The sequence below is a fragment of the Staphylococcus caeli genome (genome assembly GCF_900097965.1).
Lineage (GTDB): Bacteria > Bacillota > Bacilli > Staphylococcales > Staphylococcaceae > Staphylococcus > Staphylococcus caeli.
In genome coordinates, this window is record NZ_FMPG01000010.1 from 1 (window position 1) to 57,671 (window position 57,671).

Sequence of the window (57,671 nt, forward strand, 5' to 3'; positions counted from 1 at the left end):
ATGAATTATGATGTTTGATTAGCTCATAAAATACTAATTTGTGTTATCTCTAACACTTGTTTTGAACCAACAATTTAATGTTGCGTTCGGAATTAACGTTGACATATTGCAATTCAGTTTTCAATGTTCATTTCTTCAATCACAAGAATTAATTTTACTCGCTTTAGCTTTCAAAGTCAAGCGTTTTTTAAAATTCTTTTTTAGTGTGTTTTGTATTTCTATTTGTTGTTTGTCGATTTGTTTCGTCCGACAAGTAAATACTATACACGCTTACTGGCCTTTTAACAACGGTAAAATTTACACTTCTATATCTAGTTACTGCGACTTCTTCACTATAAATCATACTTTATAAGTATATCAGTTTACAAAATACGTGTTTAAGGCGATTTTTAACCCTAATTATTCTGGACAATAGATTTTTTAACTCCAAAACCATACTTTAAAATTTTTTCATTCTTTTAACTTTATTTACAAAAAAAGCTCCCTATAATTAGGAAGCTTAATCACAACATATATACCTTGTTACTTTACGCTACATTTCGGTTCTACCCATAATCGCTTTGGATAACGTCACTTCATCTGCATACTCTAAATCTCCACCAACAGAAAGCCCTTGTGCTAATCTGGTTACTGTAATTCCAATAGGCTTCACTAATCTAGAAATATACATCGCCGTTGACTCTCCTTCTAAGTTGGGATTCATCGCAAGTATCAATTCTTTTATGCCTTCATCTTTTAATCTACTAATTAGACTTGGGATATTGATATCTTCTGGTCCAATACCATCCATGGGAGATATAGAACCATGTAGAACATGATACAGTCCTTTGTATTCACGCATTTTTTCCATTGCGATTACATCTTTATCATCTTCAACGACACAAATAATAGATCTATCTCTTTGTTTATCTTGGCATATATAGCACGGATCTTGCTCCGTGATATGACCACATTCGCTACAATAGGTAAGTTCACGTTTAACATCTACTAAGGCCTTAGCAAATTGTACAACATCGTCTTCTTTCATATCTAATACATGAAACGCCAGACGTTGGGCTGTCTTCGGCCCAATGCCTGGCAGTTTCATGAAACTGTCGATAAGTTTTGAGATTGGTTCTGGATAATGCATAAAATCACATTCCAGGAATGTTTAAGCCTTGCGTATGCTTACCTAAACGTTCTTGTGTAAGTTCGTCAGCTTTATTCATCGCTTCATTAGTAGCTGCAATCACTAAGTCTTGTAACATTTCGATGTCGTCAGGGTCTACCGCTTCTTCTTTAATTTCTACATCTAACACTTCTTTATGTCCTGAAACAGTTACAGTGACCATACCGCCACCAGCCGTACCTTGTACTTTTTCTTCTTTAAGTTTTTCTTGCTCTTCGCCCATTTTCTTTTGCATTTTTTGCATTTGTTTCATCATTTGTTGCATATTTCCGCCACCGCGCATAATATATATCCTCCTTAAAACTTCTCATTCAATTAATTATTGATGCTTCTTTGGTTTCATTATACATGCCTTTTTATTCATTGTCATGTATCACTCATCATCTATTACATTAACAGTACTCTCGCCAAATAAGTCTTTAGCCTTTTGAACCATGTCCACTTCTGCAGGGGACTCATCATTAACTGTTGCATCATTGCTCGCTTCATCTGATGATGTGTTTTTTCTGTTTTGAAGGTATTCTGACCTTACACGCATCCACTGATCTGCAGGCACACCGACAACCTTTACAGTTTTATTTATAATATTACAGACTACATTTTCAATGTTTTCTCTTTTTTCATCGTCTTTATTAACAATCTCGCAATGTATTTCCTCTTCTAATTTAATCAATACATGTGTTTCACTGGCAGCTACAGGCTCAGAATTCTGCAATAAGCTTACTAATGATTTCATATCATTACTTTTAGCATGGTCTACAACTTCTTGCCAATGGTCCTTCAATTGTTTGATATCATCTTTATTGGCTTTATCTAAAACTTTGGCAATTTGTTGCATAGAAAAGGCATTCTTCGATTGTCCACCTTTATTCGATGGCCGTTTGGTTTGTTGCGTCACCGGTGTTGCTGTAGTTACACCGTTGGCCTTAAGGGATTTGAGTTCACTCTCCAATTGTTCCATTCTTTGTAACAAGACGTCATTATTCGGTTCCGCTGCAACTCCAGTTGTAGCTACCGTTTGAACACTTTCCGGCTTCTCTTTGATCATTTCAGCCAATTTCACTAATAACACTTCAAAATGCACACTTTGATTCACACTAAATCTAATTGAAACGAGTGTATCATTAATAATATCTATCATTTTATATAGAACATCTAGTTCAAAATGCATCAATGCATCGAATTCCGATTCTATATTTGAAGTTTTGTTCATAATCGTATCTCTAACAAAATAAATCATGTCATTAATCAGTCGATTCACTTCTTTACCTTGTGAAATAAACTGATGATATGTTGAAAATGCACTTTTCACGTTGCCTTCAACAACTTCTTCAAACAATTTATTCAATGCTTTTGCATCTACACTCCCAGTGACATTCAAAGCATCTTCTAATGTTAAATGATCATCACCAAAAGCAATTGCTTGGTCCATGATACTTAACGCGTCACGCATACCACCTTCAGATGCTTTCGCAATAAATGTTAGCGCAGCAGTATCATATTCAATTTCTTGAGAATCAGCCACAAATTTCAATCTTTCAACGATTTCATCTTGGCTAATCGCCTTAAAATCAAACCTTTGCGCTCTTGAAATAATTGTAGGAGGTATTTTATGCGGTTCTGTTGTTGCTAAGATAAATATTGCGTGTGCCGGAGGTTCTTCTAATGTTTTTAATAAAGCATTAAAAGCCCCTGTCGTTAGCATATGTACCTCATCTATAATATAGACCTTAAATTTTGATTCGCTAGGTGCGTATTTTACTTTATCTCTAATATTTCTAATTTCATCAACACCATTATTACTAGCGGCATCAATTTCAATGACATCAGAATTCGTCCCTCGTGTAATACCTTTACATATCGCACATTCATTACATGGCTCCCCATCTGAACGTTCGAGGCAATTAATCGCCTTCGCAAATACTTTTGCAATACTTGTCTTACCTGTACCTCTAGGACCACTAAATATATATGCGTGAGATTGTTTTTCTTTAGAAATTGCATTACGTAACGTTTTTGTTACATGTTCTTGACCCACAACATCTTCAAAGCTCTGAGGTCGGAACATTCTATATAAAGCTTGATAATTCACCTTCGCACCTCCCATTGCATTCAGTGACCATTATATCACTGTACTTTCCTTTTTGAATATCAATTAAAAGCATCCGAATAAATCACTTTGCCGTGTGGTTGCTCAAGGAGTTGATCCCATAAGAATTTAACCATAAAATATTTAGATGGCACATCAAACGGGCAGTCAATATTATAATCCTCGGCTTCTTCATAGCCGAATTTCCCATAATATTTCGGATCACCTAAAACAATAATCGTTGTATAGTCTTGAGCTTTTGCCCGTTCTTCTACAGCTTGTATTAAGGCTTTACCTAATCCCTTATTTCTATAGTTCGGCAATACTGATAATGGCGCCAATGCTAGAGCCGTATATTCATCTGTATCATTCACAATTTTAATTTCTGTTAGCATAATATGCCCAACAACATCTCCATCATCATTTTTAGCGACAACTTCTAACTCATAATTATATTCTGGAGCTTTTCTTAACTTTACAACTAACTCTTGCTCGTCATGATTGGATTCTTTCACTTCAGCAAACGCTGTTTCTATAGCTTCCAAACTTTTGTCGTAATCATTTTCAGTCAAAGTACTTAGATATATTTGCATAGCTACGCCCCCCTTAATGTTATAGGTAAAGAATTTTTAAGTTCAGTTATCTATTCGTAAAAATAATACATCAACTATCAATATTCCATCTAAGTGTTGACTATAGTTTAATACAAAAAAAGAGTGACTGCTATCAAAAGATAAGTCACTCTTCATATATGGTCGTTCATTAATTATAAAATAAAAACCGTGCACCTTCGCATCGAATGCGTATCACAAACGTTACCAAAGTCGACAGCTAAATCTCGGCGACCCTACGGCACATATGATAATCCACTTAATGCTGCTTCCGTCAGGACCTGACATGGTTCATGGGTTCATATTGCATAGGACCGAAATCTTCAAACACTACGTGCTTTGGGCAGACTTCACAAAAACGCACCCTCAGCAAAGGAGTTAAGTCTCGCATAAAGCGGATTTCGAGTACAGGGAACCGCTACCTCCCCACCTAGCACGGCAAGATATATCATACTATAATCTCACTTTAGAATGCAAGCATAACATTCTACTTCACCAATTACGTGTTTATGTCCATTCACATGATAGTCAATATTCATAGCAGCGTATTATAATTTATGTCGTCTAGAAAAATCATTGAATTTAAATTCTGTAGCTAAATGTTTCGAAATATTGTATTGAAACTTTGTTGTATCTTTTAAATGTACGATACCACGCACAGTTGCAGTATAAGGTGGTACGATATCTCCAAAAATTTCATATTCTCGATCACTGAACGCTTCAAACGTGATAGATTTATTAGAATAACTAATCTCCATGTCCAACTCGTCTTCAATGTACTGATACAAGGACTGAGTGGCAATTTCCATCGTAACATTTGGAATGATATCTTCTATTAAGTAATCTTCATCTATAATTTTCACTCTATCATTAATTTTTCTTGTGCGAACAATATGGCATAGTTGCGTTTGTGCTTTTAGATCCAAGGCTACTTTTACATGTGGTACATCACTCGCATTCAAGCGTTCCAACACTTTCACTTCCGTCTCATGTTGTAATCCTAATCCTTGTTGCACTTCTCTAAAGCTTGTTAAATCTGCAAAAGGAAATTCTGTTAGACCTTGATAAATCACAATTGAACCTTTTCCTCTAATTTTCTGAATCATGCCATCTCTAACTAACAAATTCAACGCTTTACGTACTGTTTCCCGCGAAGCATTATATGATTCCACCAACTCATATTCCGAGGGCAATTGCGCACCATACGATATTCGCGATTCAATGATGTCTGTTCGTAATGCTTCATATATCGTAATAAACTTTTTTTGTGTCATGTGCGCTCACTGCCTTTTATAAATTATTGTGCCACTACGATACTTCCAAAACCATCTATAACACCATTCACAACTTCACCATTTTGAATGATGACTTCACCGTCTACATCTAAACTTTCTGGTATTACTACACCTTCTTTCGAAAAGTTTGCGATGACCAACCAAGTTTCTCCATTATGATGACGTTTATAAATAAATAATTCTTTGTGATCCATAAACAGAGGCTCGATGCTACCATACGTAACAATGTCATGTTCATGACGTAATTGAATTAAATGTCTATATGTTTGTAGTATAGATTGTTCATCTTCCATGGCTGCTTCAACATTTATTTTATCAAAATTATTAGGGATATCAATCCACGGTTCACCCGAAGTAAAGCCAGCATTCTCACCAGATGTCCACTGAACAGGCGTTCTGGAATTATCACGAGATTTTTGTCCAAGAATAGTCAAAATTTCTTGCTCATCATATCCTGATGATTTCAATTTGTCATATGCATTTAACGACTCAACATCACGATATTGACTAATATCATCAAACCCTGGATCTGTCATACCAATTTCTTCACCTTGATAAATATATGGTGTACCTTGCAACATGTGCAACACTGTTGCTAGCATCTTAGCACTTTGTTTACGTAGTGGTTCCGTCGTATCATCACCAAAACGTGTAACGACTCGTGGTTGATCATGGTTGCACCAAAATATTGCATTCCATCCACCACCTTCATAAATACCAAGTTGCCATTCCATTAAAATATCTTTTAATTTATGAAAATCTAATTTAGCATTTGACCACTTTTCACCGTCTACATAGTCGACTTTGAGATGATGGAAATTAAAGACACTACTCAATTCTTGACGTTCAGGTGCCGTATATTTGATACAGTGCTCTATTGTAGTTGATGACATTTCGCCAACGGTCATTAAGTCCTTATCACCGAATGTATGCTGATTCATTTCATGCAAATAATCATGCACGCGTGGCCCATCCGTGTAAAATTCCTTTCCAATCTTCTCAGAATTTTTAAATTCACCTTTTGAAATAAGGTTGATAACATCAAAACGGAAACCGTCTATACCAAAATCAATCCAATGATTAATCACATCATATAATACGCGTCTGACTTCTGGATTATCCCAGTTTAAATCCGCTTGTGTCACATCGAATAAATGCAAATAATATTCATCCGTCTTTTCATCATACTTCCAAGCATTACCTCCAAATTTCGATTCCCAATTCGTAGGCGGTTCTGAATCTGCAGATCGTCTAAAGAAATAATAATCTCGATACAGACTATTTTTATCTGCATATGCTTGTTTAAACCATTCGTGTTCTGTTGATGTATGGTTGATGACGATATCCATCATAATTTTCAAATTTCTTTTATGTGCTTCAGCCACTAATGTTTTTAAATCTTCAATCGTTCCAAATTGCGGATTCACTTTAAAATAATTACTAATATCATAACCATTATCATTCATCGGCGACTCATACACTGGCGTTAACCAAATATAGTCCACACCGAGATATTGCAAGTAGGCTAATTTTTCTATAATACCTTGCAAGTCACCTTCACCATTCCCTGTCGTATCATTAAATGATTTAGGATAAATTTGATAAACAACAGACTTTCTCCAATCATTTTGTTGCATATTGAATGACCACCTTTATTTTTACTATTATTAAAAACCCGCTAAGTAATATTAGCGAGTTCAATTGTATTACTATTCTTTAACCATTTCTTTAGCTTTTTCTTTACTAAATCTTGAAAGGAATACAGTTAAAATTGCAGGTACTATAGCTGCTATAGCTGTTACAACTAAATATATGCCCCAATACTCACTTTTTATCGAAATAAATGCTGGAAGACCACCGACACCTACGCTACCTAATACACCAGTAGCACCAAGTACGGCACCTAAGACACACGAAGTTGATATCGCCGCTATAAATGGGTATTTTAATGGTAAATTCACCCCGAATAATGCTGGTTCTGTAACACCTAAGAAACCAGATATACTTGAAGTTACTGCTAAACCTTGTTCTTTACCCATTTTACGTTGTCTGTATACGAACCAAGCACCTAATGCCGCGGAGCCTTGGCAAATATTAGAGATTGCAAGAATCGGCCATAAATATGTATAACCTAAACTACTACCCATTAGTTGGAAGTCGACGGCTAAGAACATGTGATGTAAACCTGTAATAACTAATGGTGCGTAGAACAAACCATAAATAGCGCCACCTAACCAGCCAGCATGTTCAAAGACAAATGTGATGCCATTGGTAATACCAGTTCCAAGCCATAACGCGACTGGACCAATAACGATAAATGCTAAGAAACCAGTGACTAATAATGCGACTGGACCAACAACCAACATTTTAATCGAATCGTGCACATATTTATTTAAGAATTTCTCAATCTGAGCTAATACATAGGAAGCAAGTAAAATCGGCAATACTTGTCCTTGGTAATTCAATTGTTTGATTTCTAGACCAAAGATATCCCACGTTGGTATATTACCTTTGGCTATATCATATTGCGATACAAGTTGCGGGTTCATTAAAATCAACCCTAAGACCAAACCGAGTATTTGACTCCCACCAAACACACGCATACTACTCCAACCTATCAATGCTGGCAAGAAGATAAACGCCGTACTCGCAATAACATTAATGATATTCGAAATATCTCCTAATTGTGGAAACTGTTCAACAAGTGGCTTCGCACCAAACAAATCCTTCATTGTAAGTACATTATTAATACCCATTAGTAAACCTGCAGTTACAATTGCAGGTAAAATCGGTATAAAAATATCTCCCAATAATTTAATTAATCTTTGTATCGGATTACCTTTTTTCGCTGCCGCTGCTTTCGCATCATCTTTAGACACTTCACTTACGCCCGTCTCTTGAATGAATTGTTTGTATACTTCATCTACCGTGCCAGGCCCAATAACAATTTGATACTGATTATCTGCCTTAAACTGCCCCTTAACTAAATCGTTATTGCTCAATCTGTCTTTGTCTACTTTATCATCATCTTTCAAGACAAGTCTTAGACGTGTCACACAGTGCGTTGCTGCGTCCAAGTTGTCTTTGCCCCCAATTGCGTCGACGATATCTTGCACATCTTTCTTTTTAACAGCCATGATGAACCACTCCTTTATTATTAAACTTTAAATATTAAAGAAAGTATAACTTGTCTATACAAGTTTTGTAAAGGTTTTCATAAACATCTTTATTTCCTTAATTCTTTCATAAAAAATAAATTTATTAGTTTTTCAAAATGGTTACTTCTCTGTTCCTAGTAATGTATTGAAGGCGCTCATGTTTCAAAAACACATAAAAAAAGCAAGCACTCAACTTGTCGTTGAATACTTGCTATATCTATATCATTAGTCTTGGTATTTTAAATATAATGGCGGAGGAAGAGGGATTCGAACCCCCGCGAGCCGTTAAGCCCCTGTCGGTTTTCAAGACCGATCCCTTCAGCCGGACTTGGGTATTCCTCCAAACACAATAATTATCATATTATAGCCCATTATAAAAGTCAATCAAAACTACAATTTTACACAAATGTTTTTTCAGAAATATATTCATCTACTGCATTCGCCACTGCACGTCCTTCTTGAATAGCCCAAACAACAAGACTTTGACCTCTTCTTGCATCCCCCGCAGCAAAAATATGTGGTTGATTTGTTCTGAAGTCTTTATTATCCGCTACAATTTTATTGCGCTCAGTTTGAATATTAAATGCATGCGGTACCGTTGTTTCCGTACCAATAAACCCAATGGACAGTAGTACTAAATCTGCTGGCCAGTGACGTTCAGTACCGTCAACGACAACCATACCTTCATCTGTCTCTTCTAATATTTGAGTGTATACGCCTTTCACATTACCTACACGATCAACGTCATAACGCATCGTTTGCACACCATATGCACGTGGCTCGAAACCAAATTTAGATTCATACTCTTTATGTGCATAATCCATCTTGAATACAGGCATAGCTAGTGGCCAATACGTATTTTCATCAAACTCAATCGCTTCAGGTTGTTTGGTATATTTATTAAATTGAACGATAGATTTACAGTTTTCACGTAAAGCAGTTGCCACACAATCTGCACCTGTGTCTCCTGCACCAATAACGACAACATTTTTTCCTTCTGCAGAAATCGAAGGCACTTTAATCTCACCATTTAAATATTGTGTCTGTTCAGTTAAATAATCCATTGCAAAATGTATCCCGAATCCCATGCGACCTTCCAAAGGTAAATCACGCGCATTTTGAGAACCAGTACATAAAATGATGGCATCATATGCTTCATTCAGTGCTTCTCTACTAATATCTACGCCAACTTCAGTATCAGTTTCAAAACGAATACCAGATTGTTGCATAATATCAATTCTGCGACGAATGACATCCTTGTCTAATTTCATGTTAGGTATGCCATACATTAGCAAGCCGCCCGCTTCATGTGCACGTTCATATACAGTCACATTATAACCCAACTTATTCAATTCATCCGCTGCCGTTAACCCTGCAGGACCACTACCAACAATCGCCACAGATTCATCCCGTCTATGTTTCGGAATCGTCGGTTGAACCCAGCCATTTTCATACGCTTCATCGATAATTGTTCGTTCGATACCTTTGATAGCCACGGATTCACGATTAATCTTCATCACACATGATTGCTCACATGGCGCTGGGCATACACGACCTGTAAATTCTGGAAAATTATTCGTTTTACTTAAACGTTCATACGCCGTTTTAAAATCTTGTCTATATACTAAGTCATTCCACTCAGGTATATAGTTGCCTATTGGACAACCAATTGTTTCTTTACCAAAGGGTTCTCCAGTTTGGCAGAAAGGCGTACCACAATCCATACAACGTGCACCTTGTTGCGCCGCCTCATCTTTTGTAAACCTTTGTTGAAACGCATCATGATGCTTCAAACGCTCAACCAAAGACAATTCATGTAATTGTTGTTTGTCATAATTCATAAATCCTTTAAATTCACCCATGACAATCCCCCCTTTATGATTAATATACGGCAGTTCGTTGTTGCTCGGGCGCCAATACTTCACGTTTGTCATTAAATGCATTCAATAATGCTTCGTCTAAGACATCCGTTTGATGTTTTTGTAAATCTATTTTCTGCATCATTAATTTATAGTCTTTTGGAATTACTTTTACAACTTTTTTAGCTACATTTTCAAAATCTTCAAGAATTTTTTTCGCTTTGAAACTATCAGTATATCGAACATGCGCTTCTAGCATATCTTTCAACACATCACGTTCTGCGTCTACTGTTATTTCGTCAAAATCAAGACTCGCTAATTTATTTTCCTGTTTAAATTGCGCTACATCTGATGGGAAAATGTAACTCACACCGCCACTCATACCTTGTCCGAAGTTTTTACCAACATCTCCAAGGACGACGACTCTACCACCAGTCATATATTCAAGCCCATGATCACCAATACCTTCAACAACAGCATGAACACCACTATTTCGAATACAGAAACGTTCACCTGCTTTACCATTGATATAAGCCTTACCATGAGAGGCACCATAGAAACACACATTACCCACAATAATCTCGTCTTCGCGTTGGGTATTCGGTGCATTGACGATGACTTTACCACCTGACAATCCTTTTCCTACATAATCATTAGCATCTCCAGTATGATGAATCGTTAACCCACTTGGTGTGTACGCTGATAAACTTTGACCGGCATGGCCAGTTGTTTCTGCAAAAATTGTATCCTCAGGCAGTCCTGCTGAACCGTGTGCACGTGTAATCATACTTCCGGTAATAACGCCGACATCACGCTGTTCATTTTTCAATTGGTATTTACCTTTAAATGATAGGCCTTGAGCAATTGCTGTTTGTGCTTCTGGATATAATTCTGTTAAATCAAACCCTTGTTCTAGATGATGATTTTGTTCAATTTTCTTAAATCTATCACCTTCATGTTGGTACAATAATGCTTCAACATTCATTGCCGCTGCTTTAGGGCGACGACTCGCTAAATTACTTTTACGACTTAACAAGTCCGTGCGACCTACCAACTCATCTACGGATTTCAAACCGAGTTCAGCTAATATTTCTCTTAATTCCTCAGCAACAAAATGCATAAAATTCACAACATGCGCTGCTCTACCTTTAAATAAAGCACGTAAATCTTGATTCTGTGTCGCAATACCTACTGGACACGTATCTTTATGACATACACGCATCATAATACATCCCATAACAACTAAAGGCGCTGTTGCAAAACCAAATTCTTCTGCACCTAGGGCACACGCATACGCGACATCTTTACCAGTGAGCAATTTACCATCTGTTTCTACTTTCACACGTGATCTCAAATCATTCATCATTAATGTCTGATGCGTTTCAGCTAGACCAATTTCCCATGGTACACCAGCATGTTGAATACTTGTCTTTGGTGACGCACCCGTTCCACCGTCATAGCCACTGATGACAATTTTATCTGCATATGCTTTAGCAACACCTGCTGCTATAGTACCCACACCTGTTTTCGACACGAGTTTAACCGTAATATTGGCATCTTTATTGGCATTTTTTAAATCATGGATTAATTGCGCTAAATCTTAAATAGAATAAATATCATGGTGCGGCGGTGGTGATATTAAGCCAATTCCTGGTGTTGAACCCCTTACTTCAGCAATCCATGGATACACCTTTGTACCCGGTAATTGTCCTCCTTCCCCCGGTTTAGCGCCTTGCGCAACTTTAATTTGTATTTCTTTAGCATGCTGTAAATAATCACTCGTTACACCAAAACGACCAGATGCTACTTGTTTGATTGCACTCGAGCGATTATGGCCCGCTTCATCTACTATAAAGCGTTGTGGATTTTCTCCACCTTCACCACTATTACTTTTACCACCTATTTGATTCATTGCTTCCGCTAATGTTTGATGCGCTTCTTCCGAAATAGAACCATAACTCATTGCTCCAGTATTAAAACGTTGGACAATTTCACTTGCTGGTTCAACCTCATTAATATCAATCGGTGTTTGTTTCTTAAATTCCATCAAATGACGAATATGATCTGTACGTTTATGATTAACTTCATGCGAAAATGCTTTGAATTTCTCATAATCATTTAAACGACATGCATGTTGCAATAAATGTATGGAAGTCGGATTGAAAGCATGATATTGCCCTTGTTGACGCCATTGAAATGTACTGCCAGACTCAATATATTCACTCTTAGGTGTTTGTCTAGCTTTATTCTCTTGATCAATCATTTCTATAGAAATACCAGATAACTTTGTCTGTGTGCCAGTGAAATATTTATCAATGACCGCATCTGATAATCCTACCGCTTCAAAAATTTGTGCCCCTTGATAACTTTGAACGGTAGAAATACCCATCTTAGCCATAACTTTAATGACCCCTTCAGACAATGTGTCAGTATAGGTTTGAACATTTTCAGAAATATCCCCAACTAGACGCTGTTGATTGACCAATTGTTCAATCGTGCGTTGTGCTAAATAAGGCACAACGGCATTGGCGCCATATCCTAATAGACAAGCTACATGATGCACTTCTCTCGTTTCGCCCGATAATGCCACGATACTTGTCTTCATGCGCAACCCTTCTCGAATCAATAACTGATGAATATGACTGACTGCCAGTAACATTGGCATAGCATAACCTGAACGTTCAACCAAACCACGATCATCTAACACAAGCACTTCTTTGTTATTTTTTACAGCTTGAATTGCTTTATCCCCAATTTGTTCTAGCGCCGTTTCTAAATCCCCATTGTAAATAGTAGCTATATGTGCTACATCCAAATGACTTTGTTCAATTGCTGTTAATTGTGCTTCCGTTAAGACAGGACGCTGCAATTGGATTCTCTTCAATACCGTTTCATTAGGCTGCAATAAATTTCCTTCGCCACCTAAATAGGATAATTCGCTTGTCACAATTTTTTCACGGTATGCATCAATAGGTGGATTCGTAACTTGCGCAAATAACTGTTTGAAATAATTGAATAATGTTTCATCTTTTTCATTAAGTACGGCAATTGGTACATCATACCCCATCGCACCAATAGGATCTTTCTTGTTCTCGACTAACTCAGTTAAGTACTTATCCATTTCTTCTTTTGTATAGACAAACTGTTTCTGTAACCGTGTTAATGTAGCATTATCCCAATTAGATGGCTGATACTTGATGTGTTCTAAATCTAAATTCACTTTAAACTGACTTAACCAACTTTCATATGGCAGTTCATTTGCAATACGCGCTTTCAATTCATTATTTTCGATTACTTTATGTTCATTAAAATCTACGAGTAATAGTTTTCCTGGATTTAATTGACCTTTAAAAGCAACCTGTGATTCCGGGACATCAACCACACCGACTTCAGATGAAAATACAATATAATTATCTTTCGTAATCGTGTAACGTCCAGGCCTCAAACCATTTCTATCTGTCAAGGCACCAATCTTATCTCCATTACAAAACGAAATCATCGTCGGACCATCCCACGGCTCCATCAGATAACTATAATATTCATAGAATGCACGGATATTGGTATCATTCGCTTTATTGTAAAGCCATGGTTCTGGAATCATTAACATAGCTGCACGTTCAGGCTCCATTGCCAATGACAAGAATTCCAAAGCGTTGTCTACAATAGCCGAGTCACTTCCATCTTCATCCACAATCTCTTTGACTTTATCTTTATCGTCTCCAAAAATCGTTTCGATGAGTTGATTTTGACGGGCACGCATCCAATTGACATTACCTTTAATTGTATTAATCTCACCATTGTGCATTAATAATCTGTTCGGGTGCGCACGTTTCCAACTTGGGAACGTATTAGTACTAAAACGAGAATGTACAAGACCTAATTTTGAAACATAGTCCGCATGATTTAAATCTTGATATAAAGCTTTAATTTGATCAGAGCGCAGCCACCCTTTGTAGACAACCGTTCTATGAGATAAACTCGTAAAATATAAATCTAATTGCTGTTTTTGAGCATAATATTCAATTTGTTTACGTGCTAAAAACAACGTACGTTCAATGAGTGAAACATCATTTAATGCAACGAATACTTGTTGGATATAAGGCATTGTTTCAGCTACATGTGCTGCAATCGCATGTGTATCTACCGGCACATCTCTGTAACCAAGCACTGTTAACCCTTCTACTTCAAAATAATTATTGAATTGCGCCTCGTGTTTAGATCCTGCAATTTTTTCATTTGTAAAAAACATCCCTACCGCATACTGGCCTTCTTCCGGCAATTCAAAATCCACATGTTGCGCAAAATAACTGTAAGGTACTTCTGTCATGATCCCAGCACCATCACCTGTAACACCATCTGCGCCAATACCGCCACGATGATCTAATCTGCGTAACATTTCTAAGGATTTTTCTACGATGTCATGCGTTCTTTTATTGTCCATATTGGCATAAAACCCTATACCACAAGCATCATGTTCTTCACGGCTATCATATAAGCCTATTTTTTTACCATATTCGAGCATGTGTTTCACCTCTTTTACGAAAATTCTGAATATTAAATGAGTAAGTAAACTATATAGTAGTAAATTAATCTGTTCAATATATAAATTAGATGATATCATTCTAATTATTAGAACAATTGTAAAATGAGGGGATTTTTAATGGAAATCAAACAACTAAAATATTTTGTTGAGGTCGCGAAACGAGAGCATTTATCCGAAGCAGCGCTCGAATTAGATATTGCACAATCCGCAATAAGCAGACAAATTACGCAATTAGAAAAAGAATTGCACACCATATTGTTTAGGCGCGAAGGTCGTAATATATACTTAACTGATGATGGCAAACAACTATTTTCAGAAGCCACTAAAATCATTGATCAACTCGACAAGACCGTCCGTTTATTTCACAACCAATCTGAATCGAACCATTTCACCTTGCGTATTGGGTACGTTGAAAGTTATGTTTCTCAAGTGCTCACTTCACTCATTCAAGCCTTTGAAAATGAGAGTCGCTCTATCATCGAACCGATGCTTATGGAAGAAGATGAAATTCTAAACGCACTGATGACTGACCAGATAGATATCGGTCTTACCGAACTTACTCAAAATATCAAACAAAGTAAGGACATTTATGTTAAAGCGTTATTTGAAGAAAACTTCCATATATATGTTCCTAAAGATGATCCTATTACCATGGCAACCAATCCACCTCTAAAACAATTTTCCAATAAATACCTTTATGAACTTTATTCATTGCCGGTAAATATAAAACAATTATTAACTCAATTCATCAAGACGCCTATACACACAATTACCCATCCACATCTTGCACAATATTTATTGAACAAAGAACGTGGTTATATCATTACACCTTCTTATCATCTTTTAGAAAGAAGACCACAAACATGGACAGCTATCTCATTAGAACACACAGAGTTGAAACGTACAATTTGCAGTATCGTTAGGCAGGATAATCAGAAAAATGACATACAACTTTTGCAATCTATGATTGAACAATTATTGAGTAGGAATGCCACATATCATTAAAGAGATGTATTTGAATTTTTATAAATCTTTGAATTCATTTTCTAAGGGGCGTATAATCGCATTGTCTATAAAGAGAGAGGATTGAATGCGTTTGAAATCAACTAAATCATCATTAAACAAGCCCTTCAATTGGATTATTTTTATTTTTTGCATCGTATTCGTAGGTTTGTTTATGTTTACCTTTATGAATGCAAAATTTTATAACACACCAATTGGGCAAATCACACAAATCGACAATAAATCCACGTCTCAAATCACGGATGAACATCACAATAAGGATGTTAAACATAAAGAACGTCTACACATTAAAATATTAAATGGAAAGTTTGAAGGCAAAACTGCCAAAATCGATCACGAATATACAGCATCCCAGGCAGATAGTGAGTCATTTTCAAAAAACAATAAAGTGTTACTGCATATCGACAACAATTTAAACGGTGCCTACATTACCGAAAAGAAGCGTGATAGCCTCGTCGTTGCAATCACAGGTCTTTTTTTATTAACCGTCCTACTTGTCGGCAAAAAGATTGGGCTACAATCCATACTGTCGCTAGTAATAAATACCGCAGTCGTACTTTTAGCTATTTTTATTCATAATCAATCACCTAGTATCAGTCTATTTGGTTTAATGAGTATTGGTATTGTTATTTCGACAGCACTGACTTTGGTCCTTGTCACTGGTTGGCGCTGGCGCACACTCATTACTATTGTAAGTACATTACTTGGCACTTTTATTTGTGTGGGCATAACACAACTCGTCATACAATTTACAGGTGGTGCAGGCCTAAAATTTGAAACAATGAGCTTTTTAACATTACCACCTAAAGAAGTATTTCTCGCATCCGTAATGATCGGGTCGCTAGGTGCAGTTATGGACGTTGCCATTACAATTGCCAGTGGCATGGCAGAAATCTTACGTAGAACGCCTGATATTAGCATGACGCGCTGGGCATTGGCCGGTCGTAATATAGGACAAGATATTATGGGTACTATGACCAACATTCTGTTATTCTCCTATTTGTCAGGCAGTTTACCAATGTTATTGATTTATCTTAAAAATGCTAATACGATTACTTACACTGTTTCGATGAATTGGTCCTTAGAAATTTCCCGGGCAATTACTGGTGGTATCGGCATTGTACTAACAATACCAATTACGATCATGCTCATGCAATTATGGTTTAAATTGAGAGGTGCAACACAATGAGTGCAATTACAATCTTAGGCATCATTTTATTTATACTAATGTTGGTTTTTGGTGGTAAAAAAGGCTTAATTTCATATTTAACTTTATTTTTAAACTTCATTATTTTATTTATTGCAATTATACTCATAATATTTGGTGTCCCTATCTATCTAGTGACTTTGGTCTTCTGTATCGTTATAGCAGCATGTAATTTATTTGTGTTAAACAGCTATAATACCAAAACCAAAGCCGCATTTTATGCAACTATTTTAACAACAATTATATTAATTGCAGCTATATACTTTTCAGTTTCAATTGGCCATTTACAAGGATTTACAACCGAGCAACAAGATGAAACGTACATTTTCTCCATGAATATCGGTGTAGACATGATCAAATTCATGGTATTTACAATTGTATTAGCTGTCATTGCTGCTGTTATTGATTTAGCAATAACAATCAGTTCACCTATGTATGAGTTAAGCGAAGCCAATCCCAAGTTAAGCCAGCGCGAACTATTCCACTCTGGTATGCGCGTAGGTCGTGAAATATTAGCAACTTCTGCCAACACCATCTATCTCGCATATTTTGGAGGACAATTAACGTTATTCTTTTGGTTCTTCAAACTCAATTATTCCTTCGGGCACATCATCAATTCGAAAATTTTCGCTCAGGAATTTATCTCTATTTTATTAGGCGGTATTGCAGTGGCCATTAGTATTCCCATTACAGCATGGTTAACTGCGCTTTTAATCAAAAAACAGAAACCTACACAAAGCATGTCAAATGTTCATAATTAATTAAAAAGAACGCTTATGAGGTCAATTGACACACTTCGTTATACAAGCAAGGCATTCCTAACCCCTGTTTATATAACGAAGCAAACATCAGCTGCCACATAAGCGTTTTATACTTTTTTCATACTTAGCGCTTATTTAATTTATTCAATTCTCCACTAAAATAAGCACGTTCTCCATGCACAACAAAATCTAATCCCTGTGCATCTTCTACTTCATCAATTTCTAATTTACTAAATATACCAATTACTTTAGCAATAACAAACGTCATTAGAGCACTAAAAACAATTGTGATTACTACCGCTATCAATTGATTTATAACAGGTTGAAGGCCGCCACCAAATAACAAGCCATCAGCAATGTCTTTATTCACATAATGAGACTGAAAAACCCCCGTTAACAGAGCTCCAACAATACCTCCAACACCATGGATTCCAAATGCATCTAAAGCGTCATTGTACTGTAATTTTACTTTAATATAATTAATTGCAACATAACAACAAACACCGCCAATAAATGCAATTACTATTGCACTTGTATATCCAACAAATCCTGCTGCCGGTGTGATCGCAACTAATCCTGCAAGTACACCAGATAACATACCAATAATGCTTGTCGTTTTTTTCATAAAATATTCAATAATCAACCAACCGAATGCACCTGCACAAGATGCTAACACGGTATTCACAAATGATACCATCGCTATCTCATTAAATGTGAGTGCACTTCCTACATTAAAACCGTACCATCCTACCCAAACTAATATGCCACCAATCAACGTAATAATGAGATTGTGTGGTGGTCGTTTATCCAAATTTTTACCGGCACCAATCATAACGGCTAAGACTAATCCAGAAATACCCGAAGTGATATGTACAACTGTACCACCAGCATAATCAATGGCACCAAGCATATCAATCCAGCCACCACCCCAGACCCAATGCGCTACTGGGCTGTAGACACAAACAACCCACAGAAAAACAAAAACTAAATACGGAATAAACTTCATTTTTTCTGCTATCGAACCAGAGAGGATAGAAACAGCAATCGTACAAAACATGAGTTGAAATAACATAAACAATGCAAAAGGGATATGTTCTGCTATACCTGATTGCGTTTCAAATCCCACATGCGACAAACCAACATAGCTAAAATCTCCAAAAATCACATTACCAGTCCCAAAACTGAAACTAAACCCTAATAAAACCCAAGCAAAAGTTACAATAACAATCGCAGACATACTCTGCATCACAGTATTCAAAACATTTTTAGACTGTACTAAACCACCATAAAACAAACTTAGCCCCGGCGTCATCAACCAAACTAATAGCGTACAAAGAAATAAAAATAACGTATCATTCATATCCATACAATCACTCCTTGTATGGGAGCATAGCGTCGATTGTTATGGATTGCAAAAATGCGTCATGTAAAATAACACTTTGCGTTAGATTTCCTGACGCATTGATTGTTTAAATTCAAATTTTATGACTTAGTATATACACTGGCCGATCTTCTAATGTCGTATGCCCAATGTTTTCATAATCACATTGTTGGTAGAGTTGATGCGCTCTCTTGTTATCCGTATTAACCGTTAGTACAATTTCATTAATATTCGTGAAATGTTGTTTAACATAGTCAGGTAACGCTTGAATGACTTGTTTGCCCAAACCCTTACCTCTACTATCAGCATCAATACTAAATGACCTAAAAAATATAGCATTCTTATTATTGGAAAAAGGCGATACACCGCCCCCTTCATGCAACGTAAAAAAGCCCACACAACGCTTATTACCATCAAATACAAGTGTTGGATGACGTTCAGGATCCTGTTCAGCCAACAAAATATTTTCGACGGGTGTCTTTGTAAATTTCCGATCCGCTTCAGTTATTTTTATACGCTCAATTGCTTCTTTTAATTGAGCATAATAAGGCATCAATTGAATTGTTGTATTATTTTTCAAATATGATCGACTGGCTATCCATGTTAGAACTGCTGGTGCAATCTTGTGTTCCTCTTTTTTATCAATCCACTGGATATCTGTAATCTCCTGATTCGCTTCTATACGACTCCAATCAACCTCTGCCGTTGTATAATAACAATTCAATTCTGTTTGCATGTTTTTTTGCGGATATGCATCACCTATGACTGTATCTATATATACCAAACTACTTTCTGGTATATCCAACTGCAACTCTTCTCTAACCTCCCTACACAACGCTGCGGTATAACTTTCACCGTCATCTATCTTGCCACCTGGAAAATAATATTTCTCTCTATTTCTCGCTTGAACAAGCAATAACGCATCCTGTCGTTCCACTACGAGACATACGCATTTAATCATAAGTTCCCCCCAATTCTTTGTACGTACTTCAATTCTTTCTGCAAACTATTTTTGTATGTATAACGCTTATGTTATCATAACTTATTGTTCACACATACTAGTAATAACACTCATCCATAAAGACCACTCAGAGGTAACATGACAAATGTTATACTTATAACACGACAATACTTTTTATAAAAATGGAGGATAGACATATGGCTAAAAAAACAAAAATAAACCGCTTATCGAATACGATTAACTTTGTAGGAATCGCAGTTGAAGGCTTTAATTGGTATGCATATCAATCTAAAAATAAAAAACTTATATATGCTAGTATTGCAATTACAAGTGTCGGCGCAGTACTCGACTTTTACACTGCGTTAAAATCACCGCGTAAATTTGCAAAAGTGTTTTCAACTTTCACGTTAGCAAGTACGCTTTTCTCAACTGTTAAACGTTTAAAGTCCATTCGTAATGAAGCTGAAAATAGAAGGTAGCACATGCTTTGAGCATATTAATGCTATCTAAATGAATATGAATTCATACAAAAAAGACTTGCATGACGGTAATTTACTTCAAACCATATTGCAAGTCTCTTTATATTTTACTTATTAATGAATATATTTATATGAACGTGCTTCTGATGCAGAAATCGTTCTGTATGTTACGATGCCTGGCGAAGCGCTATAGTTCATTTCAGAAACTGTTATCGTTCCATTTGAATTTACAGATTCAACATATGCAACGTGGCCATAGTATCCTAGGTCAGATTGTAAAATAGAACCAACTGTAGGATTGTGATCAATTGTATAACCATCAGCAGCTGCACCTGTATCCCAACTGTTGGCATTCCACCAATAAGTGCTGATACCTTTACCAATTTGAGCGCGTTTATTAAATACATGCCATGTACATTGACCCCAATCATATAAATTAGAATGATTGAAAATCGGTGTTCTGTAACCAGTATTCGTAGATGTTCCTGCTGAACCTGAACCACCTGTTGTTGCTTTACCAGATACTTTTAACTTTTGACCTGGATAAATATTAAAATTCGTTAAACCATTTAAACTCATGATTTTTTGATAAGTCGTACCATATTTTGCAGCAATGGCAGATAAGGAATCTCCACTTTTAACTGTATATGTTGTTGTACTACCACTTGTGCTTGAAGAAGTATTTGTACTTGTTGAAGAAGCAGTACCAGAAACTTTTAATTTTTGACCTGGATAAATGTTAAAGTTCGACAGACCATTTAAACTCATGATCTTTTGATATGTTGTCCCATATTTTGCAGCGATACCTGATAATGTATCACCAGATTTAACTGTATATGTTGAACCTGTAGATGTACTCGTCGATGTATTCGAACTTGATGTAGTTGTTGAACCCGAAACCTTTAATGATTGATTCGGGAAAATGACGTTTGACGTTAGGTTATTAAGTGACTTTAACTTAGCCACTGAGATATTAAATTTATTAGCTATTGACCATAGTGAATCTCCACTTTTAACTTTATAAGTAGTTGCAGCATCTGCATTCACTGTAGAAATTGCCGCTAAAGCGCTTGTCCCAATTACAGTTGCAATAATTTTTTTACGCAATTTATGTAAACCTCCCATATTTATATCTATTTTACGTACTTCCTCTATATTCACCATTTCATTATACAACTAATAATTCCACTTGAGTATATTATTTATATGACATTATTATTACAAACGAGAATAATTCGCTCAACTTTGTATTTAATTACATGAAAGTTAAATTTTCCCAAATTAATATACGCTATTAATAAGCTTTACCATCGTATGCCTAGTGTATTGTTAACAACAACGGATTCAATTTTCAAATAACTTTTTGTATAATTCATCCACTAAAATTCTGTAATATAACTTTGAATACATGCATTACAAAACATATTTACATTTAATTCATACTCACTTAATTACATATCTTTGAAAAGGGTAAGCATATACATATAGATTTTTATAAAATGACATATATTGTTGCTAAAAAATGTGTCATCTTTTAGAGTATGCAAGACATTTAATTTTCAGATTTTTCAAACTATATATATAACTACGGGGGTATTTTTTTGACAAAACAAGACCATACGAATGAAAAAGACTTGCGCATCCACAGTAAAGTTATCAGTGAAGGCGTCAGTCGTACACCTAATCGTGCTTATTTACGTGCATTAGGCTTTGAAGATGAAGATTTCCAAAAACCAATGATTGGCGTTGCAAGTACATGGAGTGAAGTCACTCCATGTAATATGCATATAGATGGCCTAGCACGCGCTTCAAAACAAGGTATTAGTGAAGCTGGTGGCTCGCCGCTTATTTTCAATACAATTACCGTTTCGGACGGTATATCTATGGGGACTGATGGTATGCGGTTCTCATTACCTAGTCGTGAAATCATTGCCGATTCTATCGAGTCCGTTGTCAGCGCTGAAAATTTAGATGCTCTTGTAGCTATTGGTGGTTGCGATAAAAATATGCCCGGGTGCATGATTGGCATCGCACGTCTAAATTTACCAGCAGTCTTTGTTTATGGTGGTACAATATTACCCGGAAAATTAGATGGTAAAGATCTTGACGCAGTATCTGCATTTGAAGGCGTCGGCCAATATAATAATGGAGAAATAGATAAAGAAGCATTGCATAAAGTTGAATGTGCCGCTTGTCCTGGTGCTGGCGCTTGTGGTGGTATGTTCACAGCTAATACAATGTCTTCAGCAATTGAAGCAATGGGAATGAGTCTTCCAGGAAGCGCTTCTCATCCAGCTGTTTCTACAAATAAATCCAAAGACAGTCGCGCTGCCGGCAAAGCTGTTTATAAGCTTTTAGAAAAAGGCATTTATCCAAAAGATATAATGACCAAAGAAGCATTTGAGAATGCGATAACTGTCGTGATGGCTTTAGGCGGTTCAACAAATGCAATTCTACATTTACTGGCTATTGCACATACTATTGATGTAGATTTGACGTTAGATGATTTTGAAAAAATTCGCAAACGCGTACCACACATTGCAGATTTAAGACCAAGTGGTAAATATGTGATGGCGAACCTTGATGAAGTCGGTGGTATTCCAGCTGTAATGAAATTATTACATGACAAAGGATTGATTCATGGACATTGCTTAACGGTTACTGGTCACACTGTAGCTGAAAATCTCGCTGACCAGCCAGATTTGACTGATAACAAGACTATCATTGATTTTGAAAATCCAAAGCACGAAACGGGTCCACTGGTTATTTTAAAAGGAAACCTTGCTCCTGAAGGCGCTGTAGCCAAAATTTCAGGTCTTAGCGTTACTTATATTCATGGTCCAGCACGAGTCTTTGATTCTGAATCGCAAGCCACTGCCGCTATTTTAAATGATTCAATCAAACCTGGAGATGTAGTGGTCATTCGCTATGCTGGCCCTAAAGGTGCACCAGGTATGCCAGAAATGTTATCTGCTTCCTCTATATTAGTTGGTAAAGGCTTGGGCGAATCTGTTGCCCTTCTTACTGATGGACGTTTCTCTGGAGGATCTCATGGACTCGTAATTGGTCACGCAGCTCCAGAAGCACAAGTAGGTGGTCCAATGGCATTATTAAAAGAGAATGACATGATTAAGATTGACGCTCATGCACTCGAGATTAGTGTTGATGTTGATGAGACTGAACTTGAACGTCGTCGTCAACTATGGGAGGCCCCACCACTAAAAGCGACTCGTGGCACATTAGCAAAATATGCAAAACTTGTGTCGTCGGCTTCTAAAGGTGCCATTACCGATTAGCAACTAAAAAATAACAAATTTAAGCAGCATGATGTGCGATACGCGATATGCGTATTTTGTCATCATGCTTTTTAAAATACAAAAATACTAGCATTCAAGACACTTTTGAATTCTAAAATGTATTGTTTTGTATATTTCATCCAGTTACGAACAGTTTTTAACGACTTAAGGATTATCAAACACAATTGAGCGCAATTATATTAAAGTAAGGGTAACAAAACAAATCGAGGTGAATGACATGAGCGTAATCATCGATATCATCAAAAAAATCATCGGCTTATTCAAAAAATAATTTCTAATAATTATTTAAGGACTTGATATCTTGTATATCAGGTCCTATTTTTCGATTCAATTATTCATCCACTCACTTTTTAAAATACCCATCTTGATTGCATCGTAATATTGGTCATTGACTTGACGCGCCTGTCTTATTCTAGCCTCTTCTTGCATACCAACTTTTAACGCTAATTTAATCATCCTAACATTGCCAGACCACGTAGAAATACCCAACCTATGTATGAAGTCATTGCCAAACAAATAGTCTACCCAACATTGAAATACTTCACTACCAATACCACTTTCCCAATAATCACTATCATAAATAACAATACCAATTTCTAACCAATTTGTTTGCTTATCTACCCAATATGAACCAACTGTACCGATGAACCTCCCATCTATGATAATAGCTAAAGTACCTTCAACATTTGGATAAATAAAACGATTTTGTTTCGTTTCCTGCAAAAACGTGGTCTTTTGCATATGAGGTTCTTTAATATATGGCCCATTCCATTTTTTTGCGGCTTGCATCGGTTCTTCATACTTCCAATAGTAAATTTCATTAATCAGTGTATCTGTCAGTGGCACTAATTCACCTTTTGAAAATTGAATCATATTCTCACCCCTATTTTGTTAGATTTGACTATGATTATGCAATAACTTATTAAAAAACAGGAACTAAATCAAAATTTTGATTTCAAGTTCCTGTTCATGGACTTATCATTAATTGGTAGCCGAATTATCTTAAAGTTTTAGAAAAATAGTGATTTAATCACTCTGAAAAATGACCCTAATAAATCAAAGAAATCTCCAGTCATAATAGTAACCTCCTTCACACATATAGTTCACAAAAATTATGCATCAAATTGTTCGTTGCGTACTAAATCTTCAGCAATACCATGCCAGAATTGTTGCAATTCTTCAGTTGGATGATTTGAATCTGTAGCATCCTGTCCGACAAAATCCACGTGGTCCCAACCATGTCTGATTGGCGTCACTTGCCAAATACCTTTTTGAACTTGATCTGTGGCTGCTGTATGCGCCTGATTAAATGGATGTTGTGATGAAATTGTAGAGATTAAACCATCATTTTCACGCCATTCTTTTTCTGTCGCTTTACCAATCACATTACCTGTAACAGTGAATGGTAAAAACATATTAATGTCTGACTTTTGCTTGCCAAACAATGTTGGTCTTGTAGATTCACCTGTATACGTTTTATAAACAATATTAGGGTTTAATGAAGTGTTTTTATTTAATTTAGCTGCACCTTCACGTGTTAAGTCATAGAAACCATTATCCTGAGTCTTCCATAGTTTACTATTTTGAACTCGCTTCACATAATTTGTGTATGATTCGCCTTCTTTTTGCTTAAGGCCCCATTGTCCTAAGCCAAAATCTACTCTAGAGTTTTTATTGCCTTTGAACTTAGCATAATCAAACGCTAACTGTCTTACAAAAGCTTCATTGCCCAATAGGTCTGCAGCGTGTGTTCCATTATGTGCGCCACCTAATGTAGTGATCGAATTCACCATGTTATCGTGATTTCCTTGGTATAATGGTGAGATTTCACCGCCATGTGCTTTTTGATATTCTATTTCTTCTTTATTACCATTACGCAATAGTTCTTCTAGCTGTCTAACTGTTTGTCCACCCATACTATGTGCCACTAAATGTACTTTTTGACCTGGTTGCCAATCTTTATAAACACCTTCATATGTCTTACCATATCTATCATGTCCAGTTTTAGCAGCATGGGCTGCACCGTAATCTACTCTTCCACCTTTGATATAGTAATATAGTTCTACCGCACGGTCATAGTTACTACTTAATGCACCAATACTCGCTTCATAAGCTTCGTAACCATTACTTTCTAAATCTTGGCGGATATCTAACTTATCTCCACCCCAATAGTGAGAAAGTACTGCAGGATTGTTATCATCTGTAAATCCATTAAATCCATGTACTAAGATAATTGGATCTTGATTTTTATATTGACCTTGTTTTGCTTTTTTATTCGGTTGTTCAGCTGATTTTTCAGCCGTTTGTTGTGTTTTTTGATTTGGTGTTGCAACAGCATTATCCTTCAAAGTTTTAAGTGATTTTTCAGGATTTTGTTTACGCTCTTTATCCGTTTCTAAATTTTTATCTACAGTTTCATTTTTTAGTTTATCCAATGAAACTGTTGTTTTATCTTGTTTTTCTGCAATAACTTTATTTTTAGCTGCTTGATTGTAATCCGAATCTAATTCTGCTTCTTTTCGCGCTTTATCTTTTGCATTATATTCCGGGTCTACTTCCGTTTCTTTTTGCGCTTTATCTTTCGCGTTATATTCCGGGTCTACTTCCGTTTCTTTTTGCGCTTTATCTTTCGCGTTATATTCCGGGTCTACTTCCGTTTCTTTTCGCGCTTTATCTTTCGCGTTATAGTCTGGGGCTATCTCTGCTTCTTTTCGCGCTTTATCTTTTGCATTATATTCCGGGTCTACTTTCACTTCTTTTTGCGCTTTATCTTTTGCATTATATTCCGGATCTACTTCTGCTTCTTTTCGCGCTTTATCTTTCGCGTTATATTCCGGGTCTATTTCCGCTTCTTTTTGTGCTTTATCTTTCGCGTTATATTCCGGGTCTACCTCTGCTTCTTTTTGTGCTTTATCTTTTGTGTTATAGCCTGGGTCTACTTCTGCTTCTTTTTGCGCTTTATCTTTCGCGTTATATTTCGGGTCTACTTCCGTTTCTTTTTGCGCTTTATCTTTCGCGTTATATTCCGGGTCTACCTCTGCTTCTTTTTGTGCTTTATCTTTCGCGTTATATTCCGGGTCTACTTCTGCTTCTTTTTGCGCTTTATCTTTTGCGTTATAACCCGGGTCTACCTCATTATTATTAACATTTGGTTGAGATTTCACTGATTGTTCGTTATGTAAGCTTGCATTTGTCGTATTTTCTCCATCATTTGCTTGTGTTTTATCATTTTTAACCGGAGTTGCTTGATCATTCACTAAATTTTCTTTTTCGTTATCCCCCAATTGATTCCCAGTCAATTGTTGTGTTGTTGTCTCTTGAACGTTGCTTTCTTCTGCCGCTTGTGCTGTTCCTACACCTAAAAACAATAATGAACCGATTAGAATAGAAGAAGCGCCGAAAGTAAATTTACGTATACTGTATTTGTTTTGTTTCTTTTCCATATTTCAACACCTCTGATTTCATGATTTTTACACATCAAATTTTTAAAAATTAATTAGATGAAAAGATTTACGAAAAAACGTGGTAGCAATTCAAAAAATTTACCAATTAGAGCTTTCATACGAGCCAACCTCCTACTTTGAGAAAACGCTTACATTTACTCAGAAAATTTTTATCTACCAAAAGATTAAAATTAACGGCCAAAAATACTTTTTAGCTTCTAAAATTTAAAATCTTTTAATAAATAATTTAATTAGATTTTACTAAATAATCGGCTTCACGTCAACAATCAAACGCAATTTGATTTTGTGCAATAAAAAATACTCACCGATTTGAACGGCGAGTATTTTTAAATAAATTGCACTATAAAAATTAATATAATAACAACAGGTAAAACGAATTTTACGAGATAATACCAAGGCATAAATAACTTGAATTTATCATTACCGAAATGCGTTTTTAAATCATCTTTATTTAATAACTGCCCCACAACTAATGTTGTACCAAGTGCACCTAGAGGCATTAATATATTAGATACGAGAAAATCCATATTATCAAAAATAGTACCAGCAGCAAATTGAACACCTTTCAAAATACTAAATGATAGTGTTGCCGGGATACTAATAACAAAAACTAATAAACTCGCGTATAACGCAACTGGTTTACGTTTAGAATTATCGTTTTTAGTAAAGTTTGAAACATTTAATTCTAATAACGAAATCGATGATGTGAGCGCAGCAAATAAAAAGAGTATTAAGAAGATAAGATAAAATTCTTGTCCCATCGCCATTTGATCAAAAACTTTAGGTAATACTTTGAACAGCAAACCAGGTCCTTCAGTTGGTTTATAACCAAACGCAGCAATTGCAGGGAATATAGCTAAACCAGCTAATACCGATACCAGAATATTCATTGCCACAATAGACACTGCTGAAGTTTTAATTGTCATTTCTTTAGACGCATAACTCGCATACGTTATCATACCTGTCGTTCCTAAAGACAACGTGAAGAAAGACTGTCCGAGTGCGAATAATACGCCTTCCATAGTTATATCTTCTAATCTTGGTTGTAAGATATATTTTAAGCCTTCATAAGCGCCATCCAATGACAGTGACTTAATAACAATGATAATTAGAAAAATGAACAGAAGTGGCATCATAAATTTGGATGCTTTTTCCAAGCCTTTTTCTACACCCATCATCACTATTACCATTGTAAGTAGTATAAACACACCTTGTCCTGCAATAGTAAGCCACGGATTACCAATAACCGCTTCAAATTGTACTGCGCTTAATGTATCATTGCTAAACGTTATAATTTGTAAAGCCACATTAAAAATATAAATAATAATCCAGCCACCAATAACACTATAAAACCCAAATAAAATAAAGACAGCTAAATTACCGTTCCAACCGATAATATTTAACCACTTTTTCTGTGTTAACTTTTCATAAATTTTTGTCGTATATGTCTTACCCATTTTTCCGACAGTAAATTCCATAATTAATAGTGGTAATCCCACAAATATTGTAAACACGAGGAACATTAATAGGAATGCGCCACCACCATTCACACCCGCCATATATGGGAATTTCCACATGGCTCCAAGCCCTATTGCTGAGCCCGCACTTGCTAAAATAAAACCTGTTGATGATTTCCATTGTGATTGTTTATGCATTATTCTACATCCTTTATATATCAAACAGCTTTATCACGTTAAAGCGTTTTAGTGACATAGCACTTACTATAACATTTTTCCTCAAAACTCTCAATCAATTTTTTATTATTAGACTTATATCTCTTTATGCTCAACATCTATAATAGATGATAGATTTTTTGAACTTTTAATGACTTTTCACTCAATCAATACTTCAAATATTAAAAATTGTCTGACATTTTATTGAATATCCATTTATTTTGTGTTAAAGTAGCATGTGTTTTGTACAAGACAAACTCCTTAAAATTGAGGTAAATAAAATGAATAAACTCATACTAATTTCTGGTCTAATGCTATTTTCATTTTTCTTTGGGGCCGGAAATTTAATATTTCCACCTATGTTAGGTTATACAGCTAAAGAAAACATGTGGGTTTCAATGACCGGCTTTGCAATAACTGGTATTTTACTACCATATCTAACTGTAATTGTCGTCGCTTATATGAATGGCGGTGTTGAAAGTATAGGTAAAAAAGTACATCCTATCTTCGGTACTATTTTCGCTATTTGTATCTATCTATCAATTGGTGCTTTATATGGTATTCCACGTGCAGCTAATGTTGCCTATGAAATAGGTACAAACCATATTTTACCGGTACATAATCATTTCACTTTAATTATTTTTTCACTGATTTTTTTCTTAATTGTGTATCTTATCGCATTATATCCAAATCGAATTGTAGATAATTTAGGAAAATATTTAACGCCGATTCTCATCATTATTATCGCCGTTTTATGTATATTAGTGATTGTAGATCCAGAAGGCTCCATTGGCCAAGCAACTGGTGAATATGCTAAGACTCCACTCGTATCAGGTATCTTAGAAGGCTATTTTACAATGGATTTAGTAGCCGCTTTAGCATTCTCTGTCGTTATCGTTCAAATGTTTAAAATGAATGGGGTCAACGACCAACAAACACTCGTTAAAAACGTAATTAAATCCGGATTAATTTCTGCAGTGTTATTATTAATTATCTACTTTGCGCTTGCTTATGTCGGTGCAACGACAAGCCATACAGGATTTAAAGATGGTACAGGTATCTTGACATTCAATTCTTTACGCGTATTTGGTTCTATCGGAAACTTACTATTTGGTATTATCGTTATCCTTGCTTGCTTAACGACTTGTATTGGCTTGGTTAACGCTTGTGCTGCCTTTGCAATGAAAAAATTGCCTCGAGTTTCTTACAAAAAATTCGTTCTACTTTTTTCACTATTAGGGTTCATAGTTTCAACGTTAGGTTTAGAACTTATTTTACAAATAGCAGTACCTTTACTAACGTTTATTTATCCTACATCTATCGTGCTTGTACTCATTTCGTTAGTAAGCATCTTCATACCGTTTGAAATGAAATTCGCATTCATATTGCCAACGATAGTGACACTGTTAATTTCGATATTACAAATATTTAATGACTTTAAGTTATTCCAACCATTGATGTCTTTATATCAAATGTTGCCATTAGCAGATATTCAATTAAGTTGGATTGTACCTTTCATTATTTTACTGATCATTGGCTTAGTCATTGATTATTTCCTGGAAAATAAAGCTGTAGACGTGAAGTAATGTCTTTCCTTGTAATGTCTAAGTAGTGTTTAATTTGCTATGATAGTTATAAAATAGAAAATCATTTTACAAAGAATGGGGTTATTACATGGAAGCTTTCAAATCATTTTTGGATTCAATCGATAATGAAGCACATAAAGAAAAAATGGAGTCTCTGCTAAAATGGGTGGCAAAAACTTTTCCAAACCTTGAAACAACAGTAAAGTGGAATCAACCGATGTTTACTGACCATGGTACGTTCATTATTGCTTTTAGCAAAGCAAAAGCACATTTTTCAGTGGCACCTGAAGCAAAAGCATTAAATCAATTCACTACCAAAATTGAAACTGCTGGTTATTCACAAACAAATAATCTGTTTCGAGTTAAGTGGAGTCAAGATATAGATTTTTCATTATTAAAAGCAATTATTCAATATAATATTGATGATAAAGCTGAATGTGCGACATTCTGGCGTTCTTAAATCAACACCACCAGTCTAAATTGCACAAATAAAAAACTTTCGTTCACCTTAAATATGGCTGAGCGAAAGTTTTTTATTATATCTATTTTTAGATAAATGTAATTAAACTTACTATTAAAAGGAAAATTGCGACTACAAAATACATGTATCCAATTTTATTAGACTGCTTTTTAAAAGTAACAAAACCTAGTACTAACATTGTTGCGGATAATACAAGCGTCGAAACACCATTATGAACTTGTACAAGGTTAAAAATGAACAATAAATTTAAAATGAGTAATATTAACGAAATGACTAATAAAATTTTATCTATTAAATCCAACTTCCGTCTTTGTGATTTCATTTGAAACACCCGTCTCATTTATTATTTTCTCCTACAAATAGCATTAATAATCTTCAAAAAATGCAATCATATCTTGTTCAACATCTTCGCGACCGTCACCATGCGTCATCAAATGTTTAGATTGATCATACCCTTTAATATCTTTGTCTTCATGTTGTATATGATCGTAGATGTAATGCGCGCTTGTTTCGTAAGATGCATCGTCTAGCTTTCCATATTTTATAGCAATGGGTGCTGTAATTTGTTCTAGTCGCGACATAACGTTTTCTACTAATAATTGGAATTTATCAAGCTCTGTACTGTAATGCTCTATTTTCTCTAGTTGTGTCACCACTTCTGATTGCGCTAAACCGACCAAACTTCCCATACGTTCCCCATAATCTTTTAACCTGCCTGCTAAACCTGCATCACTTTTTCGATAAGGTGTAGACATAACAGCAACTGAATGTACATCCATGGTTTCAGCTAGCTTCAACGACAAAATGCCACCGAGCGAAACACCACAAACACTTATATTGGTATATCCTTTTTCTTTTAAAAATTCATACCCTGCAGTCGCATCGGCTAACCAGTCATCAACATCGTAAGACATTAATTCATCAAGCATGAGTCCATGTCCTTTATATGCAGGTACATAACATGTAAATCCAACTTTATTTAGCTTTGTTGCTAACAATTTCATATCTCTTACTGTTCCTGTAAAAGAATGCAATAACAAAATGGCTTTATCTGCCTGTTCATGTTCTAAAAATATCGGATTTGGTGCTTTCACATTAATCATCATCTGTCACTCCATTATTTATTTTCCGCTATTAATTGTAATAGAAAATCACACATGCTACAAAATTTTGATTCTAGATTCATTTCATCATTACAAAAATACTTTCTTAGTAACGATACATGATTGTTTTCATTACTAAGAAAGTATATTGAAATAAAATTATCAAATTTATTATTTTTGGTTAAAGAACTGCAATTCATAAATGGATTCATCATTATAAACGTTGAAGCTATCAATAATGCCATTTAAGTATAGCACTTGCGTCTTTCTACTTACATTATGCTTGTATGATACTTTCACATTTAAATCTGATTGATAACCATTCTTCTTGATTGTTTTTTCAATTTCACCAAAAACATCTCTGTTAATTGGCAGCAAGTAACCTTCATTACTCGGTAAAATATTGATATATTTTTCTTGCAACACATTCTGATTACCAATGTAGATTTCTATTTTTATATTTTTCGCAGATCCACCACCTAAATTATATAATTTTAAGTAGTCTTGTTCTGAGTCACTATCAATACCCACGTTTTTCAGTTGTAGTTCATCTTTGTTACGCTTAATCAATATTTGATTAAAACCCAGTGCTGGCAAGAAACCTATTTTCATTTGGTATAATTGTATACTTACCGACACAAAATAAAATAATGCCATAATAAAGGTCCCTATAGATCCTATGGCTGATATAATATTAATCATCTTTTCAACCTCCATCTCTATATTGAGAAATTGGAAAATATGATTGTGTATTTAAAATTTTAACAATTAAATATATTTAAATCCCTAATATTCCTCACTGCCATGTCTACCCGATTCACATAAATATATGCTTATCCATTTTTCTATAATCGAAACAACATCTTACTCATCTTCAACATAACGCGCATCACTTGCAGTATAACCAAAAATAAACACACAACAAGACATCAAAATCATAGCCAAAATCGCCGTATTCCAACTATTAGTAACATCATGAAGCAAACCAATTAGAAATGGCCCTAAAGCCGCGATAAAATAGCCTATCGCTTGTCCAAAACCAGATAAAGCAATGCTACCATCACTAGTTCGCGCACGAATGGAAAATAATGTCATGCACAGGCTAAAACATGCCCCCATTGCCAAGCCCACAATAATAATTCCAATAATTAACATTGGCAGTGACTGACTAAAGAATAAGCCAAATCCTGCTAAAAATAATATTGTAATGATGACAATTAGCATACGCTGACGTTTTAATTTAGACGCAATAATAGGAAAAATAAATGTCATTGGCACCTGAGCAAATTGATTCAACATCAACAAATATCCTGCCATATCATGATTAAGACCTCTATCCACAAGAATAGAAGGAACCCATGCTACCATTGAATAAAATATCATAGATTGAAAGCCCATCGTCAATGCAACCATCCACGCTAATTTAGAATGAACGATATTAAATTTACTACTCGTTTCAACTTTGACACCTTTAATAGTAGTTTTTTCAAGAGTTGCTCTATTTTTAACACAGATAATCCAAAGGCACAGGGCTATGACAGCAAATGTCATCCAAAATGATAGGGAGAGTTTAAATCCAAAAGTTGTAATTTTTGAGAGTGGATAACTCATCCCACCACCTAATCCTGCCGTAAAATTCATCGTAGCACTATAAATTCCTGTCATTAAACCAATTTGCATAGGAAAGTACCACTTAACATAGCTCGGCAGTACAACATTACCGAAAGCAATCGCAATACCCAGCAATATTGTCCCAACAATAAACAGGTTGAAATCACCTACTACACGTATTAACAAAGCCAATATCAATAATAGCATTGCATAAAAAATCGTATATGACATAGTAAAGCGTCGCGTAACCCTAGATACAAATGGTGAAACTATCGCAAATATTAAAAGTGGAATTGTTGTTAAAATTCCTGCCACACCATTACCAATCGACAAGTTTTCTTTGATTTCATCAATGACTGGACCAACTGAAGTTAGCGGTGCTCTTAACGTTGATGCAATAAATATAATTGCTATCACAACAATCCAACTATTATTCACTTTATGATTTTGGAAATTGTTAAGCATGTTATACCCACTTTCTTATTATGATTCTATACTCATATTTCAACTTATTATAAGTATAAACTAATTTTTATTTCAGTCATCTACTATCTAATTGAAAAGAATTTGAGAAGTCCATTTTTGTTCTAGGACCATACCAAACTTGAAAACATGCATGATATTTTGAAAATAAAAGAGAAACATGCGACAATGAAAATTACTATTTTTTAAAAGGAGCGTTTAGCATGACTGAAATTTGTTTTATTCGACATGGGGAAACCGACTGGAATACTTTAGGCAAACTACAAGGACGCACAAATATTGCATTAAACGACAATGGAATCCAACAAGCTGAAGCATGCGCTCACTTTTTGAAAAATTCCAAATGGGATTTAATTATTACAAGTCCCTTAGCAAGAGCGCATAAAACTGCTGAAATCATACAACAAAATTTGGATATCCCACTCATTAAAATGGACACATTTATCGAAATTGGTTTCGGAGCTGCAGAAGGACTGACTATCGAAGAACGTATATCACTTTATCCAGATAAGGTTTATCCAAATGGGGAAACTGATGATGCTGTCACTCAACGCTTCCTCGACGGACTCTTAGATGTAACACAACAGTATACAAATCAGCGCATTCTCATTGTATCTCATGGTGCTTTTATAAAAGCTATATTCCGTCATTATTCAAATGGGACAATGGGTAACAATGCTAGTAAAATAGCAAATGGTAGTTTCAGCACGCTCAAATTTGAAAACAATCACTTTACAATACTGAATTACAACGAAACGCCACACCTACCTTTATAATTATTCAGAAAATTAAAGCATACGTGGAACAGAAATTAAATTTTCTATTAAATCTTTCATAGTCTCACACCGTAATAGCTGACTGAATTGAAAACGAGTCTAAAACATCTATTGATGTCCCAGACTCGCTCTTTACGATATATAATCAATTTCTTCGTTTTGGATACACCACTCCAAAGCATTTCGTTCTAATTGCCTAACATAAGCATCTTTACCGTCACAGTAACCTTCTATATCATTTGGGAATTTTTGAGCTAAACTCTCTTTTAATACGCCATAATCGCGTGCAGTATTTACGTGTGCTTTCAAATAATCTCTCACTGCCAAATGACGTACTATTTCGTGTTGTGCATCTTTTTGAAAAATATGCACATGGTGTGTACGTGGATTTTCTCCTTTTTTAAAAAAACGTCTTCCTTTAATCCCATTTTCACCTAATGATTTGTAACCTAAGTCAGCCATCGCTTCATTATATTGATCTATGACATGAACATCTTTCACAACTGGTAATATATCGATAACTGGTTTTGCTTTTAAACCCGGCACAGATGTACTACCAATGTGATGGATTGCCATGATTTCTTTTCCTAATATAGCACATATGTTATTCGCTTCTTTTTCGAATAGTTTCGGCCATTCATGTTGGTATATTTGAACCTCAATTTTCATCATTTTGCACATCCAATCTCTTTTTAAAATTCTATTTTCGAATTTCTATACTTAAAGGATAAACAATATAAGCAAAATTAAACAAACAAAACCCCCACATCCAAGTGGATTTGGGGGCAAATTTCAAAATAAATTTATTATAATATTATTTCTGTTCTTTGTTTTGTTTACGTCTTCTTAATAAAAGTAACGAACCTAGACCTGCAAATAATGTTCCAAATAAAGTCGCGTTACCTTCTTGTTGTTTACCAGTTTCTGGAAGCGATTTTTCTTTATCCTCATGTGATCCATGTTCTGAATCTCCATCAACATTTGGAGTCCCACCTTCATGTGCATCAGCATCAGCGTCGGCATCAGCATCGGCATCAGAGTCTGCGTCTGCATCCGCATCGGCATCAGAGTCTGCGTCTGCATCCGCATCGGCATCGGCGTCTGCATCAGAGTCCGCATCAGCATCGGCATCGGCATCAGCGTCTGAATCTGAGTCCGCATCGGCGTCCGCATCAGCATCGGCGTCTGCATCGGCATCGGCGTCTGCATCCGCGTCAGCGTCCGCATCAGCGTCTGCATCGGCATCGGCGTCTGCATCAGCGTCGGCATCGGCGTCGGCGTCGGCATCGGCGTCAGAATCCGCATCAGCGTCCGCATCAGCGTCCGCATCGGCGTCAGAATCCGCATCAGCGTCCGCATCAGCGTCCGCATCGGCGTCCGCATCCGCATCCGCATCAGAGTCTGAGTCTGCATCCGCATCGGCGTCTGCATCCGCATCAGAGTCAGCGTCCGCATCGGCATCAGCGTCAGCGTCCGCATCAGCATCAGCATCAGCGTCCGCATCGGCGTCCGCATCCGCATCCGCATCCGCATCCGCATCCGCGTCAGCGTCAGCGTCTGAATCCGCGTCCGCATCTGAATCGGCATCGGCGTCCGCATCTGAATCGGCATCAGCGTCTGAATCCGCATCAGAGTCTGCATCCGCATCGGCATCAGCGTCGGCATCGGCATCAGCGTCTGCATCGGCATCGGCGTCTGCATCGGCGTCCGCATCCGCATCGGCGTCGGCATCGGCGTCGGCATCAGCATCGGCGTCTGCATCGGCGTCTGCGTCTGAATCAGCGTCGGCATCAGCATCCGCGTCTGCATCGGCATCGGCATCGGCATCAGCATCGGCATCGGCGTCCGCATCCGCATCCGCGTCTCCATCCTCGCCATCTCCATCGGCAGAATTGTCTTTCAATTCAATGAAATTAATATAACTAACCTCACTTCTATTTCCATAATAATCACTTGCATAAAGATCCACTGATTGAATTAAATCTTTTCCGGTATTTGGTTTCTCTTTTGATACCACTTTGATAATATATGAATCTCCATTAATATTACCAAAATCTATGCCCACGCCATTATTGTAAGGTGTTTTTAAGAATTTATTCGTAACATCTTCTAAATTGTCTACATCATTGAAATAGCTTCCATTTAAACGTTCTCCTTTATTCACTTTATATATTTTCACTTCAGAATTAGAATTAATTTGAGCGGAACTATCACCATTCTTATCTTCATAACCATTAATATATACTTTAGTGTTGTATGAAACCCTTTGTAACGGGTTAACATAAATCGTTTGTTCATATTCCTTTGTAGTATAATCATAATGTGTAAAGGCAGATCCTATATTTGCCGGTCCTCTTTGCTCATATGGATTGTCATAAATTACTCTAACTATCTGTTCAACTGTTTGTGAACCCGTAGTATATCTTAATGTTTCAGTTGAACTATTACGCACTTTATCTCTATCGATGTATTGCTGTAAATTGATATTACCACTGATATTACTTTTCCCACTAACAAAATCAGTGAATGTATACGTGTATGTTTTATTAATTGGATCATAAACACCTGTTGCCACAATATCTCCATTACCATTTACAATATTTGGAGCACCTGTATTGTGATGATTTAAATCATCACTTACTGTATTATCAGAGGCAATAATTTTGAAATAGTCTCCTGCATTAAGTCTCTCAGTTGTATTAAAATTAACATTAAATTGGTAGTTTTCTACATTAATTGGACGTACTGTATTATTATTATCCACTGTAATCTTACTGTTAAAGTTTAACTTATTAGATACATCTTCTCCTGAAGCCACACTACTTTCTGCGTTTAATGCACGCACACTTCTTCTTAATATATTGTTACTTCTAGTTGTAGCTTCCGCCTTGTCATTTTGATTATTAAGGTTTGTTAATGGCATATTATTAGAGGCATCATCATTTGTAGCTGCTTTGTCTGCGATATTTACTGTCGGTTGCTCTGAAATGTTATTATTTGTAGTCGATTGTACTTCTTTTGCTATTTCTGGATCATTTATAGTTGATGATGTTGACTTAGGCTGTATGGCATTTGTTACATTCGCACTTTCCTTTTCAACATTATTTGACGGTACTGAAGTTTGCTCATTTGATGAGACATCAGCCTTCCCATTATCTTGAGGTTGCTCTGTGGCTACTTCTGTTGATGTCGTATCATCACTTTTCTTCGTAGTTTCAGGTGTACCTTCAGTAACCTTGTCTACTGATGAAGTCACTTCATTTTTTTCATATTGTGCATTCAATGTTTCACTTTCTTGCATTGATGTTTTTTCTGCACTGTCCACTGATACATCTTGTGTTTTTTCATCTGACTTTGCTAAATCAGCATTTTGTGCAATATTTTCATTTTGTGCTGTTTCTGAAGTTGTAGTATTTTCATCATTTAAATTTTTATTATTGTCATTGTTTAAATTATCATTTGTTGCCGATTCCTCTTCTTCAGATGACGCTTGCTTAGCATCCGATGTTTCTAGTTCATCCGCTTGCGCTTCATTACCTAATCCAAAGAGTAGTGTAGCCCCTACTAAAATTGAAGCTGTCCCAACTGTAAAGCGTCGTATCGAATATTTATTTAAGTTGTTTGAAATAAAATCGTATTTTTTATTCAAATTATCCCTCCTTAACGTACATAACATTATACAATAGATCTTAAAAAAACAAAGTGTTTTTAGTTAATTTATAAAAAAATTTTACAATGGCCAATTATAATATGACATTTTCAAGTAATAATACATTTAATATCAATAATAAAATGATAATGTGATATATTATATTCCCCTTTACAACTTTTATTAATTCTTTAAACTATAGTAGATAATAATAAATATTAAATAGAGAGGGTACGCTCATGCAAATAAAAGTTATTACCGAAATTATTGATGGTACTTTAATAGATGGTCTTGAACATGAAAACAATGAAATTAAAGATTTTGAAACGGTATATAAATTTGTAAAAAATAAACAAACTGCTTATTTTTCCCCCAATAAAACAACTTGGTGGAAAGAACTTGGTAGAAATAAAAACGCACCTGACGGAAATGATTTAATTGATAGAAATAATGGTGAGATTGGCTTAATTATTACTGAAAATTATATCAATGACTTAAAATATAAAATCCCCCAAATTATCGTTACTGATTCTGTTAGAGCTTTAAAAATGCTAGCTGTGCACATTAGAAATCAATATAAAAACCCACTCATCGCGATTACAGGATCCATGGGAAAAAGTTCTACCCGTTTGTTAATCAGCGCTTTATTACAAAACTTTCATGTTTTAGAAAACCGTGGCAACAATAATGTTCGCGCTGCAATTTACGCCAACATGTTGAAACTCATTCAACAACCTGATTTCGCAGTCATCGAAACCTCACTCAATGCAATTAACAATAAGGAAAATACTGCTATAAACTTGAAACCAGATATTGCTATTGTGACAGGTATTGGTGCTGCACATTTTTCAACTATCAATTCTATTAAACAAATCGCAGAATTAAAAGCACGAATTTTCAAAGGATTAAACTCAAATGGGGTAGCGATTATTAATGCTGACACAATGTATGCGGATTATTTAAAAGAGGAAGCTTTAAAGCAAACTACTCAGGTACAGTTCTATAGCAAATCTAAAGAAACAGCATCCGACATTAACGTCACGCAGATTTCATATCATAAAGGACATATTGAATTTTCGTTGAATGATGTTCAAGATCCCTCCATTTATAAGATTAATACCATTAGCGAAGGTATGATTTCAAATTCATTGGCTGCTATTGCAGTATTGAAAACACTAAAGATTCCTATCAATAAAAATTATTTGGCATCATTCAAGCCATTTTCTAAAATATTAGCAATGAAAGCAGTACACACGCCTACCCATTCACTCACATTACTCGATGATACACACAATGCATCTTTGCCAGCTATGCTTAATGCAATCGCAGCATTTAATAGTCAAACACAATTTTTCACTGGTAATAAAATTATCGCAATTGGAAAAATCAATGACTTAGGCCATAAATCACGAGAAATTCACAACGAACTTGTAGACGTGCTTACACAATCAAACGCAGATTATATCTTATGCTTAGACGATGATTTGCGGCCAGTTGTGAACAAAGTGAAACACAAACACATTACTTGGTATCCTGATAAGGATTTATTACTTCATGATTTAAAATTTTTATGTAACAAGGATTCTCTGACATTGTTAAAATCTTCCAGTGGCGGCACTGAATTTCCTGAAATTGCCAAAAAGCTTCCCATGGAATTGCAACGATTTTCCATAAATAAACACGTAAATGATTTATTTGCCGTTATGTCTGAATTAGGTAAAAGCTATGTAATAGTAGATAACAAAACAAATGCAATACTAGAGAGTTATAATACACAATCTTCTATGACTATTGAAGGTATGGGACCGTTATTATATTATTTGAAATGCATGGATGAGAAGTTGGATGACTATAATGTTGAAATGCAAGAGTGGCCAACAAATAATAAACACTATTGTACTGGGAAACGTGTAACATTATATGAACTCCTAGAAAGCATGACCTCGTCACCACATCCATCTGAAATATATGAACTTTCAAATCAATTGTTCAAGACATTCTCAGATAGAAAACACTTTATTCAAGAAAAGATTAAATCACTAAGACTAAATCAAACAATCGCTACAAATTTAACGGGACGTTTTAGAATTAAAGAACGACAAAGCTATACAGTTTATGACTTGTTGAATATCTACCAACACTATAAATATGATTTATTTAGATTTAACAATTCTTTTATTTTAGGATTAAATTACAAGAGTGGATTTATCCGAGGAGAAACGACAACGATTATATTTACTTCTTATACTGAAACAGACGAATTGAAAGGCAAGATAAATTAAAAAACGGACGAAGATATGAAATCAATTTCGATTTCGATATCCTCGTCCAATTTTCGTTTATTGATTATATTGATATGAAATTTAACGATTGAACACTTTTTGATACTGCACATAACCAGAAATGTAATGTTCAATATCATCAATTCTTACTCGATAACCATGATGCTTTATAAAGAATGCATTTAGAATTCTCTTAGGATTTTTAAAGTACATTGCAATTTCAGGATAGAAAAACCCTGTACGTTCATAATCCGCACGTATATGAATAACTTCTAAGAACTTAGCTTCATCTAACAATTCTTCTACGATATGTGCGTACCCAGTATTTTTCGCTTTTTCCACTAAATGATACGTTGCCATCAACATTTCTAAAAATGTTGGATATGTCGTTTCACGTTGTTTCATATAATCTAAATAACCACTCACATTTTGAATACCAAAACGATAATATTTTTCTGCTGGTTCAATTTGAACTAGCTCATTCGTGCAATATCCTAGCCAATGATCGTGATACTGCCAATAATCATTAGCGATAAAATATTCAAACAACAATTTCACTGTATCCAGCCATTCATGATTGCCGTCAATTTGATAAAGTCTCAATAAAGCAAGTGCCGCTTCGCCATCATAATAAACGATACGTTGCTGCTCCTTTATAGATAAGTCAGGATAATTCAACACGTGCACTGTCGAACCTGTTTCTTGATCAATCATTGGCAAAATACCTTTTGCTACTTTTTGAGCTGCATTTAAATAGGAAGTATTATCTGGATTCACTTTCAAATACTCACAAATGGCAAATATAAATGCTGCATTTTGACCAAGTTTAATTTCATTAGCACCATTCGTATCGTCGTAAATATATCCTACGCCATCGATGTCATATAAGTAATGATTTATGAGGTAGTCCAACGCTTTTTCTGTAACTGAAATATCTTCACCTTGATAATGAAGTCCTTCTATCAAAGCATAAGTGGATGAAGCATGTCTTAAGTTATTATAGAAACTGATGTTTTTATCAAAATGTGGGAAATAGCCATAATTATATTTGCCATTATCATTCATCATATTCTTTAAAAATTGGGTGCTCCCTATCAGCAAGCGATCAATTTCTTGGTGAACGTCACTCACTTCTCGTAAGTTCTTCGTTAATCCTTTATCTCCAAGCGTGTATACCGCTTCCCCATCATGTATAAATCCTTGAGTGTAGAATTTAATAACTTCCTTACCTTGATAGAAATTATATGTATATTTTTTAGTCTGATTCGTATATTTCTTTAAATAGTTATTAATGTTTTCTTCTGAAAAAACAAATCTCGATTTGTCATTTTTGTCAGGTCTAATAAATGCATTCGCATTAATTTCTTCAGGTAAAAATGCTAAATTCCAATATTTGTCTAAAGCTATTCCAAAATCTATGTAGTTTCTGCGTGTATTGACCATATCCCAAACAACATCATCAAAAAGTACAGTTTCTGTTTCAGTTACAATATCTACTTTTATCCAAGTTGGATGAACGCCCGTCTTTTTCCTGAATTTTTCACACTGTTTTACTATATCTCGCTCTAAATATCTCGCATTTTTCAATAATTTAACTGTCGCCTTGATATTTTCTTTTCCTAAACTTAAAAATGCATATTCAAAAGTACGCGTATTTTCCGCTACTTTTTCAATTAACGCTTTAATTCTAAACTCTATATGCATAAAATAACCTCCACTGTGGATATATAATTACAAAGTACCAAAAACATATCGTTCAAAGCAATGTTTATTTTATTAAAAATTTATATTAATCACTAGTTCAAAATTTTTAAAATAGTGTTGAACTTAATTTTGGGCATAAAAAAAAGACGAGTTATACTCGTCTTTTAGCCGTTATTATAATTTAACAACGTTAGCTGCTTGAGGACCGCGATCGCCTTCAACGATTTCGAATTCAACAGCTTGTCCTTCTTCTAATGATTTGTAGCCTTCTTGAGCGATTGCTGAGAAGTGTACGAATACGTCGTTTCCACCGTCAACTTCGATGAAACCGAAACCTTTTTCTGCATTAAACCATTTAACTGTACCGTTATTCATATTAAATTCCTCCACTTGTGCTTTTGCACGAATATTTGTAATCTGTCTTAAAAAATCAAAAGGAGTAAATTCAAAAGAATAAAACTACAAATCAATTTCACGAACTAAATTACTTAATACCTATTATAGCGTGTACTTATATATTTGTACACCCCTAATCGCAAATAACTTTTATTTATTCAATCACCCTATAATAATATTGAAAGCAATCTTTTAAAATATATTCGTTTAGTAGATTTTCCACAGCATGCTTAAAAACAATAAAAAAGAAACCGAATAGTCAGCTATCCGATTTCATGTTTCTATAATTAATTACATTGCTTAATTTTCGTTTTTTGTATGATCTTGACCATGTAACATCCAACGTACATTGTATTTATCAGTAAACGCACCCATTTTACCGCCCCAGAATTGTTCTTCTAAAGGCATTTCAACGTCAACAGTATCTTTAACACGATCGTACAACGCTTCAACTTCTTTAGCATCATCTTCATTATTAATATCATAATCAATTAAAAGTGAAATACCGTTGTTAATTTTTTGTGCTCTTCCAAAAGAATCAGAAGCAAGAATTGTTGTACCCGCAATATCAAATTGTGAATGCATTGTTGCATTATCCGCATCTTCAGGACTCATATTGAATTGTGCTGCTTGCTCTTTACCAACAGGTAGTCGTGTAATATTTGTTGCGCCAAACACTTCTTCATAATATGCTAATGCCTCTTTTGTATTTTCAAAGTTTAAATATGGAAAAATTTCAGTCATTGTTACACCTCATTATTAAATTTGTACTTACATTGAATATTATTACATAAGTCTCAAAATAGTGGTAATTTTAAGACAGTGTTGCAAAACCTATTCTACATATTCTCCAAGTTTTCAAATCTTTTTTCTTAAAAAGTTCATTATTTTACTTATATATTTAGAATAATCTTTGCCTTTTTTATCTTTGACTTTATCAGAAATTTTATATAAACCGTTTTCTAATTTACCATTTTCTATATACTTACTTAGTGTTTTCTTTAGTTTTTGTTTCATTATTTTCATTCTCCTAATTTAAACTATAGGTTTAATAATCACTATCGAACTTTGATTATACTACCTAACTAATCATTATAGCTATAATTATGAGCACAATAGATACTACCATTGATGTGATTAGAAACGGTGCCAAACGATCAATCATTTGCTTATATGCTCGGTCGGGTGCATTGGCTTGTTTTAATTTGAACATCTTTACCGCTAAATAAAGCGCCTCAACTAGATTAATAATCATTACAATACTAAATAGTATGATTGCCATCCTATTATTCCTCCTAGTTAAATCATTCTCTTTTACCTTCATTTTCCTAAAAATATGATATGTGTTATCTTATACGCAACATAATCTATTTTAAAAGACTGGAGCGGTTTGATATGAGCTTATTTTTAAAAATACTAATCGGCATTCTTTTTGTCAGTATTGCTTCTTGGAATAATACAATATCCACGCAGAAGAAAGTCAATAAACGTGCAGACAAACAGGGCACAGAACCCATGACAGGCAAACAGTTTCGCTTCATGCTTTTCCTGAATATCGTAATGACTACAGGTTTTTATATTCTATTAATTACTACTGTTTTATAAGCTGAAAATGATTCTACAATTGCTAAGGAATAAATACGTCACTTTCACTATTCTCCGGATAATAGTAGCCATTAGGAATAGACTGGAGCTCGATCAAACTATTCCATGGAGACTTCACATAAACACTACTGCTACCTTCTGTATCTTCATATCTAGAATTATCATGCTTTTCAGATAAAGCTGTGGCGCCTGCATTGACTGCCTGATCGATTGCCGAATCCATATCTTCTACGAATAACGAAATGTGATTATAGCCATTATCTTCTAATTCGAGTGGTTCTTTTTTTATTTTCACTCTCTATTTCAAACATTTCAATATTAGGTCCGTTCCCAATGACTACCATACGTTGCTTAACAATAGCTGCCCCTTTGGATAGACCTAACATACGCTCTACTTCTGGACCTTTCCTAGGCTCATCATCATATGTTAAGCCGTCATATGCATATTCTGCTCCAAATGCATTTTTTAAAAATGTAAATGCCTCATCAATATTAGAAACTGTCATTCCAATATGGTTAATTCCACGAATATTACTCATCATCATTCCTCCAAATAATCTAGTGCTATATCTATACCCGTCCAAAATTCATTTTAACAATTTATGATTTCCAACTTTTCTGAAGACGCAAAAATCCCCCTTATGATAGCCATAAGAGGGGTATGATTTTAAAAAATTAAATTGATTTCAGATACTCTTCGCCTTGCTTTTTGTCATAAACACCTTCTGTTTTCGCAATAAAGATTGTCGCAACAGAGTTTCCTAATACGTTTACACATGTTCTAAGCATTTCAAGTATTCTATCTACACCGATAATCAAAGCAAGCCCTTGTGGGTTCAACCCAACTGAACCAAGTGTTGTTAATAATACAACGATCGAAGCACCTGGTACACCGGCCATACCTTTTGATGTAAGCATCAGCGTGATCATTAATAAAATTTGTTCACCAACACTCAAATGAACACCGTATAATTGTGCAACGAATAATGCCGCGATAGACTGATACATCGCTGCGCCATCAAGGTTAAATGAATAACCCGTTGGCAATACAAACGATGCAATGTCTCTTGGTACACCGAAACGTTCCATTTTTTTCATAACTGTCGGTAATACTGCCTCTGAACTTGCAGTTGAGAACGCTAACATTAAATCGTTCTTTAAAAGTTTCATAATTTGTGTAATCTTCACGCCACAAACTCTTGAAACAATACCTAATACAATGAAGATAAAGAACAACATTGCAATTACAACAGTTAAACATAATTTGAATAATGGAATTAATGCTGATAATCCAAATGTGATGATTGTCGTAGTAATAAAAGCAAATACTGCAATTGGTGCTAATAATAATACTTTACCAATCATCCAGAATACAGCTTCTAATGTTCCACCTAAAAAGTCTTTAACTGGTTTTGCTTTTTGACCAATAGCAGCTAAGGCTAATCCGAAAAATACTGAGAAGAAAATGACTGGTAATAATTCACCAGAAGCAAATGCTTCAAAGACATTTGTCGGTATAATATTTACAACAGTATCAATTAAATGATTACCATATGTAGATTGTTCTGCTGCTTTTGCAGTTGATTCATATTTTGAAATATCGCCTTTTGGTAATAAGTCAGGATTTAATCCAACACCTGGTTTAAATAAATTACCAAAGACTAATCCCATGAATATCGCAAAACTTGTCATAATAACAAAGTATAATAGTGTTTTTCCGCCATAGCGTCCAATCGTTTTAGTGTCGCCAACATTTGAAATAGATAATGCTAAAGAACAGAATACGATCGGTACAACTAACATTTTAATTAAATTTATAAATACATCTCCGAAGGGTTGTATATAGTTAATTACATCTTTATTGCCATGCAATATACTCCCTAAAATTATCCCTAGCACCAATGCTATGATAATTTGTGTCGGTAAGTTTATTTTTTTGATAACTTTCACTCTCGTTCATCCCCTTATTCACGCTAGCACGATTAAATGCTAGTTTTTCACAAAATATAGTTTATCACAAACAAAATTCTACTTATATATTAATTTTACATCATTTATAAGTTATTTATGATTTTTTCTTTCATTCGATTATTATATCAGAAAATTATGTTTTTGTATCTATAAATTTTAACGTTCACAAAACCAGTCGTGACAAGGGTTTGAAGCGTTTTCTTTTAGGAATAAGAAAACGCTTTCTTAATTGCGAACAAAATCGTCGTTATTGTTATATTACACTTATTTTTTAGGCAGTTATCTTATTATCATTCCTATGAATGAATAATTATGAATATATTGGAAAAGTTTTTTCAGAGAAAATCGAATAATATGATTAGTACATTTGCAATTTTGTGTAAATTTTAATGACGTACATAAAGAACGCCCACCTTTAACTTTAAGATGGGCATATTTTCTATTTATTCTATAATTTCCACATCTCTAAATTTCACAAGTAGTCGCTTTATTCTTTGGCTATCCTGTCGCTTTCAAGTTCTCTCATTATTTACTACGCGCTTTTTTATTATCACTATAGACAATAAACCAAAGTGAAATATTACTAATTGCTAATATCGCTAATATATAATCGTGGTTATGAATAAACGAAATTAAGAAAAATGCACAGCTATTAATGAATATCATGATACTGAATAGCTTATCTTTCATAATTTACCTCCAAATATCGGTTCGAAATGTCTTAGAATTTGTGATTTAAATTTTTAAAGTTAATCCATCAAACCAAATATTACTGTAACTGCTACTACTATTCCCAGAGTAATAAGTATTGGGGTCTCTTCTTTATCTATATATTTTTGGTAAGTTTGTTCATCAATTTTCTTCTTTTTAAATTTATACCATACAAATATAGAATACAGTGATTTAAACATTAATATACAAAATGAGATTAACAATATAGTGAATATTATTATTTTTAATATACTCATTTTTAAGCACTCCTATTCTGTAAGTCCAGTCTAATTGCTGTATTTCACTTTTCCAGCCAAATCTGCGATAGTTTGATCATTACCCGGATTAATCGTAACTGTCTCTATATTTTTTTCAATTGCTCTCGTTGTTGCTTCCTTCATATCGGCATCCGCTTTTGCATCTCGCCAATCATATGGCACATTTTTATATACATTTATCGTTCCATTACCATTACTGCTATATGTCACTGATCCACCCGCACGCATAGGCGCTTCCAATTTCACGACATCTTCCTGATATGTAGCACTATCTGACGCTTGTGGATTTACTTTTGAACCTTTTGGTATTTGTTTTACATTCAAAGTGTTCATGCCATCCATATTATTTTTTAGTGGCCCTAACTGATTCCACACACGTGCATATTCAATTTCATTCGTACTAAAATCATCTAATATACTTTTATCTTCATTCGTTGCTGGTTCAGTCTTTTGACTAGATTCATTTTGGTTTTTATTATTTGTATTTTCATTATTAGTCTGTTGATTTTTTTGTTTATGGTCGCTTTTATTTTTCTCTTGTTCAGTTGTTCCCTTATCAGAAGTGCTCGCCTTGTCAGTACTTTCACTTTTTTCTTCAGATGCTTTATTTTCTGGTGTCTCATTACTACAACTTACTAGTAAAATCGATAAACCCATTGTCAGCGTAGCAAAAATCATTTTCCTCATTACAACCGTCCTCCATAAAATTTTGATTAATTTCACATTAACATACTTTCAATCGCGTAAAATATATCTATGTTAATTGAAACTACAATTCATCTTCCTTTTTATCATCTGGAAAAAGAAATCCTAATAAAAATGCTATAGTGCCCAGGATAACTCCGAGAATAAGCAAACCATTTAGCTCCTGATCTTTAAAAATATGAATAAGCTCCAATTTACCTAAACTGCCCCAGATTCTATTATGTCCAAAGTGCCAGCCAGTATAATTTAGTAAAATAGCCACTAATACAATACTAATAAAAACAAATAGTCCATCTTTCAAACCGTTAATTAAACGTTTAATTGTGACCTTCCTCTCTATATCAATCTTTTTAATTTCTAACGATACTTAACCTTAAATATATTGTGCATAACTTAAACCTACCGTATCACAGTCTAATTAAATGTTACAGTTGTTGCTGAAAATCTGTCGACGAATATTGTTTGGTAAAATCTAAAATTCATGTTGTTACTATATTGAAATAATGATATTTTGTTGTTAACAATTAATTTGAAAAAGAAAGCAGTGTTTCTATGTCATTTATAATCTATCCACTTCTATTTGGTTTGCTCTTCGCTTTACTTAAGATTTCAGATCTATGGTACAGCAAAAAAGTAGCTAAAACTCAAAAAAGCGACTGGCGATTCAGCCCTCACTTAATATGGATATTATTCTTAGTCGGTGTTGTTATCGGTATTGTGTATGTGCTAATAACTAAGTAATTGTCTCGTTGAATTATGTCATTGTTGAAAATAGACTATTGAAGAATTTAGTTTTCAAAATTTCAAAACCCACAAAAAACCCCTTAAGCCTATGCCTAAGGGGGTTCATCATTCTATACTATTATTCCCACTCGATTGTACTTGGTGGCTTAGAAGTTATATCATAAACTACGCGGTTTACGTGATCTACTTCGTTGACAATACGGCTAGAAATCTTCTGTAAGACTTCCCAGTCGATGCGAGCAAAATCACTTGTCATACCGTCAATCGAAGTGACTGCACGGATACCTACAGTGTGGTCGTATGTACGGTAGTCTCCCATAACACCAACCGATTGGATACCTGGTAACACTGTGAAGTATTGCCAAATCTCACGTTCAAGACCTTCCTCACGGATGACCTGTCTTAAAATCGCATCTGATTCACGAACGATTTCAAGTTTGTCTTCCGTGATTTCACCAAGTACGCGAATACCTAATCCTGGACCTGGGAACGGTTGTCTCCATACTAAATGTTCTGGAATGCCTAACTCGATACCTAATTCACGCACTTCATCTTTAAACAATGTATTGATTGGTTCGATTAGTTGGAATTCCATATCTTCTGGTAAACCACCCACATTATGGTGTGATTTAATCGTTTGGGCAGTCTTCGTACCTGATTCAATAACATCCGTATATAGTGTACCTTGCGCTAAGAAGTCTACACCTTTTAATTTAGACGCTTCGTCATCAAATACATAGATAAATTCATTACCGATAATTTTACGTTTTTGTTCAGGGTCAGATACACCTTGAAGTTTGCTCATGAAACGCTCTTTCGCATCCACACGGATAATGTTCATGTTAAACCCTTCACCAAACTGCTCCATAACCATGTCGCCTTCACCTTTACGTAATAGGCCATGGTCTACAAAGATACATGTCAATTGGTCATCAATAGCTTTGTGCAATAATACGGCAACTACAGAAGAATCAACGCCACCACTCATCGCGCAAAGGACTTTACGATCTCCAACTTGGTTACGAATTTTTTCGATTTCAATCTCAATGAAGTTCTCCATAGACCATTCACCTGTACAATCACACACACGGCGCACAAAGTTACGTAGTAAATCATTACCGTACTCTGTGTGACGTACTTCTGGATGGAATTGTACGCCGTAAATACGACGTGATTTGTCTTCGATTGCTGCGTAGTTTGTACTTGGACTATCTGCGATTACTTCGAATCCTTCTGGGATTTCAATAACTTTATCTGAATGACTCATCCAAACATTTTGTTCTTCTGGTAAGCCAAAGAAAAGCTCATCTGTTTTCGCGTTAATAATCGCTTTACCATATTCACGCTCGTTGGCACGCTCTACTTTTCCACCTAATAGTTTCGTAGTCAATTGCATACCATAACAAATACCTAAAATCGGAATGCCTAAATTATAAATCTCTGGGTCAATTGTGAAAGAATTTTCTTCATAAACTGAATTAGGTCCACCAGAAAGAATAATACCTTTAGGGTTCATTTGTTTAATCTCTTCAATACTAATCTCGTGATCATGCAGTTCACTGTAGACACCCATTTCACGAATACGTCGTGTGATTAATTGATTGTATTGGCTACCAAAGTCTAAAACAAGTATGAGCTCTTGCTCTTTCGCCATTTCCATAATTTATATATCTCCTTTTAACTTAGAATGAATAGTTTGGTGATTCTTTAGTAATTTGTACGTCATGTGGATGGCTTTCTGCTAATCCTGCAGGACCCATGCGTGTAAATTGAGCTTCTTCTCTTAATACTTCTAAGTTTCTAGAACCAGTATAGCCCATACCAGATCTTACACCGCCCATAAGTTGATAAATTGTATCTTGTAATGGTCCTTTATATGCGATACGTCCTTCAATGCCTTCAGGAACGAATTTCTTCGGTGCTTTGTCTTCTTGGAAATAACGATCGTTAGAACCACTTTCCATAGCGCCTAATGAACCCATACCTCTATAAACCTTGTATTGTCTACCTTGGAATACTTCAGTTGCGCCTGGACTTTCTTCAGTACCGGCAAGTAAGCTACCTAACATTACTGCATGTCCACCAGCAGCAAGCGCTTTGATAATATCACCAGAGAACTTGATACCACCGTCAGCAATAATTGATTTACCATGTTTACGTGCTTCTGTCGCACAATCATAAACTGCTGTGATTTGAGGTACACCTACACCTGCAACGACACGTGTCGTACAAATAGAACCAGGTCCGATACCTACTTTAACCACGTCTGCTCCTGCTTCATATAAGGCTTTTGTACCTGATGCTGTAGCAACGTTACCTGCGATGAGTGTAACTTGTGGGAAAGTTGCTTTAATATGTTTCACTTGTTCTATAACACCTTTAGAGTGACCATGTGCTGTATCGATGACTAATGCATCTACGCCTGCTTCAACTAATTTTTGAGCACGGATATCTGTATCTTTCGCAATACCAATTGCAGCACCTACTAACAAACGACCATGTGCATCTTTAGCAGAATTTGGGAATTCAAGCACTTTTTCAATATCTTTAATTGTAATAAGTCCTTCTAAACGACCATTTTCAACTAATGGTAACTTCTCAATTTTGTGTTTTTGTAATAATTTTTCAGCTTCATCCAGTGTTGTGCCAACTGGTGCTGTCACAAGATCTTCTTTCGTCATCACGTCTGAAATTTTAATTGAAAAATCTTCGATAAAACGTAAGTCACGATTCGTAATGATACCAACAAATTGTCTATCTTCTTTATTATTAACGATTGGCACACCAGAAATTCTATATTTACCCATTAATGCTTCCGCTTCAAATACACTTTCTTCCGGAGTTAAAAAGAATGGATTAGAGATAACGCCATTTTCTGAACGTTTTACTTTTTGAACTTCATCCGCTTGGTCCTCAATGTTCATATTTTTATGAATGACACCAAGTCCACCCTGTCTCGCCATTGCGATAGCCATTTTAGATTCAGTTACCGTATCCATCCCTGCTGAAATAACTGGAATATTCAACTTGATGCTCTCTGATAATTGCACACTTAAATCTACTTCTTTCGGTAACACATCTGATTCTGCTGGTAACAATAACACATCGTCAAAAGTTAAAGATTCTTTTTCAAATTTATTTTCCCACATAGCTTACAGCCTCCTAAAATTTGTATTACTACTTTATTATTTCATAACCTTTGTATCTTGTTGCTGTTTAATGCCGTTAAAAAAGAAATTCAAAATAATTGCTGAAATTGCGCCGAGTACAATACCATTTTGCGTTAGCCATGCAAACTGCTCACCTAGTGCCTTAAATGCTTGTGGTACTGCACTTATACCCGTTCCTAGTCCAACTGATACAGCAATAACTAGTAAATTATTTTGATTTTTAAAGTCTATATTACCTAATATACTAACACCATATGCCATAACCATGCCAAACATTGCTATCATCGCGCCACCTAATACTGGTAACGGGATCATGTTCGCCAGTGCTCCCAATTTCGGAATACACCCACAAATGATTAATAAGATAACCATACCGTAGATTACCTTATTCTTTTTAGCACCAGATAGTGATACTAAGCCTACATTTTGTGAATAAGCCGTGTACGGAAATGCATTAAATATAGACCCTAAAATAATGGCGATACCTTCTGCTGTATATCCTTTTCTAAAATCTTTACGCTCTAGCTTTTTACCTGTAATTTCACTTAATGCATGATACACACCTGTAGATTCTATTAGACTGACTAAGGCCACAATAAAGAATACTAATGTCGCACCAAAGTCAAAGCTAAATGTTGAGAATCTGAAGGGTTGTGGTAACGAGAACCAGTGTGCTGTCCCTACTTGATTCACATCAACAATTCCAAATAAAGCGGCTAACACCGTACCCACTATGAGTCCAATCAATATGGCAATAGATTTTAAAAATCCAGCCGTAAAGCGTTGAACCACAAGAATTACAATTAATGTGATTACACCTAAGATAATATTTTTAGGGTCTCCATAATGTTTATCGCCTTGTCCGCCAGCTAAATAGTTCATTGCGACTGGCATCAAATTAATCCCTATAATCGTTACGACACTTCCTGTCACAACAGGTGGGAAAAATTTAACCAGATATGAAAAGAACGGTGCGATAATCACTACCAAGATACCTGATAAAAATAAAGAACCATATAAATCTGCAATCCCTTTGGTTTGACCAATCAATATCATTGGCGCAACTGCAGTGAACGTACAACCTAATACAATAGGAAGACCAGTGCCAGTACCTTTCCAGACTTGTAAGAAGGTAGCCACACCACACATGAATATATCAACCGTTACTAAAAAAGCGATTTGTTCTGGCGTAAAGTCTAAACTAGTACCTACAATAATTGGAACGAGAATCGCACCTGCATACATTGCTAATAAGTGTTGTAAACTTAAGATAAATGTCTTCATGCTTCATCCTCAACAAACGATACTTTATTTCCACTTAAAGAAGCGACCTTACATAATGAGGAAACTGTTAGTCCTGCTTCTTCTAATCGTTCTCTGCCAGGTTGAAAACTTTTCTCTATAACAATACCGATACCGACCGTCGTTGCCTGAGCTTGTTTCACAATCTCATTTAATCCGAGAGATGCGTCTCCATTTGCTAAAAAGTCATCAATAATTAGCACGCGATCATTTTCATCTAAGAATTCATCTGATACGACCACTGTACTTGTTGTATTTTTAGTGAAAGAATGAATTTCTGCTTGATAGACCGCTTTCTTTAATGTACTTGGCTTTGCTTTTTTGGCAAATAGACATGGAACATCAAAGCGCATCGCTGCCATAATTGCAGGCGCTATTCCCGATGCCTCAATCGTCAAAATCTTAGTAATACCTTCATTCTTAAATTGTTCGTAAAACGTTTGTCCAACATCATACATTAATCTTGCGTCGATTTGATGGTTTAAAAACCCATCCACTTTTAAAATCTTTTCATCAATAACTACACCGTCTGCCGCTACTTTCTGCTTCAACAAATCCACTCGAAAACCTCCTCATTTTTTGTACAAAAAAAATCCTAAACTAACTTAGTTTCAGGATCTATGAGTGAACGTGCAATACTAAAAGCAGTGTAGCTCCAAATTACAAATAGTACCGCTAAAGCTAATTTTTTTACATCCATTTCCCTCGTTAATGTAAAAAAATTATTTTAAAGATATTATTTGTGTGGCATGTTCTAAAAAGATATAGTAGACCCTTTTTAAAACACCAATTTGAATTGCCTAAGTATTGTATTGGTTACCCATAGTCATATCGTTAATGGCGACATGGTAGAAACTTCTAAAGCCGTATCCTTTAGATTATATGAGTTAGATAAATTATTAACTGATGATAGCAAATTTCACCATTATTTTCAATACGCATATTGACTGTAAGCGCTTTACATTTATAATAAAATTATATTTAGAAATATTTCATTGCTTCTAAAGGTAACAAAATGTCGTTTATCACTGTCTTAACCTTCATTATATAATGCATGTATATTCGTTTTATATAATATCGCACAGGGTAAAGACATAGTAATCAATACATCAACGAACGGAGGAACATTAAATGTCAGAATTTACTATTGTACAGAACAAAGAAGAAATCATTGATGCAATTAATGCAAAGCGAGAGGCCGGTTACAAAGACTCTGAAATCTCAGTAATTAGTAAAACTAAATTGCACATGGATGAATTACACGATTCTGAAGTAAACTTAACTTCAACAAGTGGTTCATTTAGCGATAAAATGGCAAAAGTGTTGACTGGTGAAGACGGTGAAGAAGTAGTCTTATCATATTACAAATTATCCGATGACGAGAAAGCGCGTTACAAAAAAGAGATTTTAAACGATAACTTCCTTGTAGTTGCTACTAAAGATACTTCATCACATGAAGAGGTAGAACAAGCGAACGCTGCTTATCAAGATGAAGCAAATACTAAAGGTGGCCATTATGCAGAAGAAACTGATGGACCGAAGTCTTAAACAATAACTTAATTTTCACTAAGGACATTAACTGAAGCAGTTGATGTCCATTTTTATACCTTAAACTAAAAAGATAGCTTACAAATTTTACTATTATGTTATAATGAATCAATAATTTTTGGGGGTGTATTCATGGAATTCAAGACAATAACATCAATTGACGACCCACTTTTCGAGGCTGCGTTGAAGTTATATGATAGTGAATTTGATATAGGGCTAACTGAAGATGCACAAATTTTCAGACAGTCTTTAAAAAACGAGCATACAAAAGATGATTATATATTTTTAGTAGGTCTCTCCTCTGGTGAAGTCGTAAGTTTAGCAACTGCACATTATGAAGCTACTACAAACTCTGCTTTTTTAATCTATTTAATTACAAGCGCGACCACAAATCATGACGAGGTCATCACACTAACACTAGATCGCATTCAACTAGAAATTAATCGATTGTCCAATCAACTACACGCACATGACGTTAATTTTATTATGATGGAAGTACCAAAAGAACCCGAAGATATTTCCGAATCACAAATACCAATATTAAATACACGACGTCAGTTTCTATACGAACACGGCTTTGAAAAACAATATGACATTGACTATTTAGCTCCTAGTTTACAAGGCTATTCAGATGGTCGACCGATGGACCTTTTTATTAAATCTAATATTGAACTTACCAAAGACATCTACGGGCCGAGTATAAAATCTAATTATATCCTTAAATATGTTTTTGCTAACCGAATTTCAAGAAGTATCATCTATCCTTTACTCGTAGAAATGGGCCTGCGAAAATGATGACAAGCACCACTTGAAATCACTGTTAAAACAGTTTAAACTAACATAGAGGTAAGACTGACGTTTCACTGACCGAAGACAAACGCCAGTATACATAAATCAATTAATGAAAGGACTTATTTCTATGTTAACCAAAGAATTTGCACAACGTGTGGAGCTAAGTGAAAAACAAGTCCGTAAAATCGTTCAACATTTAGAAGAACGCGGTTACCAACTTAGTAAAACAGAATACCGTGGCCGTGAAGCTACAGATTTCCAAGAAGAGGACATTGAGCTTTTCCAAGATATCGCAGAGAAAGTTAAACAAACAAATAGTTACGACTTAGCTTTCGAAGAATTAGAGAAAGAAAAAGATTTTTTACAAGTATTAGTCAAAGATGACGGTAACCATTTACCTACAGATCAAAATGTTTCCAAACTTATAGATGATTTACATTCTGAAATACAAAAAATGCGCGATGAACGTCATATGTTAGGTCAAATGATTAATCAAGTGCATCAGCAACAACAAGAATTACATGAAATGCAAAATCAAATCACTACAAAACTAGATGCCAACACAGAATCATTGAAAGCAATTCAATCATCAACAGACGAAATTAAGTCTACACAATCTGTAATTCAAGATTCACAAAGAGAACAATCAGAATTAGCGAAAGCAAACGTTGAAACGACACATGTTCATACAAACCAACAAACAACTACGAAGTCAGATGATTCGCTAACAGAATCTTCTACAGAAACAGCATCAAAGTCTAATACAACTCAAACACAAGCTGGCAACCAAGCTAATGTAACAACAAGTGATGACCTTTCTAGTCAGACATCAGACAATAACACATCACAAAAACAAACCGAAGCAGCTGAAATCACACAAATTAGTGAACAACCAACTGATAAAGCATCTACAGAAACAGATACAACATTAGAAAATAAAGGCAACACTGAAGTAGAAACAAACAAAGCTTCTACAACTGCAACAGATGATACAACGATTGCAGATGAAGTGACTGAGCCAAGTACTCAAACTGAGACGCCTAACTATGCTCAATCTACTTCAACTTCTACAGAAAATGAAGCACCTAAAGAAGAGCGTAAAGGATTCTTCGCACGTTTATTTAATTTATAAACATAATACCCATAGTACTCTACATTTTTAACAAACATATACTGTCGTACAAGTTAAAGACTTGGCGGCAGTTTTTTCTATTTCAACATCCACTTGTTAACGCTTTTCCGCTAATTATTTTCAGAAAATAAAGTCATTTAAATTTCACAAATTTTTTGAGCCCTAGACTTGAATATTATCGAAATTACTAATATCCTTAGTATGCATATCGGATTTCAAAAATAAGCAAAGGTAGGTCTTTTTTTATGTTATTTACTATTCTTAACATCATTATTTTTGTGGCCTTCCTCATCGGATTATATGTAATGGCAAAAAAACATGTTTCATTCCCTAAACGTGTCTTTTCAGCATTAGGGATTGGTATCGTTTTCGGTATCGCGATTCATTTAATTTATGGTGTGGACGCAAAGGTTACGAAGCAAACGATTGATTGGTTTAGCATTGTAGGTGATGGCTATATTGCATTGCTACAAATGATTGTTATGCCTCTTATATTTATATCAATAGTTTCAGCATTTACTAAAATTAAAATTGGTGATAAGTTCGCTAAAATTGGTGTTTATATTTTCATTTTCTTAATAGGTACTGTAGCTATATCAGCCGTGATCGGTATCATTTCTGCACTAGTTTTTGGTTTAGATGCTTCTTCTATC

General features: G+C 35.1%; 48 protein-coding genes, 1 tRNA gene, 1 other RNA gene, 2 pseudogenes and 1 riboswitch (1 of these 53 running past the window's edge). Of the genes and pseudogenes, 14 read left to right on the forward strand and 38 right to left on the reverse strand.

Annotated elements, in window-relative coordinates:
- Positions 1-532 precede the first annotated feature (532 nt).
- From recR to gltB, 11 genes and pseudogenes are all read right to left on the reverse strand, one after another.
- Complete coding sequence (recR, locus tag BJS11_RS09600) at positions 533-1,129, reverse strand: recombination mediator RecR (RefSeq protein WP_069995674.1); 597 nt, start codon at positions 1,127-1,129, stop codon at positions 533-535.
- Positions 1,130-1,133: 4 nt separating this feature from the next.
- Positions 1,134-1,451, reverse strand: coding sequence for a YbaB/EbfC family nucleoid-associated protein (locus tag BJS11_RS09605; protein WP_002484224.1), 318 nt, complete (start codon positions 1,449-1,451; stop codon positions 1,134-1,136).
- Positions 1,452-1,541: 90 nt separating this feature from the next.
- Positions 1,542-3,260, reverse strand: coding sequence for a DNA polymerase III subunit gamma/tau (dnaX, locus tag BJS11_RS09610; RefSeq protein WP_069995675.1), 1,719 nt, complete (start codon positions 3,258-3,260; stop codon positions 1,542-1,544).
- 59 nt (positions 3,261-3,319) lie between these two features.
- Positions 3,320-3,850 (reverse strand): GNAT family N-acetyltransferase, encoded by a 531-nt coding sequence (locus BJS11_RS09615; RefSeq protein WP_069995676.1) that lies wholly within the window; start codon positions 3,848-3,850, stop codon positions 3,320-3,322.
- Positions 3,851-4,037: 187 nt separating this feature from the next.
- Positions 4,038-4,307, reverse strand: an RNA gene (ffs, locus tag BJS11_RS09620) — signal recognition particle sRNA large type.
- Positions 4,308-4,416: 109 nt separating this feature from the next.
- The gene (gene treR / locus BJS11_RS09625) at positions 4,417-5,142 is read right to left on the reverse strand and encodes a trehalose operon repressor (RefSeq protein WP_069995677.1); all 726 of its coding nucleotides are present in this window, start codon (positions 5,140-5,142) and stop codon (positions 4,417-4,419) included.
- A gap of 23 nt (positions 5,143-5,165) precedes the next feature.
- Positions 5,166-6,800 (reverse strand): alpha,alpha-phosphotrehalase, encoded by a 1,635-nt coding sequence (treC, locus tag BJS11_RS09630; RefSeq protein ID WP_069995678.1) that lies wholly within the window; start codon positions 6,798-6,800, stop codon positions 5,166-5,168.
- A gap of 72 nt (positions 6,801-6,872) precedes the next feature.
- On the reverse strand, positions 6,873-8,300 hold the full coding sequence (gene treP, locus BJS11_RS09635) for a PTS system trehalose-specific EIIBC component (RefSeq protein ID WP_069995679.1): 1,428 nt from the start codon (positions 8,298-8,300) through the stop codon (positions 6,873-6,875).
- Between the two features lie 270 nt (positions 8,301-8,570).
- A tRNA-Ser gene (locus BJS11_RS09640) sits at positions 8,571-8,663 on the reverse strand.
- A 56-nt stretch (positions 8,664-8,719) separates the two neighbouring features.
- The gene (locus BJS11_RS09645) at positions 8,720-10,183 is read right to left on the reverse strand and encodes a glutamate synthase subunit beta (protein ID WP_069995680.1); all 1,464 of its coding nucleotides are present in this window, start codon (positions 10,181-10,183) and stop codon (positions 8,720-8,722) included.
- A gap of 19 nt (positions 10,184-10,202) precedes the next feature.
- Positions 10,203-14,702, reverse strand: a pseudogene (gene gltB / locus BJS11_RS09650) (glutamate synthase large subunit).
- A gap of 138 nt (positions 14,703-14,840) precedes the next feature.
- Between gltB and gltC the strand changes: the two are divergent.
- The 3 genes from gltC (at position 14,841) to BJS11_RS09665 (ending at position 17,714) form a co-directional block, all read left to right on the forward strand.
- Positions 14,841-15,728, forward strand: a complete 888-nt coding sequence (gene gltC, locus BJS11_RS09655; RefSeq protein WP_069995681.1) for a glutamate biosynthesis transcriptional regulator GltC — start codon at positions 14,841-14,843, stop codon at positions 15,726-15,728.
- An 85-nt stretch (positions 15,729-15,813) separates the two neighbouring features.
- Positions 15,814-16,935, forward strand: a complete 1,122-nt coding sequence (locus BJS11_RS09660) for a YibE/F family protein (RefSeq protein WP_069995682.1) — start codon at positions 15,814-15,816, stop codon at positions 16,933-16,935.
- The gene (locus BJS11_RS09665; protein ID WP_069995683.1) at positions 16,932-17,714 is read left to right on the forward strand and encodes a YibE/F family protein; all 783 of its coding nucleotides are present in this window, start codon (positions 16,932-16,934) and stop codon (positions 17,712-17,714) included. The genes BJS11_RS09660 and BJS11_RS09665 overlap by 4 nt, the downstream gene beginning before the upstream one ends.
- A 124-nt stretch (positions 17,715-17,838) precedes the next feature.
- Here BJS11_RS09665 and BJS11_RS09670 read toward each other — a convergent pair whose 3' ends face one another.
- Entirely contained in the window at positions 17,839-19,080 is a 1,242-nt protein-coding gene (locus BJS11_RS09670) for an ammonium transporter (protein WP_069995684.1), read from the reverse strand.
- A gap of 109 nt (positions 19,081-19,189) precedes the next feature.
- Positions 19,190-20,056, reverse strand: coding sequence for a GNAT family N-acetyltransferase (locus BJS11_RS14185; protein ID WP_081333103.1), 867 nt, complete (start codon positions 20,054-20,056; stop codon positions 19,190-19,192).
- 197 nt (positions 20,057-20,253) lie between these two features.
- Between BJS11_RS14185 and BJS11_RS09680 the strand changes: the two genes are divergently transcribed.
- Positions 20,254-20,535: a hypothetical protein gene (locus BJS11_RS09680; protein ID WP_069995685.1), complete on the forward strand. Its 282-nt coding sequence runs from the start codon at positions 20,254-20,256 to the stop codon at positions 20,533-20,535.
- Between the two features lie 114 nt (positions 20,536-20,649).
- Here the strand turns inward: BJS11_RS09680 and BJS11_RS09685 are convergent, their stop codons facing one another.
- Entirely contained in the window at positions 20,650-21,642 is a 993-nt protein-coding gene (locus BJS11_RS09685; RefSeq protein ID WP_069995755.1) for a LysM peptidoglycan-binding domain-containing protein, read from the reverse strand.
- Between the two features lie 494 nt (positions 21,643-22,136).
- On the opposite strand from BJS11_RS09685, the gene ilvD reads away from it, so the two are divergent.
- The gene (ilvD, locus tag BJS11_RS09690) at positions 22,137-23,831 is read left to right on the forward strand and encodes a dihydroxy-acid dehydratase (protein WP_069995686.1); all 1,695 of its coding nucleotides are present in this window, start codon (positions 22,137-22,139) and stop codon (positions 23,829-23,831) included.
- A 348-nt stretch (positions 23,832-24,179) separates the two neighbouring features.
- On the opposite strand, the gene BJS11_RS09695 is transcribed toward ilvD, so the two are convergent.
- From BJS11_RS09695 to BJS11_RS09705, 3 genes are all read right to left on the reverse strand, one after another.
- A complete protein-coding gene (locus BJS11_RS09695; protein WP_069995687.1) occupies positions 24,180-24,725 on the reverse strand; it encodes a GNAT family N-acetyltransferase in 546 nt (181 codons plus the stop codon).
- 239 nt (positions 24,726-24,964) lie between these two features.
- Entirely contained in the window at positions 24,965-27,295 is a 2,331-nt protein-coding gene (gene lip / locus BJS11_RS09700; protein ID WP_069995688.1) for a YSIRK-targeted triacylglycerol lipase, read from the reverse strand.
- Positions 27,296-27,642: 347 nt separating this feature from the next.
- A complete protein-coding gene (locus BJS11_RS09705) occupies positions 27,643-28,974 on the reverse strand; it encodes a sodium-dependent transporter (protein ID WP_180365219.1) in 1,332 nt (443 codons plus the stop codon).
- A 296-nt stretch (positions 28,975-29,270) separates the two neighbouring features.
- Between BJS11_RS09705 and brnQ the strand changes: the two genes are divergently transcribed.
- Positions 29,271-30,575, forward strand: a complete 1,305-nt coding sequence (gene brnQ, locus BJS11_RS09710; protein WP_069995690.1) for a branched-chain amino acid transport system II carrier protein — start codon at positions 29,271-29,273, stop codon at positions 30,573-30,575.
- Positions 30,576-30,663: 88 nt separating this feature from the next.
- Positions 30,664-31,035: an iron chaperone gene (locus tag BJS11_RS09715; RefSeq protein ID WP_069995691.1), complete on the forward strand. Its 372-nt coding sequence runs from the start codon at positions 30,664-30,666 to the stop codon at positions 31,033-31,035.
- Between the two features lie 88 nt (positions 31,036-31,123).
- On the opposite strand, the gene BJS11_RS09720 is transcribed toward BJS11_RS09715, so the two are convergent.
- The 4 genes from BJS11_RS09720 to BJS11_RS09735 all read right to left on the reverse strand — a co-directional run bounded on the left by BJS11_RS09720 (position 31,124) and on the right by BJS11_RS09735 (position 34,235).
- Positions 31,124-31,396 (reverse strand): DUF3953 domain-containing protein, encoded by a 273-nt coding sequence (locus tag BJS11_RS09720; RefSeq protein ID WP_069995692.1) that lies wholly within the window; start codon positions 31,394-31,396, stop codon positions 31,124-31,126.
- Positions 31,397-31,421: 25 nt separating this feature from the next.
- Positions 31,422-32,159, reverse strand: coding sequence for an alpha/beta hydrolase (locus tag BJS11_RS09725; protein ID WP_069995693.1), 738 nt, complete (start codon positions 32,157-32,159; stop codon positions 31,422-31,424).
- A gap of 171 nt (positions 32,160-32,330) precedes the next feature.
- Positions 32,331-32,861, reverse strand: coding sequence for a hypothetical protein (locus BJS11_RS09730; protein WP_069995694.1), 531 nt, complete (start codon positions 32,859-32,861; stop codon positions 32,331-32,333).
- A 162-nt stretch (positions 32,862-33,023) separates the two neighbouring features.
- Positions 33,024-34,235 carry a CynX/NimT family MFS transporter gene (locus BJS11_RS09735; RefSeq protein ID WP_069995695.1) on the reverse strand — a complete coding sequence of 404 codons (1,212 nt, stop codon included), beginning with the start codon at positions 34,233-34,235 and terminating at the stop codon, positions 33,024-33,026.
- Between the two features lie 221 nt (positions 34,236-34,456).
- On the opposite strand from BJS11_RS09735, the gene BJS11_RS09740 reads away from it, so the two are divergent.
- Positions 34,457-35,029 carry a histidine phosphatase family protein gene (locus tag BJS11_RS09740; protein WP_069995696.1) on the forward strand — a complete coding sequence of 191 codons (573 nt, stop codon included), beginning with the start codon at positions 34,457-34,459 and terminating at the stop codon, positions 35,027-35,029.
- 132 nt (positions 35,030-35,161) lie between these two features.
- Here BJS11_RS09740 and BJS11_RS09745 read toward each other — a convergent pair whose 3' ends face one another.
- A complete protein-coding gene (locus BJS11_RS09745; protein ID WP_309598724.1) occupies positions 35,162-35,701 on the reverse strand; it encodes a GrpB family protein in 540 nt (179 codons plus the stop codon).
- Positions 35,702-35,843: 142 nt separating this feature from the next.
- A complete protein-coding gene (locus BJS11_RS09750; RefSeq protein WP_069995697.1) occupies positions 35,844-38,678 on the reverse strand; it encodes a fibrinogen-binding adhesin SdrG C-terminal domain-containing protein in 2,835 nt (944 codons plus the stop codon).
- Positions 38,679-38,917: 239 nt separating this feature from the next.
- On the opposite strand from BJS11_RS09750, the gene BJS11_RS09755 reads away from it, so the two are divergent.
- A complete protein-coding gene (locus BJS11_RS09755; RefSeq protein WP_069995698.1) occupies positions 38,918-40,960 on the forward strand; it encodes a Mur ligase family protein in 2,043 nt (680 codons plus the stop codon).
- A gap of 81 nt (positions 40,961-41,041) precedes the next feature.
- On the opposite strand, the gene BJS11_RS09760 is transcribed toward BJS11_RS09755, so the two are convergent.
- The 5 genes from BJS11_RS09760 to BJS11_RS09775 form a co-directional block, all read right to left on the reverse strand.
- Entirely contained in the window at positions 41,042-42,664 is a 1,623-nt protein-coding gene (locus tag BJS11_RS09760; RefSeq protein WP_069995699.1) for a poly(glycerol-phosphate) alpha-glucosyltransferase, read from the reverse strand.
- A 174-nt stretch (positions 42,665-42,838) separates the two neighbouring features.
- Entirely contained in the window at positions 42,839-43,039 is a 201-nt protein-coding gene (gene cspD, locus BJS11_RS09765; protein WP_069995700.1) for a cold-shock protein CspD, read from the reverse strand.
- A 321-nt stretch (positions 43,040-43,360) separates the two neighbouring features.
- Positions 43,361-43,804 carry a VOC family protein gene (locus BJS11_RS09770; RefSeq protein ID WP_069995701.1) on the reverse strand — a complete coding sequence of 148 codons (444 nt, stop codon included), beginning with the start codon at positions 43,802-43,804 and terminating at the stop codon, positions 43,361-43,363.
- A gap of 114 nt (positions 43,805-43,918) precedes the next feature.
- Positions 43,919-44,077, reverse strand: coding sequence for a hypothetical protein (locus tag BJS11_RS13795; RefSeq protein WP_167351817.1), 159 nt, complete (start codon positions 44,075-44,077; stop codon positions 43,919-43,921).
- Positions 44,078-44,141: 64 nt separating this feature from the next.
- Complete coding sequence (locus BJS11_RS09775) at positions 44,142-44,342, reverse strand: hypothetical protein (RefSeq protein WP_069995702.1); 201 nt, start codon at positions 44,340-44,342, stop codon at positions 44,142-44,144.
- A 113-nt stretch (positions 44,343-44,455) separates the two neighbouring features.
- Between BJS11_RS09775 and BJS11_RS09780 the strand changes: the two genes are divergently transcribed.
- Complete coding sequence (locus BJS11_RS09780) at positions 44,456-44,665, forward strand: hypothetical protein (protein WP_069995703.1); 210 nt, start codon at positions 44,456-44,458, stop codon at positions 44,663-44,665.
- Between the two features lie 22 nt (positions 44,666-44,687).
- On the opposite strand, the pseudogene BJS11_RS09785 reads toward BJS11_RS09780, so the two are convergent.
- From BJS11_RS09785 to xpt, 10 genes and pseudogenes are all read right to left on the reverse strand, one after another.
- Positions 44,688-45,204 (reverse strand): annotated as a pseudogene (locus BJS11_RS09785) (VOC family protein).
- Between the two features lie 136 nt (positions 45,205-45,340).
- Entirely contained in the window at positions 45,341-46,615 is a 1,275-nt protein-coding gene (locus tag BJS11_RS09790; protein ID WP_069995704.1) for a dicarboxylate/amino acid:cation symporter, read from the reverse strand.
- A 546-nt stretch (positions 46,616-47,161) separates the two neighbouring features.
- Positions 47,162-47,326, reverse strand: coding sequence for a hypothetical protein (locus BJS11_RS13720; protein ID WP_159427259.1), 165 nt, complete (start codon positions 47,324-47,326; stop codon positions 47,162-47,164).
- Positions 47,327-47,385: 59 nt separating this feature from the next.
- Positions 47,386-47,604 carry a hypothetical protein gene (locus BJS11_RS09795; protein ID WP_069995705.1) on the reverse strand — a complete coding sequence of 73 codons (219 nt, stop codon included), beginning with the start codon at positions 47,602-47,604 and terminating at the stop codon, positions 47,386-47,388.
- 30 nt (positions 47,605-47,634) lie between these two features.
- Positions 47,635-48,312, reverse strand: coding sequence for a YdeJ family lipoprotein (locus BJS11_RS09800; RefSeq protein ID WP_069995706.1), 678 nt, complete (start codon positions 48,310-48,312; stop codon positions 47,635-47,637).
- An 82-nt stretch (positions 48,313-48,394) separates the two neighbouring features.
- Positions 48,395-48,592, reverse strand: coding sequence for a hypothetical protein (locus BJS11_RS09805; RefSeq protein WP_245167143.1), 198 nt, complete (start codon positions 48,590-48,592; stop codon positions 48,395-48,397).
- A gap of 600 nt (positions 48,593-49,192) precedes the next feature.
- Positions 49,193-50,734: a glutamine-hydrolyzing GMP synthase gene (gene guaA, locus BJS11_RS09810; protein ID WP_069995708.1), complete on the reverse strand. Its 1,542-nt coding sequence runs from the start codon at positions 50,732-50,734 to the stop codon at positions 49,193-49,195.
- Between the two features lie 22 nt (positions 50,735-50,756).
- Positions 50,757-52,223, reverse strand: a complete 1,467-nt coding sequence (guaB, locus tag BJS11_RS09815; RefSeq protein ID WP_069995709.1) for an IMP dehydrogenase — start codon at positions 52,221-52,223, stop codon at positions 50,757-50,759.
- A gap of 36 nt (positions 52,224-52,259) precedes the next feature.
- Entirely contained in the window at positions 52,260-53,528 is a 1,269-nt protein-coding gene (gene pbuX / locus BJS11_RS09820) for a xanthine permease PbuX (RefSeq protein WP_069995710.1), read from the reverse strand.
- Entirely contained in the window at positions 53,525-54,106 is a 582-nt protein-coding gene (gene xpt, locus BJS11_RS09825; RefSeq protein ID WP_069995711.1) for a xanthine phosphoribosyltransferase, read from the reverse strand. Before xpt ends, pbuX begins: the two co-directional genes overlap by 4 nt.
- 243 nt (positions 54,107-54,349) lie before the next feature.
- Positions 54,350-54,452: riboswitch (purine riboswitch) on the reverse strand.
- Positions 54,453-54,677: 225 nt separating this feature from the next.
- On the opposite strand from xpt, the gene BJS11_RS09830 reads away from it, so the two are divergent.
- The 4 genes from BJS11_RS09830 to BJS11_RS09845 form a co-directional block, all read left to right on the forward strand.
- Positions 54,678-55,094: a general stress protein gene (locus BJS11_RS09830; RefSeq protein WP_069995712.1), complete on the forward strand. Its 417-nt coding sequence runs from the start codon at positions 54,678-54,680 to the stop codon at positions 55,092-55,094.
- A 132-nt stretch (positions 55,095-55,226) separates the two neighbouring features.
- Positions 55,227-55,889 (forward strand): hypothetical protein, encoded by a 663-nt coding sequence (locus tag BJS11_RS09835; RefSeq protein ID WP_069995713.1) that lies wholly within the window; start codon positions 55,227-55,229, stop codon positions 55,887-55,889.
- 124 nt (positions 55,890-56,013) lie between these two features.
- Positions 56,014-57,018, forward strand: a complete 1,005-nt coding sequence (locus BJS11_RS09840; protein WP_069995714.1) for a coiled-coil domain-containing protein — start codon at positions 56,014-56,016, stop codon at positions 57,016-57,018.
- A 245-nt stretch (positions 57,019-57,263) separates the two neighbouring features.
- Positions 57,264-57,671, forward strand: partial view of an L-cystine transporter gene (locus tag BJS11_RS09845; RefSeq protein ID WP_069995715.1) — the start only. The gene runs 972 nt beyond the window's last position; 408 of the gene's 1,380 nt are visible here — the first part of the coding sequence; the start codon lies at positions 57,264-57,266; its stop codon lies off the right edge, out of view.

Coding starts and splice junctions, on each gene's coding strand:
- recR (WP_069995674.1), bottom strand. CDS start 1,129: ATGCATTATCCAGAACCAATCTCAAAACTTATCGACAGTTTCATGAAA.
- BJS11_RS09605 (WP_002484224.1), bottom strand. CDS start 1,451: ATGCGCGGTGGCGGAAATATGCAACAAATGATGAAACAAATGCAAAAA.
- BJS11_RS09615 (WP_069995676.1), bottom strand. CDS start 3,850: ATGCAAATATATCTAAGTACTTTGACTGAAAATGATTACGACAAAAGT.
- treR (WP_069995677.1), bottom strand. CDS start 5,142: ATGACACAAAAAAAGTTTATTACGATATATGAAGCATTACGAACAGAC.
- treC (WP_069995678.1), bottom strand. CDS start 6,800: ATGCAACAAAATGATTGGAGAAAGTCTGTTGTTTATCAAATTTATCCT.
- treP (WP_069995679.1), bottom strand. CDS start 8,300: ATGGCTGTTAAAAAGAAAGATGTGCAAGATATCGTCGACGCAATTGGG.
- BJS11_RS09645 (WP_069995680.1), bottom strand. CDS start 10,183: ATGGGTGAATTTAAAGGATTTATGAATTATGACAAACAACAATTACAT.
- gltC (WP_069995681.1), top strand. CDS start 14,841: ATGGAAATCAAACAACTAAAATATTTTGTTGAGGTCGCGAAACGAGAG.
- BJS11_RS09660 (WP_069995682.1), top strand. CDS start 15,814: ATGCGTTTGAAATCAACTAAATCATCATTAAACAAGCCCTTCAATTGG.
- BJS11_RS09665 (WP_069995683.1), top strand. CDS start 16,932: ATGAGTGCAATTACAATCTTAGGCATCATTTTATTTATACTAATGTTG.
- BJS11_RS09670 (WP_069995684.1), bottom strand. CDS start 19,080: ATGGATATGAATGATACGTTATTTTTATTTCTTTGTACGCTATTAGTT.
- BJS11_RS14185 (WP_081333103.1), bottom strand. CDS start 20,056: ATGATTAAATGCGTATGTCTCGTAGTGGAACGACAGGATGCGTTATTG.
- BJS11_RS09680 (WP_069995685.1), top strand. CDS start 20,254: ATGGCTAAAAAAACAAAAATAAACCGCTTATCGAATACGATTAACTTT.
- BJS11_RS09695 (WP_069995687.1), bottom strand. CDS start 24,725: ATGATTCAATTTTCAAAAGGTGAATTAGTGCCACTGACAGATACACTG.
- lip (WP_069995688.1), bottom strand. CDS start 27,295: ATGGAAAAGAAACAAAACAAATACAGTATACGTAAATTTACTTTCGGC.
- brnQ (WP_069995690.1), top strand. CDS start 29,271: ATGAATAAACTCATACTAATTTCTGGTCTAATGCTATTTTCATTTTTC.
- BJS11_RS09715 (WP_069995691.1), top strand. CDS start 30,664: ATGGAAGCTTTCAAATCATTTTTGGATTCAATCGATAATGAAGCACAT.
- BJS11_RS09720 (WP_069995692.1), bottom strand. CDS start 31,396: ATGAGACGGGTGTTTCAAATGAAATCACAAAGACGGAAGTTGGATTTA.
- BJS11_RS09725 (WP_069995693.1), bottom strand. CDS start 32,159: ATGATTAATGTGAAAGCACCAAATCCGATATTTTTAGAACATGAACAG.
- BJS11_RS09730 (WP_069995694.1), bottom strand. CDS start 32,861: ATGATTAATATTATATCAGCCATAGGATCTATAGGGACCTTTATTATG.
- BJS11_RS09735 (WP_069995695.1), bottom strand. CDS start 34,235: ATGCTTAACAATTTCCAAAATCATAAAGTGAATAATAGTTGGATTGTT.
- BJS11_RS09740 (WP_069995696.1), top strand. CDS start 34,457: ATGACTGAAATTTGTTTTATTCGACATGGGGAAACCGACTGGAATACT.
- BJS11_RS09745 (WP_309598724.1), bottom strand. CDS start 35,701: ATGATGAAAATTGAGGTTCAAATATACCAACATGAATGGCCGAAACTA.
- BJS11_RS09755 (WP_069995698.1), top strand. CDS start 38,918: ATGCAAATAAAAGTTATTACCGAAATTATTGATGGTACTTTAATAGAT.
- BJS11_RS09760 (WP_069995699.1), bottom strand. CDS start 42,664: ATGCATATAGAGTTTAGAATTAAAGCGTTAATTGAAAAAGTAGCGGAA.
- cspD (WP_069995700.1), bottom strand. CDS start 43,039: ATGAATAACGGTACAGTTAAATGGTTTAATGCAGAAAAAGGTTTCGGT.
- BJS11_RS09770 (WP_069995701.1), bottom strand. CDS start 43,804: ATGACTGAAATTTTTCCATATTTAAACTTTGAAAATACAAAAGAGGCA.
- BJS11_RS13795 (WP_167351817.1), bottom strand. CDS start 44,077: ATGAAACAAAAACTAAAGAAAACACTAAGTAAGTATATAGAAAATGGT.
- BJS11_RS09775 (WP_069995702.1), bottom strand. CDS start 44,342: ATGGCAATCATACTATTTAGTATTGTAATGATTATTAATCTAGTTGAG.
- BJS11_RS09780 (WP_069995703.1), top strand. CDS start 44,456: ATGAGCTTATTTTTAAAAATACTAATCGGCATTCTTTTTGTCAGTATT.
- BJS11_RS13720 (WP_159427259.1), bottom strand. CDS start 47,326: ATGAAAGATAAGCTATTCAGTATCATGATATTCATTAATAGCTGTGCA.
- BJS11_RS09795 (WP_069995705.1), bottom strand. CDS start 47,604: ATGAGTATATTAAAAATAATAATATTCACTATATTGTTAATCTCATTT.
- BJS11_RS09800 (WP_069995706.1), bottom strand. CDS start 48,312: ATGAGGAAAATGATTTTTGCTACGCTGACAATGGGTTTATCGATTTTA.
- guaA (WP_069995708.1), bottom strand. CDS start 50,734: ATGGAAATGGCGAAAGAGCAAGAGCTCATACTTGTTTTAGACTTTGGT.
- guaB (WP_069995709.1), bottom strand. CDS start 52,223: ATGTGGGAAAATAAATTTGAAAAAGAATCTTTAACTTTTGACGATGTG.
- pbuX (WP_069995710.1), bottom strand. CDS start 53,528: ATGAAGACATTTATCTTAAGTTTACAACACTTATTAGCAATGTATGCA.
- BJS11_RS09830 (WP_069995712.1), top strand. CDS start 54,678: ATGTCAGAATTTACTATTGTACAGAACAAAGAAGAAATCATTGATGCA.
- BJS11_RS09835 (WP_069995713.1), top strand. CDS start 55,227: ATGGAATTCAAGACAATAACATCAATTGACGACCCACTTTTCGAGGCT.
- BJS11_RS09840 (WP_069995714.1), top strand. CDS start 56,014: ATGTTAACCAAAGAATTTGCACAACGTGTGGAGCTAAGTGAAAAACAA.